Source organism: Streptosporangiales bacterium (genome assembly GCA_009379825.1).
Classification (GTDB): domain Bacteria; phylum Actinomycetota; class Actinomycetes; order Streptosporangiales; family WHST01; genus WHST01.
Window position 1 is genome coordinate 1 of record WHTA01000026.1, and the last position, 56,645, is coordinate 56,645.

The 56,645-nt window shown below is 70.3% G+C and carries 57 protein-coding genes and 1 pseudogene (1 of these 58 running past the window's edge); 19 read left to right on the forward strand and 39 right to left on the reverse strand.

Annotated features, from left to right (window positions below):
- Positions 1-146: 146 nt before the first annotated feature.
- The 3 genes from GEV07_14675 to map all read right to left on the reverse strand — a co-directional run bounded on the left by GEV07_14675 (position 147) and on the right by map (position 1,424).
- Complete coding sequence (locus GEV07_14675; protein MQA03905.1) at positions 147-344, reverse strand: DUF1918 domain-containing protein; 198 nt, start codon at positions 342-344, stop codon at positions 147-149.
- Positions 345-415: 71 nt separating this feature from the next.
- Positions 416-604 (reverse strand): hypothetical protein, encoded by a 189-nt coding sequence (locus tag GEV07_14680; protein MQA03906.1) that lies wholly within the window; start codon positions 602-604, stop codon positions 416-418.
- 49 nt (positions 605-653) lie between these two features.
- Positions 654-1,424 carry a type I methionyl aminopeptidase gene (map, locus tag GEV07_14685; protein MQA03907.1) on the reverse strand — a complete coding sequence of 257 codons (771 nt, stop codon included), beginning with the start codon at positions 1,422-1,424 and terminating at the stop codon, positions 654-656.
- A 53-nt stretch (positions 1,425-1,477) separates the two neighbouring features.
- On the opposite strand from map, the gene GEV07_14690 reads away from it, so the two are divergent.
- Positions 1,478-1,741, forward strand: a complete 264-nt coding sequence (locus tag GEV07_14690; GenBank protein ID MQA03908.1) for a helix-turn-helix domain-containing protein — start codon at positions 1,478-1,480, stop codon at positions 1,739-1,741.
- A 4-nt stretch (positions 1,742-1,745) separates the two neighbouring features.
- On the opposite strand, the gene GEV07_14695 is transcribed toward GEV07_14690, so the two are convergent.
- The 6 genes from GEV07_14695 to GEV07_14720 all read right to left on the reverse strand — a co-directional run bounded on the left by GEV07_14695 (position 1,746) and on the right by GEV07_14720 (position 8,690).
- Positions 1,746-2,864, reverse strand: a complete 1,119-nt coding sequence (locus tag GEV07_14695; GenBank protein MQA03909.1) for a dipeptide ABC transporter ATP-binding protein — start codon at positions 2,862-2,864, stop codon at positions 1,746-1,748.
- Complete coding sequence (locus GEV07_14700) at positions 2,795-3,826, reverse strand: ATP-binding cassette domain-containing protein (protein ID MQA03910.1); 1,032 nt, start codon at positions 3,824-3,826, stop codon at positions 2,795-2,797. Before GEV07_14700 ends, GEV07_14695 begins: the two co-directional genes overlap by 70 nt.
- Before the next feature lie 15 nt (positions 3,827-3,841).
- Positions 3,842-4,732 carry an ABC transporter permease subunit gene (locus tag GEV07_14705; protein ID MQA03911.1) on the reverse strand — a complete coding sequence of 297 codons (891 nt, stop codon included), beginning with the start codon at positions 4,730-4,732 and terminating at the stop codon, positions 3,842-3,844.
- Positions 4,725-5,636: an ABC transporter permease subunit gene (locus GEV07_14710; GenBank protein ID MQA03912.1), complete on the reverse strand. Its 912-nt coding sequence runs from the start codon at positions 5,634-5,636 to the stop codon at positions 4,725-4,727. The genes GEV07_14705 and GEV07_14710 overlap by 8 nt, the downstream gene beginning before the upstream one ends.
- Positions 5,637-5,694: 58 nt before the next feature.
- Positions 5,695-7,272, reverse strand: a complete 1,578-nt coding sequence (locus GEV07_14715; GenBank protein MQA03913.1) for an ABC transporter substrate-binding protein — start codon at positions 7,270-7,272, stop codon at positions 5,695-5,697.
- 191 nt (positions 7,273-7,463) lie between these two features.
- Positions 7,464-8,690, reverse strand: a complete 1,227-nt coding sequence (locus tag GEV07_14720) for an amidohydrolase family protein (protein MQA03914.1) — start codon at positions 8,688-8,690, stop codon at positions 7,464-7,466.
- Between the two features lie 88 nt (positions 8,691-8,778).
- Between GEV07_14720 and GEV07_14725 the strand changes: the two genes are divergently transcribed.
- The 7 genes from GEV07_14725 to GEV07_14755 all read left to right on the forward strand — a co-directional run bounded on the left by GEV07_14725 (position 8,779) and on the right by GEV07_14755 (position 17,691).
- Positions 8,779-9,945 carry an amidohydrolase gene (locus tag GEV07_14725; protein MQA03915.1) on the forward strand — a complete coding sequence of 389 codons (1,167 nt, stop codon included), beginning with the start codon at positions 8,779-8,781 and terminating at the stop codon, positions 9,943-9,945.
- Positions 9,946-10,033: 88 nt separating this feature from the next.
- A complete protein-coding gene (locus tag GEV07_14730; protein ID MQA03916.1) occupies positions 10,034-11,227 on the forward strand; it encodes a glycosyltransferase in 1,194 nt (397 codons plus the stop codon).
- Positions 11,217-12,446, forward strand: a complete 1,230-nt coding sequence (locus GEV07_14735) for a glycosyltransferase (protein ID MQA03917.1) — start codon at positions 11,217-11,219, stop codon at positions 12,444-12,446. The genes GEV07_14730 and GEV07_14735 overlap by 11 nt, the downstream gene beginning before the upstream one ends.
- Entirely contained in the window at positions 12,446-13,597 is a 1,152-nt protein-coding gene (locus tag GEV07_14740) for a glycosyltransferase (GenBank protein MQA03918.1), read from the forward strand. The genes GEV07_14735 and GEV07_14740 overlap by 1 nt, the downstream gene beginning before the upstream one ends.
- Positions 13,587-15,347, forward strand: a complete 1,761-nt coding sequence (locus GEV07_14745) for an ATP-binding cassette domain-containing protein (GenBank protein MQA03919.1) — start codon at positions 13,587-13,589, stop codon at positions 15,345-15,347. Before GEV07_14740 ends, GEV07_14745 begins: the two co-directional genes overlap by 11 nt.
- Positions 15,341-16,570: a hypothetical protein gene (locus GEV07_14750; protein ID MQA03920.1), complete on the forward strand. Its 1,230-nt coding sequence runs from the start codon at positions 15,341-15,343 to the stop codon at positions 16,568-16,570. Before GEV07_14745 ends, GEV07_14750 begins: the two co-directional genes overlap by 7 nt.
- A gap of 38 nt (positions 16,571-16,608) precedes the next feature.
- On the forward strand, positions 16,609-17,691 hold the full coding sequence (locus GEV07_14755; protein ID MQA03921.1) for a hypothetical protein: 1,083 nt from the start codon (positions 16,609-16,611) through the stop codon (positions 17,689-17,691).
- Here the strand turns inward: GEV07_14755 and GEV07_14760 are convergent.
- The 11 genes from GEV07_14760 to GEV07_14810 form a co-directional block, all read right to left on the reverse strand.
- The gene (locus GEV07_14760) at positions 17,610-19,436 is read right to left on the reverse strand and encodes a PQQ-binding-like beta-propeller repeat protein (GenBank protein ID MQA03922.1); all 1,827 of its coding nucleotides are present in this window, start codon (positions 19,434-19,436) and stop codon (positions 17,610-17,612) included. The two genes, GEV07_14755 and GEV07_14760, sit on opposite strands and share 82 nt — an antisense overlap.
- A 61-nt stretch (positions 19,437-19,497) precedes the next feature.
- Positions 19,498-20,436: a phosphatase PAP2 family protein gene (locus tag GEV07_14765; GenBank protein ID MQA03923.1), complete on the reverse strand. Its 939-nt coding sequence runs from the start codon at positions 20,434-20,436 to the stop codon at positions 19,498-19,500.
- A 47-nt stretch (positions 20,437-20,483) separates the two neighbouring features.
- Positions 20,484-21,770, reverse strand: a complete 1,287-nt coding sequence (locus tag GEV07_14770; protein ID MQA03924.1) for a TRAP transporter large permease subunit — start codon at positions 21,768-21,770, stop codon at positions 20,484-20,486.
- A 9-nt stretch (positions 21,771-21,779) separates the two neighbouring features.
- Positions 21,780-22,634, reverse strand: a complete 855-nt coding sequence (locus tag GEV07_14775; GenBank protein ID MQA03925.1) for a creatininase family protein — start codon at positions 22,632-22,634, stop codon at positions 21,780-21,782.
- Positions 22,538-23,020 (reverse strand): TRAP transporter small permease subunit, encoded by a 483-nt coding sequence (locus GEV07_14780; GenBank protein ID MQA03926.1) that lies wholly within the window; start codon positions 23,018-23,020, stop codon positions 22,538-22,540. The genes GEV07_14775 and GEV07_14780 overlap by 97 nt, the downstream gene beginning before the upstream one ends.
- A 15-nt stretch (positions 23,021-23,035) precedes the next feature.
- Positions 23,036-24,079, reverse strand: coding sequence for a hypothetical protein (locus tag GEV07_14785; protein MQA03927.1), 1,044 nt, complete (start codon positions 24,077-24,079; stop codon positions 23,036-23,038).
- A 25-nt stretch (positions 24,080-24,104) separates the two neighbouring features.
- Positions 24,105-24,566 carry a RidA family protein gene (locus tag GEV07_14790; protein MQA03928.1) on the reverse strand — a complete coding sequence of 154 codons (462 nt, stop codon included), beginning with the start codon at positions 24,564-24,566 and terminating at the stop codon, positions 24,105-24,107.
- Positions 24,567-24,568: 2 nt separating this feature from the next.
- On the reverse strand, positions 24,569-25,504 hold the full coding sequence (locus GEV07_14795) for an NAD-dependent epimerase/dehydratase family protein (protein MQA03929.1): 936 nt from the start codon (positions 25,502-25,504) through the stop codon (positions 24,569-24,571).
- Complete coding sequence (locus GEV07_14800; GenBank protein MQA03930.1) at positions 25,501-26,646, reverse strand: mandelate racemase/muconate lactonizing enzyme family protein; 1,146 nt, start codon at positions 26,644-26,646, stop codon at positions 25,501-25,503. Before GEV07_14800 ends, GEV07_14795 begins: the two co-directional genes overlap by 4 nt.
- Positions 26,643-28,277, reverse strand: a complete 1,635-nt coding sequence (locus tag GEV07_14805; protein ID MQA03931.1) for a thiamine pyrophosphate-binding protein — start codon at positions 28,275-28,277, stop codon at positions 26,643-26,645. Before GEV07_14805 ends, GEV07_14800 begins: the two co-directional genes overlap by 4 nt.
- Complete coding sequence (locus GEV07_14810; GenBank protein ID MQA03932.1) at positions 28,274-28,954, reverse strand: FCD domain-containing protein; 681 nt, start codon at positions 28,952-28,954, stop codon at positions 28,274-28,276. Before GEV07_14810 ends, GEV07_14805 begins: the two co-directional genes overlap by 4 nt.
- 136 nt (positions 28,955-29,090) lie before the next feature.
- On the opposite strand from GEV07_14810, the gene GEV07_14815 reads away from it, so the two are divergent.
- From GEV07_14815 to GEV07_14835, 5 genes are all read left to right on the forward strand, one after another.
- Positions 29,091-30,008, forward strand: a complete 918-nt coding sequence (locus GEV07_14815) for an LLM class flavin-dependent oxidoreductase (GenBank protein ID MQA03933.1) — start codon at positions 29,091-29,093, stop codon at positions 30,006-30,008.
- Positions 30,009-30,011: 3 nt separating this feature from the next.
- The gene (locus GEV07_14820) at positions 30,012-31,205 is read left to right on the forward strand and encodes a winged helix DNA-binding domain-containing protein (GenBank protein MQA03934.1); all 1,194 of its coding nucleotides are present in this window, start codon (positions 30,012-30,014) and stop codon (positions 31,203-31,205) included.
- A 57-nt stretch (positions 31,206-31,262) separates the two neighbouring features.
- On the forward strand, positions 31,263-31,586 hold the full coding sequence (locus tag GEV07_14825) for a hypothetical protein (protein MQA03935.1): 324 nt from the start codon (positions 31,263-31,265) through the stop codon (positions 31,584-31,586).
- Positions 31,587-31,692: 106 nt separating this feature from the next.
- Positions 31,693-32,292: a TetR family transcriptional regulator gene (locus GEV07_14830; protein ID MQA03936.1), complete on the forward strand. Its 600-nt coding sequence runs from the start codon at positions 31,693-31,695 to the stop codon at positions 32,290-32,292.
- Positions 32,289-32,672 (forward strand): ACT domain-containing protein, encoded by a 384-nt coding sequence (locus GEV07_14835; protein MQA03937.1) that lies wholly within the window; start codon positions 32,289-32,291, stop codon positions 32,670-32,672. The genes GEV07_14830 and GEV07_14835 overlap by 4 nt, the downstream gene beginning before the upstream one ends.
- Here the strand turns inward: GEV07_14835 and GEV07_14840 are convergent.
- From GEV07_14840 to GEV07_14885, 10 genes are read right to left on the reverse strand one after another with little or no spacing between them, the layout of a single operon-like run.
- Positions 32,669-33,643: a prolyl oligopeptidase family serine peptidase gene (locus GEV07_14840; GenBank protein MQA03938.1), complete on the reverse strand. Its 975-nt coding sequence runs from the start codon at positions 33,641-33,643 to the stop codon at positions 32,669-32,671. The two genes, GEV07_14835 and GEV07_14840, sit on opposite strands and share 4 nt — an antisense overlap.
- Positions 33,644-33,659: 16 nt before the next feature.
- Positions 33,660-35,360 (reverse strand): Na(+)/H(+) antiporter subunit D, encoded by a 1,701-nt coding sequence (locus tag GEV07_14845; protein ID MQA03939.1) that lies wholly within the window; start codon positions 35,358-35,360, stop codon positions 33,660-33,662.
- Positions 35,350-35,637, reverse strand: coding sequence for a hypothetical protein (locus GEV07_14850; GenBank protein MQA03940.1), 288 nt, complete (start codon positions 35,635-35,637; stop codon positions 35,350-35,352). The genes GEV07_14845 and GEV07_14850 overlap by 11 nt, the downstream gene beginning before the upstream one ends.
- Positions 35,634-37,112, reverse strand: coding sequence for a monovalent cation/H+ antiporter subunit D family protein (locus tag GEV07_14855; GenBank protein ID MQA03941.1), 1,479 nt, complete (start codon positions 37,110-37,112; stop codon positions 35,634-35,636). Before GEV07_14855 ends, GEV07_14850 begins: the two co-directional genes overlap by 4 nt.
- Positions 37,109-38,584: a monovalent cation/H+ antiporter subunit D family protein gene (locus tag GEV07_14860; GenBank protein ID MQA03942.1), complete on the reverse strand. Its 1,476-nt coding sequence runs from the start codon at positions 38,582-38,584 to the stop codon at positions 37,109-37,111. The genes GEV07_14855 and GEV07_14860 overlap by 4 nt, the downstream gene beginning before the upstream one ends.
- Entirely contained in the window at positions 38,581-38,904 is a 324-nt protein-coding gene (locus GEV07_14865) for a Na+/H+ antiporter subunit C (GenBank protein MQA03943.1), read from the reverse strand. Before GEV07_14865 ends, GEV07_14860 begins: the two co-directional genes overlap by 4 nt.
- Before the next feature lie 38 nt (positions 38,905-38,942).
- Positions 38,943-39,935: a DUF4040 domain-containing protein gene (locus tag GEV07_14870; protein ID MQA03944.1), complete on the reverse strand. Its 993-nt coding sequence runs from the start codon at positions 39,933-39,935 to the stop codon at positions 38,943-38,945.
- The gene (locus GEV07_14875) at positions 39,935-40,243 is read right to left on the reverse strand and encodes a sodium:proton antiporter (protein ID MQA03945.1); all 309 of its coding nucleotides are present in this window, start codon (positions 40,241-40,243) and stop codon (positions 39,935-39,937) included. Before GEV07_14875 ends, GEV07_14870 begins: the two co-directional genes overlap by 1 nt.
- A gap of 11 nt (positions 40,244-40,254) precedes the next feature.
- Positions 40,255-40,533: a pH regulation protein F gene (locus GEV07_14880; protein MQA03946.1), complete on the reverse strand. Its 279-nt coding sequence runs from the start codon at positions 40,531-40,533 to the stop codon at positions 40,255-40,257.
- Entirely contained in the window at positions 40,533-41,003 is a 471-nt protein-coding gene (locus GEV07_14885; GenBank protein MQA03947.1) for a cation transporter, read from the reverse strand. Before GEV07_14885 ends, GEV07_14880 begins: the two co-directional genes overlap by 1 nt.
- 385 nt (positions 41,004-41,388) lie before the next feature.
- On the opposite strand from GEV07_14885, the gene GEV07_14890 reads away from it, so the two are divergent.
- Entirely contained in the window at positions 41,389-42,405 is a 1,017-nt protein-coding gene (locus tag GEV07_14890) for a hypothetical protein (protein ID MQA03948.1), read from the forward strand.
- A gap of 416 nt (positions 42,406-42,821) precedes the next feature.
- On the opposite strand, the gene GEV07_14895 is transcribed toward GEV07_14890, so the two are convergent.
- From GEV07_14895 to GEV07_14910, 4 genes are all read right to left on the reverse strand, one after another.
- A complete protein-coding gene (locus GEV07_14895) occupies positions 42,822-43,514 on the reverse strand; it encodes a winged helix-turn-helix transcriptional regulator (protein MQA03949.1) in 693 nt (230 codons plus the stop codon).
- Between the two features lie 134 nt (positions 43,515-43,648).
- Positions 43,649-44,530, reverse strand: coding sequence for a hypothetical protein (locus tag GEV07_14900; protein MQA03950.1), 882 nt, complete (start codon positions 44,528-44,530; stop codon positions 43,649-43,651).
- Between the two features lie 44 nt (positions 44,531-44,574).
- Complete coding sequence (locus GEV07_14905) at positions 44,575-45,459, reverse strand: L,D-transpeptidase family protein (protein MQA03951.1); 885 nt, start codon at positions 45,457-45,459, stop codon at positions 44,575-44,577.
- A gap of 145 nt (positions 45,460-45,604) precedes the next feature.
- A complete protein-coding gene (locus GEV07_14910; protein ID MQA03952.1) occupies positions 45,605-46,630 on the reverse strand; it encodes an alcohol dehydrogenase catalytic domain-containing protein in 1,026 nt (341 codons plus the stop codon).
- A gap of 248 nt (positions 46,631-46,878) precedes the next feature.
- Between GEV07_14910 and GEV07_14915 the strand changes: the two genes are divergently transcribed.
- Positions 46,879-47,493, forward strand: coding sequence for a hypothetical protein (locus GEV07_14915; protein MQA03953.1), 615 nt, complete (start codon positions 46,879-46,881; stop codon positions 47,491-47,493).
- On the opposite strand, the gene pdxH is transcribed toward GEV07_14915, so the two are convergent.
- Positions 47,483-48,115: a pyridoxamine 5'-phosphate oxidase gene (gene pdxH, locus GEV07_14920; GenBank protein MQA03954.1), complete on the reverse strand. Its 633-nt coding sequence runs from the start codon at positions 48,113-48,115 to the stop codon at positions 47,483-47,485. The two genes, GEV07_14915 and pdxH, sit on opposite strands and share 11 nt — an antisense overlap.
- A 220-nt stretch (positions 48,116-48,335) precedes the next feature.
- On the opposite strand from pdxH, the gene GEV07_14925 reads away from it, so the two are divergent.
- A complete protein-coding gene (locus GEV07_14925; GenBank protein ID MQA03955.1) occupies positions 48,336-49,439 on the forward strand; it encodes a citrate synthase in 1,104 nt (367 codons plus the stop codon).
- A 116-nt stretch (positions 49,440-49,555) separates the two neighbouring features.
- Positions 49,556-50,689: a phosphoserine transaminase gene (locus GEV07_14930; protein MQA03956.1), complete on the forward strand. Its 1,134-nt coding sequence runs from the start codon at positions 49,556-49,558 to the stop codon at positions 50,687-50,689.
- Positions 50,690-50,871: 182 nt separating this feature from the next.
- On the opposite strand, the gene GEV07_14935 is transcribed toward GEV07_14930, so the two are convergent.
- Positions 50,872-51,486 carry a MerR family transcriptional regulator gene (locus GEV07_14935; GenBank protein MQA03957.1) on the reverse strand — a complete coding sequence of 205 codons (615 nt, stop codon included), beginning with the start codon at positions 51,484-51,486 and terminating at the stop codon, positions 50,872-50,874.
- 133 nt (positions 51,487-51,619) lie between these two features.
- On the opposite strand from GEV07_14935, the pseudogene GEV07_14940 reads away from it, so the two are divergent.
- Together GEV07_14940 and galE are read left to right on the forward strand one after the other, a co-directional pair.
- A pseudogene (locus GEV07_14940) lies at positions 51,620-52,559 on the forward strand (hypothetical protein).
- A 17-nt stretch (positions 52,560-52,576) separates the two neighbouring features.
- On the forward strand, positions 52,577-53,605 hold the full coding sequence (gene galE / locus GEV07_14945) for a UDP-glucose 4-epimerase GalE (protein ID MQA03958.1): 1,029 nt from the start codon (positions 52,577-52,579) through the stop codon (positions 53,603-53,605).
- A 9-nt stretch (positions 53,606-53,614) separates the two neighbouring features.
- Here galE and GEV07_14950 read toward each other — a convergent pair whose 3' ends face one another.
- The 3 genes from GEV07_14950 to thpR all read right to left on the reverse strand — a co-directional run.
- Entirely contained in the window at positions 53,615-55,441 is a 1,827-nt protein-coding gene (locus GEV07_14950) for a hypothetical protein (GenBank protein ID MQA03959.1), read from the reverse strand.
- A complete protein-coding gene (locus GEV07_14955; protein MQA03960.1) occupies positions 55,438-56,178 on the reverse strand; it encodes an FkbM family methyltransferase in 741 nt (246 codons plus the stop codon). Before GEV07_14955 ends, GEV07_14950 begins: the two co-directional genes overlap by 4 nt.
- A 175-nt stretch (positions 56,179-56,353) precedes the next feature.
- Positions 56,354-56,645 carry the 3' portion of an RNA 2',3'-cyclic phosphodiesterase gene (thpR, locus tag GEV07_14960; protein ID MQA03961.1) on the reverse strand. 263 nt of this gene lie beyond the right edge of the window, so the window shows 292 of its 555 coding nt (coding positions 264-555); its start codon lies beyond the right edge, outside the window — the gene reads right to left on this strand; the stop codon is at positions 56,354-56,356.

Sequence of the window (56,645 nt, forward strand, 5' to 3'; positions counted from 1 at the left end):
CTAGTGCACCCGGTGCTGCTGGGCCGCGGCCGGAGCCTGTACGCCGGCCTGCAGGACCGCATCGACCTGACGCCCGGACCGGTGACCGTGTTCCGTTCCGGGCAATCTGCTCCTGAAGTACCGGCCACCAGGCCGCTCGTGAACCTCTAGGCGGCACCGCCCTTGGCCTCGATGTGGGCGTCCGGGCCGGGGAAGACGAGCGTCTCCTCGTCACTGCCCGACCAGCGCACCAGATAGGGAGGCGAGCCGTCGGGATGGCTGACCTCAACGATCTCGCCTTCGCGGCGTGGGTCATCCAGGTGAGTGCCCTCGACGACCAGATGATCTCCGACGTGCGCCTTCATCGCATGCTCCCTTCCTGTTCGTAGTTCCAGGATGGAAGCGCGCGGCCACCGTGACAAGCCGTGCGCGGGTGTCAGCCAGACTTGCGGCGGAACCGCCGCTTCACCTTCGCGTCCGAGGGGCCCGCGCTCTTGCCCTGCTCACGCGGGGAGTCCCCGGTGTTGTGCTCGCTGTTCTTCTTCCGCTCCAGCGCCTCGCGGAACTTGCGATGGAGATCGTCACTCTCGCCGGTGTCCGGAGCTTCCTGTTTCTCCTCGGCCATACCGGCAGCGTACTGTACATTCGCACCACCCACACGCCGTTTTCCGCCGTCACCGGTGGACCGTGAGGACGCGGGGGCCGTCCTCGGTGACGGCCATCGTGTGCTCTGCGTGGGCGGCGCGGCCGCCGTCGGCGCTGCGCAGTGTCCAGCCGTCGTCGTCGATGCGGTAGTCGTCGCTGCCGCCGGAGAGCAACCACGGCTCGATCGCCATGACCAGGCCGGGCCGCAGCCGCAGGCCACGACCGGCGACGCCCTCGTTGGGCACCGAAGGCGACTCGTGCATCACCCGCCCGACGCCGTGCCCACCGAAGTCGGTGTTGATGCCGTACCCGGCCGCGCGCCCGACGGCGCCGATCGCCGCGGAGATGTCGCCGATCCGCCCGTCCACGACCGCCGCCTCGATGCCGGCGCGCAGCGCGTTCTCCGCGGTCGCGATCAGCAGGCCGTCGGCCGCGGACGTCTCCCCGACGGTGAACGAGACGGCGGCGTCGCCCACCCACCCGTCCAGGTCGGCGCCGCAGTCGACGCTCAGCAGGTCACCGGCGGCCAGCCGATAGGCACCGGGGATGCCGTGCAGCACCGCGTCATTGACCGACGTGCAGATGACGCCGGGGAACGGTGCGGTCGCGAACGTCGGCTGGTAGCCGAGGAAGACCCCGGTGGCGCCGGCGTCGGCCAGCACGTCCCTGGCGACGGCGTCCAGCTCGGCCAGGCGCATCCCCGCGCTGGCCTGCGCCCGCACCGCCGCGAGCACGTCGGCGACGACGGCGCCGGCCGCGGCCATCGCGTCGATCTCACCGGGCGTCTTCAGCTCGAGCATCGGAGGTCGCCTCCCCCTTGCTGGGATAACTATCCCGGTATTAGTATCACACCATGGTGAGGCCACCGTTGAGTCGGATGGAACGTGAGCGCGGCCGCCGGCTGGGTACGGTCCTGCGCGAGGCGCGCGGCGACCGCACCATGGCCGACGTGGCCGCGGTGTCCGGGGTCTCCGTGGAGACCCTGCGCAAGATCGAGACCGGCCGGATCGCGACGCCGGCGTTCTTCACCGTGCTCGCGCTCGCGTCCGCACTGGAACTCCAGGTCGACGACCTCGCCGCCCGCTGCGAGCCGACCGACACCGCCCTCCCGGCCTGAGCGGCTACGTAGAGGGCGCCACCGGGAACGCGACCGCGGTGTCCGCCTCCGCGAAGTGACAGGCGCTGGGGTGCGTCTCGCTGCGCGGTTCGAGCGCCGGCTCCTGCTCCGCGCAGATGTCCTCCGCCTTCCAACACCGGGTACGGAACCGGCATCCGGACGGCGGGTCGGCCGGGTTCGGCACGTCGCCGGCGAGCACGATCCGTTCCCTGGAACCGCGCAGCGACGGCTCCGCCATCGGCACGGCGGACAACAGCGCCTGGGTGTACGGATGGCTGGGCCGCTGGTACACCTGCTCGCGCGTACCGGTCTCCACGAACTTGCCGAGGTACATCACGGCCACCCGGTCGGAGATGTGCTTCACCACGGTGAGGTCGTGCGCGACGAACAGGTAGGCGAGGCCGAGCTCCTCCTGGATCTTCTGCAGCAGGTTCACCACCTGCGCCTGGATCGACACGTCGAGCGCCGACACCGGCTCGTCGAGCACCAGCAACTCCGGGTCGAGCGCGAGCGCCCTGGCCACACCGATCCGCTGCCGTTGCCCGCCGGAGAACTCGTGCGGGAACCGACCGTCGTGCTCGGGCTTCAGCCCGACCAGCTCCATCAAATCGGCGATCTTGCGCCTGCCGCCCTTGGCGTACAGGCCATGGGTTCGTAGCGGCTCCGCGATCAGCTCGTGCACGGTCATCCGCGGGTCGAGCGACGCGTACGGGTCCTGGAAGACGATCTGCACCTGTCGCCGCAGCGCGCGCAGCTCTGCGTGCCCGGCCTTGGTGATGTCGCGGCCCTTGAACTCGATGGTTCCGCTGGTCGGCTTCAACAGCCGGATCACAGTTCGCCCAAGCGTGGTCTTGCCGCAGCCAGACTCGCCTACGATGCCCAACGTCTCCCCCGGCGCCACCTCGAGGCTGACACCGTCGATCGCATGCACGACACCGACCTGCCGACGCAGCAAACCGCTGTTGATCGGGAAATGCTTGACCAGGTCGCGCACCCGCAGGATCGGCTCCGCGGCCGGCTGCCGCGTGGGCGTGTTCTCTTCGCTGATCTGGGTCACGTGATGTGCTCCGCCTCGTCGAGCAACTCCGCAGCCTTCGTCGACACCTCGTGCGAGAAGTGACATGCGGCCTGGTGGTCGGCACCGTCCACCTGCGTGAGCACCGGTAGTTCGGTGCGGCACCTCTCCCTGCCCTGGGACAGCAGGCAGCGCGGATGGAACGGGCACCCGGAGGGCACGTTCGCCATGTTCGGTGGGCTGCCGGGGATCGGCTTGAGCCACCGTTCGTTCCCTGCCGCCTGCGGCAGGCTATTCATCAACCCGAGGGTGTACGGGTGCCGTGGCCGCTCGAAGATGGTCTGTACGTCGCCGGTCTCCACCACGTGCCCGGCGTACATCACCACCACCCGGTCCGCCATCTCGGCTATGAGCCCCAGGTCGTGGGTGATGAGGATGACGCCCGCATTCGTCTCTCGCTGCGCCTCCTTGAGCACCTCGAGGATCTGCGCCTGGATGGTGACGTCGAGCGCCGTGGTCGGTTCGTCGGCAATCAGCAGTGACGGATCATTCGCCATGCCCATCGCGATCATCGCGCGCTGCCGCATCCCGCCTGAGTACTCGTGCGGGTACTGCGTATATCGCCGTTCCGGCTGCGGGATATCCACGAGCTCGAGCAGCTCGACGGCCCGGTCGCGCAGCGCCTTCCCGCGGATGCCCGGGTTGTGCGACCAGATCGACTCGCCGATCTGGTCGCCCACCTTGAACAACGGGTCGAGGCAGGTCATCGGATCCTGTGGCACGAGTGCGATCTCGTTGCCTCTGACGGCGCGCAGCTCACGCTTCGACAACTTGAGCAGGTCGCGGCCGCGGAAGTACGCGGCACCCGTCCTGGTCATTCGCTTCGACTCGGGGACGAGCCGCAGCAGGGACATCACCGTCACGCTCTTGCCGGAGCCAGACTCCCCGACCACGCCGAGCGTCTCACCCGGGTAGACGTCGTAGCTGACCTCGTCGACAGCACGCAGGTACCCCGAGCTGGTGCGAAAGGTTACCGAGAGATCCTGGATGGACAGCACGGGTTCGGTCACGGTCGCCTCCCTCCTTCAGCCGCGCAGGTTCGGGTCGAGGGCATCCCGCAGTCCGTCCCCGGCCATGTTGAAGCCCAGGACCACGAGGAAGATCGCGAGTCCGGGGAAGGTCGATACGTACGCGGCGTGGAAGATGTACTCCCGGCCTTCGCCGAGCATCGTGCCCCACTCGGGGCTCGGTGGCTGTACACCGAGACCGAGGAAACCAAGGCCCGCAGCGATGAGGATGGTCAACCCGACGTTCAGCGTCGCGTAGACGATGATCGGCGTGAGCGCGTTGCGCAGCAGGTGTCGCCGCAGGATGGCGAACCGGCTGGCGCCGAATGCCTCTGCTGCTTCGATGTAGACCTCCTCGCGCAACGTCAGTGCCAACCCCCTGGCCAGTCTGATGAACTGCGGCACGACACCGATCCCCGCGGCGATGATCACGCTCTGCATGCCGACACCGAGCACTGCCACCAGCGCCAGTGCGAGGAGGAACGAGTTGAACGCGAGCATGATGTCGGCCATCCGCTGGATCACGAGGTCGGCCCAGCCTCCGAGATAGCCGGAGATGAGACCGAGTGGAACGCCGATCCCGCTGGCTATCCCGACGGCGAGCACACCGATGATCAACGTGTACCTGCCGCCGTACATGATCCTGGCAAGGATGTCCCTACCCAAGCCGTCGGTGCCCAACGGGTGTGTCCACGACGGAGCGGCGAACGACGCCGCGAGATCCTGCTTGGCCGGATCGTACGGAGTCAGAAGCGGCGCGAACACCGCAAGGAACGTGAACACCAGCAAGATGCCGATGCCGATGACGGCCGCCTTGTTACGTAGCAGTGCCTTCAGCGCCGCCACCGCGGGGCGGCTGCCTCGCCGATCCTCCACCGCATCGCGCTCTTCGATGACCGTGTCAGTCATAGAGGTTCACCCGTGGGTCGACGACCGTGTACAACAGGTCGGTGATGATGTTGACCACGATGAACATCGCGGCGAACGTGAACACGATTCCCTGCACCATGGGGAAGTCGCGCGCATTGATCGAGTCGATGAGCAACCGTCCGAGGCCGGGCCAGGCGAACACCGACTCGGTGAGCACCGCCCCTCCGAGCAACGTACCGAACTGCAGACCGATGACCGTCAGGATCGGCACGAACGAGTTCCGCAACGCGTGCTTGTACACGACGACTCGTTCCACGAGACCCTTCGCCCGCACCGTCCTGATGTAGTCGCGCCCGAGCACCTCGAGCATGTTGGACCGGGTCATCCGCGACACGATCGCCGTGGAGAACACGCCGAGCGTCAACGAGGGCAGGATCAGGCTCGACAAGCTCGCCGCGCCGGAAGCGGGAACGACCTTGAGGTTCACCGCGAACACCACGATGAGCAGGATGCCGAGCCAGTAGACCGGCATGGAGATACCCATCACGCCGACAGCGGAAACCAGACTGTCGATCCAGCTGTCCTTGTGGGTGGCCGCGATGACGCCGAGCAGGATCCCGACAACGACACCGAACAAGGTACCGAGCACAGCGAGCTCCACGGTGAACGGCAACCGCGCCATGATCTCCTCGGTCACCGGACTGCCGGTGCGCGCCGAGACACCCATGTTGCCGTTCATCAGATGCTCGAGGAACCGCCAGTACTGGACGATGATCGGCTCGTCCAGCCCCAACTGGCGCCGGATCCGCTCGACCTCGGCCTGAGTGGCCTCCATCCCCGCGATCATCCGCGCCGGGTCGCCGGGCAGGAGTTGGATGAGTCCAACCAACACCAGCCCGACGCCCAGCAACGTGATGACCGAGGCAACGAGCCGCCTCGTCATGTACACCCAGAAACCGCGCACGTGTCTCCGCTCAGCTCAACACACGATCTGCGGAACGCTACTTCTTGGCCGGCCGTGCGTAGACGGCGTCGAACTTCTCGTTCGGTATGTAAGAGACGCCTTCGACGTCACTGGAGTGTGCAAGGAGCAGGGTCTGGCTCCACAGGAACATCCATGGCGCATCATCCCAGATCTGCTTCTGCGCATCGCAGTACATCTTGTCGCGAGCTGCGTCGTCCAACTCCGTGTTGCCCTTGGCGATGAGCGACTCGACCTTGGGGTTGGTGTAGAACGCGCTCGCCAGCCCGTTCGTCGGCCACTGCGACTTCTGGAACATCTGGAACTGGCTTGGCGCGTCCAGCGCTCCCGGAGCCCAGCCGAGGAGGTGCATGTCGTACACCTGCTCGTCCTTCGCCGCACCCGTGTTGGCGATGTAGCTCGGCCAGTCCGTTGTCCTGACCTTCACCTTGACACCAACCTCACGGAGGTTCGCCGCGATCGCCTGGGCAGCCTGCTTGTCCTGCAGATACCGGCCGGACGGGGTGCCCATGGTGACCGACAGGTTCTTCGCACCCGCATCGGCCAACAGCTGTTTCGCCTTCTTGGGGTCGTACTCGTAGCTGCCCACGCTGCAGTAGCCGTCGAGGCTCGACGCGAACGGTGAGTCCACGACATCGACCGCACCGAACACCACCTTTTCGGCGATGCTCTTCTTGTCCACGGCGTAGTTGAGTGCCTGCCGTACCCGCTTGTCGTCGAACGGTGGCTTGGAGTTGTTGAATGCGGTGAAGACCGTACGGTCGCTCGGTGCCTGCACCACCTCGAGCGCGGAGTCTTCCTCCAGCGCCTTCAGGTCGGACACCGGCGGGTTCATGATCATTTCCGCCTGACCGGACCGCAGCATCGCTTCGCGCGAGTTGCTCTCCGGCACGATGTGGAAGACGACCCTGTCGTAGTGCGGCTTCTTACCCCAATAGTCGCCGTACTTCTCGTAGACCGCCTGGTCGCCCTTCTTGAACCTGACGAAGGAGTACGGGCCGGTACCTACCGGCTTCACGATGTTCTTGTAGCTGTTGCCGTCCTTCTCGGCCGACTCCGGGGACATCATTCCGGAGATGGTCGAGCTCAAGAAGAGCGGAAGGTTCGGCGAGGGATTCTTGAGGTCGATTTCGAGCGTTGTCGGATCGGCGGCAGTGACCTTGCTGATCACTTCGTAGTTACCGCGGATCGGTACCTCTACCTTCGGGTCGAGCAACCGGTCAAGATTGAATTTCGCCGCCTCGGCATCGAACTTGGTGCCGTCCTGGAACTTGACGCCCTCGCGCAGCTTGAACGTCATGGTCTTCCCGCCGTTCGAAGTCTCCCAGGACTCCGCCAGGCTCGGCTGCACCTTGCCCTTCTTGTCGAGCTTGGTGAGGGCTTCGACGCCGTAGTCGACAACGTTCTGCACCGTCGTCGTGGTCTGCTGCACCGGGTCGACCGTGTCGAGGTCGACGCCGATGCCGATGTTGAAAGTCTTGTCAGCGCCCTCGCCGCCGCCACCACCGCCGCCGGTGGTGCACGCGCTAAGTACTAAGGCACCCGCTACGGCCGCGATCAGCGCCACGCGAGTACCGCTTTTCCCAGCTCGCCGCATTGCCTCTCCGCCTCCTTGGTGGTAGGGCCCCCGAGGTTCGGAAAACTATTTTCGGCATCCTCCACGCTGAGGTAGGTAATGGGTGACGTTGAGAATTGCATACCCAATATGAAGCGTCAACAGTGCGTCCGGCGGCGGTGGGCGTGGCGTCACCGGGACGCGTTCGACCCTGCACTATCGCGCATGCGCGGCTACGGAACAGGCAGCTCGCCGGCCACCACGGTGCCGCGACAGACCACGGCGCGGATGCGGTCGGTGGACAGTTCGTCTATCCGCTCCCATGGCCGTCCCTCGAGTACGACGAAGTCTGCGTAGCTGCCTGCGGTGACCCGTCCGGCCAGGTCGGTCAACCCCAATGACGCACCAGCGGTAGCCGTGGCAGCACGCAGTGCATTCTCCGCGTCCAGCTCCAGCACCTCCGCCATCCGCACGGTCTCGGCCATCTGGTCGCCGAAGGCCAGGAAGTATCCACTCGCGTCGGTCGCCAGCACGAACCGCACGCCGGCCTTCGCGGCCCACCGGAACCCGGCATCCCGCGACGGCACCAGCCGCATCGCCTTGGCCCTGGACTCCTCGCCCACAGGCGCCCGGCCACCAGCGATGATGTCGTTGATCAGCAGCGTTGGCCCGATCGCGATGCCGGCGGCTGCGATCGCCTCGGCCTGCTCCTCGGTCATCTCCGTGGCGTGCTCGATCGAGTCGACCCCCGCGTCCAGCGCCTTCTGGATGCCCGCGGGCGTGTGTGCGTGCGCGGCCACCCGCATACCGAGTGCATGCGCCTCGTCGACAGTCGCCTCGACCTCGGCCTCGGTGTGGTTGCGCCAGTGCACGTTGTCGCGCGCGGAGAGCACTCCGCCGCTGGTGAAGATCTTGATCCCCGTCAGGCCCTTCTGCGCCCACGTACGGACCAGCTTGCGGCACTCGTCCGGGCTGTCGGCGGTCGGCCCGCGCAGCGGGTGTGCCGGTGGCACGAACAGGTCGTGGTGCCCGGCCGTCATCCCCACCGGCCCGCTCGCCCGCACCCGCGGCCCAGTCAGTACCGACGAGTCGAAGACGCGCGACAGCGCGACCTGCACCTCGTCCGCGGCCAGGTCGCGCATCGTGGTCACGCCGTGGCGCATTGCGCGCTGTGCGTTGGCGGCGGCGTGCAGCACGTGCTCCTCGCGCGTGGTGAGCATCGGCCACACCGACGTGTCGTCACCACGCGGGTTGCCGACCGCGTTCGCCCGCCCGACCAGGTGCACGTGGGTGTCGACCAGGCCGGGAATGAGGCTCAGCTCGGGCGACCGCTCGTCACCGCCGGGCACCACATCCTCGATGCGGTCACCGCGCCACCGCACCGTGCAGTTGCCGCGATCCGATACACCGTCCCACACCCGGATGTCGATAGCGCCGTATTGAGAATCGTCAGCTGCCATGCGAACACGGTAGCCGCTGGGTCGCAATACGTCGCCACCCTTTCGAGCACCGTGATAACGTCACCCAAACCGCAGGGGTGCCGACGTAATGCGGGAGCGCCGAGTGGACGCGAAGCAAGCGGTCAAGAAGGCCATCGACGATGCCGGCGAACGGCTCGTCGACCTCAGCCATCGGATCCATGCCAACCCTGAGCTCGGTTTCGCCGAGCACAAGGCGAGCCGATGGGTCGCGGAGGAGCTGGAACGCGGCGGGCTCGACGTACAGCTCGGCGTCGCCGATCTTCCCACCGCACTCGTGGCGACGGCCGGTTCCGGACCGCTGGTGCTCGGCATCTGCTGCGAGTACGACGCACTCCCCGACGTCGGTCACGCGTGCGGACACAACGTGATCGCGGCCGCGGGCGTCGGCGCGGCGATCGGCCTCGCCGGCCTCGCCGACGAGCTCGGCATCACGGTGAAGGTCTTCGGCACGCCCGCGGAAGAAGGCGGCGGCGGCAAGGTACTGATGCTCGAACGTGGCGTCTTCGCCGACACGCACGCCTGCATGATGGTGCATCCGTCACGGTACGAGCGGGTGGACACGAAGATGTTGGCGATCTCGAGCTATCGGGTCGACTACACGGGCAAGGAGGCGCACGCCTCCGCGCACCCTGCCGAAGGCATCAACGCGGCCGACGCGCTCACCGTCGCCCAGGTGTCCGTCGGCCTGTTGCGGCAACACATCCAGGCTACGGACCGGATCCACGGCATCGTCACGCACGGCGGTGAGGCACCGAACATCGTGCCGGCACACACCAGCGCGTCGTACTACGTCCGCGCCGCCGACTTCGAGGCGCTCGAGACGCTGACGGCGAAGGTGCGCGCCTGTTTCGACGCCGGCGCCATGGCGACCGGGGCGGCCATCCAGGTGAGCGAGCCCACCCCGCCGTACGCGGAGATGCTGAACGACGAAGTGATGATGGCCTACTACAAGGCCAACGCGGAGGCGGCCGGCCGCCAGTTCCCCGAGCTGTCGCCACGGGAGCTGGCCGCGGTCGGCTCGAGCGACATGGGCAACGTCTCGCGTGCCATGCCCTCGATCCACCCGATGCTCGGCCTCGACTGCGGTGACTCGGGCAACCACCAACCCGAGTTCGCCAGGCACTGCGCCGGCCCGTCCGCCGACGCCGCAGTCGTGCAGGGCGCCACGGCGATGGCCTGGACGTACGCCGACCTTGCCGGCGACGAGCTGCAGCGCACCCGCCTGATGACCTGACCGTACGACCGACCCGATGAGCGTTCGATGAGAAAACGCTCATCGACGGCTCACCTGGCTATCACCTGGGCTCACCAGGCTCTCGGTCATGAGCTCCCCACGGGTCACCACGTTGCGCAGGCCGCGGATCGCGTTGTACTCGCACGACGCAGTCGGCCTCGGCCATATCCGCAGGAACATCGCCATCGCGGGTGCGTTGCGCCGGCTGAACCCGGCACCCGACGTGCTGCTTATCACAGGCACACCGGAGGCCGCCGCACTCGCCCGACCGGACGGCTGTGACGTACTCGGCCTGCCGGCGCTGACGAAGACGTCGACCGGCGGCTACGGGGCGCGCCACCTGTCGCTGTCGCTCGGTGAGCTGATCGGGATGCGCGCGGAGATGGTGCACAGCGCGCTCTCCGCGTTCCGACCCGACCTGCTCGTCGTCGACAAGCACCCGCGCGGGTTCCGCGGCGAGCTCACCCCGACGCTCGACACGCTCACCGCCCGCGGCGCGACGAAGGTGGTGCTCGGCCTGCGCGACGTGCTCGACGAACCGGCCAGGGCGCGGCGCGAGTGGGCGGACAACCGGTCGACCGAGGCCGTGTCCCGGTGGTACGACCAGGTCTGGCTCTACGGCGACCCGCGGGTGCACGACCTGACGGCCACCCTGCGGCTGCCGGGCTCGGTGGCCGCGCTGGCCACGTACACCGGTTACCTGGCCGACCGGCCGATGCCCGAGGAGCGGGCGGGCGGGCGTTACGTGCTCGGGCTGGTCGGCGCGGGCGGCGACGGCGGTCCGCTCGCAGAGGCGTTCGCCGGCGCGGCCATGCCGCCGGGGTACGGCGGGGTGCTGATCACCGGGCCGCATCTCCCGCCGCCGCGCCGGTCCACGATCAGGGACCGTGCCGCCGCGCGGGCGGACCTCCAGGTGCACGACTTCGTGCCCGACATGGTGCCGTGGCTCGACCAGGCAGCCGCCGTCGTCGCCATGGGCGGTTACAACACCGTCTGCGAGGCGTTGGTCCGGCGGCTGCCGACCCTCGTCGTGCCGCGGGTACGGCCACGCGCGGAGCAGCTGGTGCGGGCCAGCGGGCTCGCCGCCACCGGGGCGGTCGACGCGCTCCACCCGGACGACCTCAGCACCGCGCGGGTCGGCGACTGGCTGGCCACCGCGGTACGCTGGCCGGCGCGCGACGTCGGCCAGGTCGACCTCGACGGCCTGCGCCGGCTGCCGGCGCTCGCCGAGCAGCTGCTGCACGGTGGCGCGACCTGTGCGGAGGACGAAGATGTGGCGTGACGGCGACCGGATCGGTTACGTGGTGAAGCGCTACCCGAGGTTCTCCGAGACGTTCGTGGTCGCCGAGATCATCGCGAGGGAGAGCCGTGGCGCGGACGTCGACATCTTCGCGCTCCGGCCGTGCGTGGACGGCAGGTTCCACGACGCGCTGGCGAAGGTGCGCGCGTCGGTCACGTACCTCACCCGCGCCGGCAAGGCGGAGGAGCTCTGGTCGGTGCTGCGCGACGCAGCGCCTGCCCTGCCTGGCCTGCCTGGCCTGCCGCTCGCGCTCGGTGAGCTGCTCGACCACGACGCCGAGACCGCAGGGCAGGCGGTCGAGCTCGCCCAGCAGGTGAAGGAACGCGGCCTCACCCACCTGCACGCGCACTTCGCGACGTCGGCGACCACCGTGGCCAGGCTGGCCGGCATGCTCGCGGACGTCCCGTACTCGTTCACGGCGCACGCCAAGGACATCTTCCACGAGTCCGTCGAGCCCGAGGACCTGCGCACGAAGCTCGCCGACGCACACCACGTCGTGACGGTCAGCGACTTCAACGTGGCGTACCTCGCCGAACGGTTCGGCGCCGCGGCCGCCCGGGTGCACCGGGTGTACAACGGGCTGGACCTCGACGACTTCGGGTACCAGGAGCCGGCGGCCGCTCAGCCACCCGTGGTGCTCGGCGTGGGCCGGCTGGTGGAGAAGAAGGGCTTCGACGTCCTCCTGGACGCCTGTGCACTGCTCACCGCGGCGGGACGTGAGCTGCGGTGCCGGATCGTCGGCACCGGACTGCTCGAGGACGACCTGCGGGCGCAGGTGCACAGGCTCGGCCTCGGCAACGTCGTGCAGCTGACCGGTGCGCTCCCGCAACCCGAGGTGCGGCGGGAGATGCGTGCGGCGACCGTGCTCGCCGCGCCGTGCGTCGTAGGCGCCGACGGCAACCAGGACGGCCTGCCGACCGTGCTGCTCGAGGCGATGGCGCTCGGCACCCCGTACGTGTCCACGGGCGTGGCGGGCATCGACGAGGCGGTGGTGCACGAGCGCACCGGCCTCGTGGTGCCGCAGCGGGACGCGGCCGCACTCGCGCGCAGCATCGCGCGCCTGCTCGACGACCAGCTGCTCCGTACGAGGCTGGCGGCAGCGGCGCGGGCACACGTCGAGCGGTCCTTCACCAGCGAGCGACAGGCCGACGAGCTCGACGCGCTCCTGCAGGCCGACGGCTCGCTCGCAGGAGCGCACTGATGCGGGTGGCGTACGTGTGCGCAGACGCCGGCATCCCCGTGTATGGCAGCAAGGGTGCGTCGATCCACGTGCAGGAGGTGCTGAAGGTGCTCTCGGCAACGGCCACGTCGGTCGACCTGTTCTGTAGGCGCACCGGCGGCACGCCGCGCGGTGTGCTCGGCGCGGTCACCACCCACGAGCTCCCCGTACCGGCCGCCGACCTCGCGACCAGGGAACGGCTCTGCCGGCAGGACGACGAGCGGCTGGCGCGGCGGCTGACCGCGGCCGGGCCGTTCGACCTGGTCTACGAGCGGTACTCGCTGTGGAGCCAGGCCGGCATGACGTACGCGCGGGACCTGGGCGTGCCGGGTGTGCTCGAAGTGAACGCACCGCTCATCGACGAACAGCGCACGCACCGCGGCCTCGTACACCGGGCCGAGGCGGAGGCGGTGCTGCGCACCGCGGCGCGTGCGGCCACCGTGGCCGTCGCCGTCTCTGGGCAGGTGGCCGCGTGGGTACGCGCGCACGTCCCGGACGCCGACGTCGTCGTGCAACCCAACGGCGTCGACGTCGACCGCATCCGGCCGGCCGCGGCACCTTCCGCGGAGCCGTTCACCGTCGGGTTCGTCGGCTCGCTCAAGCCGTGGCACGGCGTGCACACCCTGGTCGACGCGTTCGCCGCGCACGCCAGCCGTCACCCGCGCTCCCGGTTGCTCGTGGTCGGCGACGGACCGGAACGGAACGACCTCACCGAACGGGTGGCCAGGCACGGCCTCACCGCCACCACCGAGTTCACCGGCGCGGTGGCGGCCGACGAGATCCCCGCACTCCTACAGCGGATGACCGTCGCGACCGCGCCATATCCGCGCGACGACGGGCACTACTTCTCGCCGCTGAAGGTCTACGAGTACCTGGCCGCCGGGCTGCCGGTGGTGGCCAGTGCGATCGGCCAGCTCACCGACGTGCTCACGCACGACCGCGACGGCGTGCTCGTACCGGCGGGCAACCCGGCCGCGCTCGCCGCCGAGCTGTCCGCACTCCACGACGACCCCGCCCGCCGCCACCGGCTCGGCCGGCAGGCACGCGAGACGGCCACGCGGCACACCTGGACCCAGGTCGTCGAGCGCACGCTCGACGCCGCGAACACGGCGAGGATGACCAATGTCGGCTGACCCCAAGCTGGAGCCCGCACTCAGGGGTTTCCGCCGCACGCTGCGGTACGTACGGCCGCACCTGCGGCCACAGCGCAAGTTCGTCGCCGGCGGCCTGCTCGCGCTCGCCGGCGAGGTGGCGTTCCGGCTGCTCGAACCGTGGCCGCTGAAGATCGTCATCGACTCGGTCATCGTGCCGGCGACCACCGGGCGCGGCGGCGCGAACCCGTTCCTCCCGCTGCTTGCCGCAGCGGTCGCGGTGGTGGCGTTCGCCGGCTTCCGCGCCGCCTCCGCGTACCTGATGACGGTCTGCTTCGCCATCGCCGGCAGCCGGGCGATGACCACCGTGCGCGCCGACCTCTTCGCCCACGTGCAGCGGCTGTCGCTGCGCTTCCACGGGCACACGAAGACCGGCGACCTGCTCACCCGGTTGGTCAGCGACGTGAACCGCGTACAGGAGGTCGCCGTCACCGCCGCGCTGCCCTTGGTCGGCAACGTCGTCGCGCTGCTGAGCATGACCGCCGTCATGTTCGTGCTCAACTGGCAGCTTGCGCTCGTCGTGGTCACGGTGTTCCCGACCTTCCTGCTGATGAGCACCTGGCAGAGCAGCCGGATCAACGGCGCGGCGCGGCAGCAGCGGCTGAGAGAGGGGGAGCTGGCCGGCACGGCCGGCGAGGCCCTGTCGGCCATCAGGGTCGTGCAGGCGTACTCGCTCGAACCAGTACTGCAGCAGGCGTTCAGCGCGAACAACACGCGGGCACTGCGCGACGGCGTGGTCTCGTCCCGGCTGGCCGCCGGCCTGGAACGACGCACCGACCTGCTCGTGGGCTTCGGCACCGCCCTGGTGCTGCTGACCGGCGGTGCGGTCGCGTTGTCCGGCGCGCTGACCGTCGGCGAGCTGGTCGTCTTCCTGACCTATCTGAAGAGCGCGTTCAAGCCGATGCGCGACCTGGCCAAGTACACCGGCAGGCTGGCGAAGGCCGCGGCGTCCGGCGAGCGCATCGTCGACCTGTTCGAGACGCACGCGGAGGTGGCGGACCGCCGGTACGCCTGGCACGCACCGCGCTTCACCGGCGACGTGCGGTTCGAGGACGTCGACGTGCACTACGGCCCTGGCGCGCCCGCGGTGTCCGGCGTCGACCTGCACGTCCCGGCCGGCACCCGGGTGGCACTGCTCGGCCGGTCCGGCTCGGGGAAGTCGACGCTCGCCTCGCTCGTCCCCCGGTTGCAGGACCCGACCGGCGGCCGGGTCCGTATCGACGGCTACGACGTGCGCGACCTGACGGTGGCCTCGTTGCGCAGCCAGGTGGCGATCGTCCTGCAGGAGACCGTACTGTTCGCCACGACCGTCCGCGAGAACATCAGGTACGGACGGCCGTCCGCCTCCGATGCTCAAGTGGAGCACGCGGCCAGGCTGGCCAACGCCGACGAGTTCGTCACGCTGATGCCGCAGGGCTACGACACGATCGTCGGCGAACGCGGCGAGAGCATGTCAGGCGGCCAGCGGCAACGCATCGCCATCGCGCGCGCCATCCTCAAGGACGCGCCCATCGTCATCCTCGACGAGGCCACCACCGGGCTCGACGACGAGAACTCCCGCGGTGTGCTCGACGCGCTGCGCGAGCTCACCGAGGGCAGGACCACATTCGTCATCTCCCACGACGAGACACAGGTGGCCGACTGCACGATGGTCGTACGGCTGGCGGACGGCCAGGTCACGTCCGTGGACCACACACCGCGGCACAGCGCGTTCGCGGGGCGCCCATGCTGACCGCAGCCGACCGCGAGCTGGTGACGCGCGAGCCCGCCATCCCCGGCCTCCGCGTCGCGCTCGACCCCGACGCACTCCTCGAGCTGTTCCTGCCGCAGTGGCCGGCCGGCCAGCCGCAGCCGCAGAGCGCCCACGTCAGGTACGTGCGCTACAAGCCTGGCACCAGCCTGCTCGCCGGGGTGGAGCTACGGACGGCGACGGAGTCGGCGCGGGCGTTCGTGAAGGCGTACGGTCGCGGCGGCGAGGCGAAGGTCGCGAAGCTGCGGGCGAACGGGGACGCCGACCCGGTCGGGTGGGGCGCCCTCGTCGACGACGAGCTCAACCTCGTCTTCGCCGACGCCACCGCCGACCGCGCCCTGCCCGGGCTGCGGCGGCTCACGACGACCGCCGACGGGCGACTGCAGCCGTTGCGCTACAAGCCGGAGCGCCGCTGGGTGGGCAGGCACCACCAAGCGGCTGGCGTCGTACGGCTGGTGAAGGTACACCGGCCGCGCACGACGGCCGGCTACCTGGCGGCGCAACACGCGCTGACGGCCGCCGGGCTACCCGTCCCCGCGCTGCACTCGGCCGACTCGGAAACCGGTGTGCTGACCTACGACTGGTTCGACGGCACCCCGCTCGACCAGCTGGCACCCACCGCGGACCAGCTGCACGAAGCCGGCGCGCTGCTCGCCCGGTTGCACCGGGCGGCCGGGCCGGTGCAGGGCCGGCCGCCGAACCCCACGGCCGACGTGGGAGCAGCGGTCGAGGCGATCGCGGCGATCGCGCCGCGCTGCGCCACCGTCGCGCAGTCGGCCGTGCTCTCCGCGCTGCACGCACGGCGCGCGCTCGAGCCGGTCACCACCACCGTGCACGGCGACTTCTCCGCCGACCAGCTGATCGCCCGTCCCACCGGTCTGGGCCTCGTCGACCTCGACCGGGTGCGCACGGACGACCCGGTCACCGACCTGGCGACCTGGGTCGCCGCCGAGCTGGCCGGCGGGCGCGCGCCGGCCGACGCCGAGCCGGCCGACGTCCTCGGCCCGCTGCTCACCGGCTACCTCGCAGGCACCGACCTGGCCGTACACCGCCGGCTGGCCGTGGCGACCACGCTGGCGTTGCTGCACCGCGCCGTCGAGCCGTTCCGGCACCGGGCGCCGGACTGGCTGCCGCAGACCGAGGCGCTCGTGCACGCCGCGGACCGGATGGCGCACGCGAGCCAGCACCGGAGGGTACGTGCCTGACCTCGCTGCCCTCGTGCGACTGCGGCCGGCCACCGGCGGTGAGCTGCGGCTGCGCCGGTCCTGGCCGCGCGGCGAGCCACCTGCTGCTCGAGTACACCGATGCCGACGGCGTGCCGATGCCCGGCCAGTGGTTCGCCGACCCGCACCGCCTCCGACGTACGGCCGCACGTACGCCGGCGCCGGCGGAGGTGGTGCGCGAAGCCGGCGTGCTGCTGCAGCCGGCCGGCGCGGACCGGCGGCTGCCCGGCCTGCGCACGCTGCTGCAGGAGCCGGCGAACACCCTCGTCGTGCACCGGCCGGAGCGCCGCGGCGTGGTGCGAATGGCGACGGGCACCAGCTACGCCAAGGTCGTGCGGCCAGGACGCAGCGCGCACCTGGTCGACAACCTGGCCAGGGCGGACGCCGCGGCCGCCTTCGCCGTACCGCGGGTGGTCGACCACGACAGCGCCGCCGGCACCGTGGTCTGCACAACGCTCGACGGGCGCACGCTCTACGACATCGGCGCCGACCCGTCGTGGTCGACCGCCGCCGCGTGGCGGACCTGGCGTGCCGTCGGCGACGCTCTGCGCACGCTCCACGACGCGCCGCTCGACGACGCGCTGCCGGAGCACGGTGCGTCCCGCGAGCACGACACCACCGCAGACTGGCAGCACGCGGCCGTACGGCACGGCCTGCTGCCACCGGTCGATGTCGACGCCGCACTCCGGGAGCTGCGCGCCGGCGCCCCTGGCCCGCTCGGACTGCTGCACCGCGACCTGCACGACAAGCAACTGGTGCGCCGCCCGGACGGCGGCATCGGCCTGGTCGACCTGGACACCCTCGCCGTCGGCGAGTGCGCCCTGGACCTCGCCAACCTGCTGACCCACCTGGAGCTACGGGTCGCCGCCGGCCGTCTCGCCGGGGCCACCGCGGCCGCCGCCCGCGCCGGCTTCCTGACCGGCTACCGCCCGGACACCGCCACCCTGACCCGCATCCCCGCCTACACACCTACGACTACGAGCGGTCTACGCCTTCCGCCCCCGCCTCACCTGACGCCGGCTCACTTGAGCCCGACGGTCACCGCTGCGGTCTCTGCGCCGGCTACCTCGGCCGTCACCGATACCGAGCCCGAGACGGCGTAGACGCTGCCGTGCAGTCGGTACGGCACGTCCTTCGGGGACAGCCGCAGCGCGTCGCTGCCGCGGCCGGTCGCCGCGTCGACCACCCGGACGAGCAGCGGGTAGCCGCCGGGCGTGGGTTCCCCGCTGCCGAGCACCACGATCGACCGGCCGGCCGGCTCGACCGACTCGGCGAGGCCGCGGCGGTCGAGCGTGGGTAGGTCCTGGTGGTCGTTGAGCGCCCTCGGGAAGCGCTCCTCGCGCCGCCACTGCTCGGTGCCGTCGGACGCGGCGAAGCTCGTCAGCCGCACCTCCTCGCCACCGCCCTTGACGGGGGCCGTACCGGCCACCACGAAGCCACCGGCCCTGCTGTACTCCGCCGTGTACGAGTAGGTACCGCCAGGCGGGTGCTCGCCGACCATGTACCTGTAGTGCTGCCAACGCACCCGCCCGGTCTTCGCATCGAGCGCAGCCACCAGCTGACGCGAGTGCTCCGCCGTGTGCGGCGCGCTGACGAACAGCGTGCCGTCGTGGTAGACGAGGCCGTTGTCGGCTGGCACGTGCCGTTTGTCGGTCCAGCGCCAGCGCGGCTCGCCGGTCTCCAGGTCCAGCCGGACCAGCGCGCCGACCCATCCCCAGCCGGGCGACGCCACCTGTCCGGACACGCGGCCGCAGCTCACCACCACGCCGTCGCCGGCCGCGACCAGGCCGGTCAACGCGCAGCCCTGGTGACCGCGATACCGCCAGGCCCGTGCGCCGTCGAACCGGTACCCGGTCACCTCGGCGAGGAACCGCCCGGTGGGCTGACCAGTGACGACCATGTCGTCGCGTACGGCGAGCGGCGTGTCACCGGCCGCGGCGAACCGGGTGAGCAGCTCGCCGCGACGGCTGTCGAAGACGAAGATCTGCGAGTTCGACGCCCCGCCGGCCGCGAACCTACGTACGGAGCTCTCGTTGGTCGCCGCGACCGCCACCAACCGGCCGTCCGGCGACGCGACCGGGCGCCCGAAGAACGACATCCCCCAGCGCGAGTAGCGCCACCGCGGCTTGCCCGTGCTCGGGTCGACGGCGACGATCCCCGGGCCGAGCTGACCGACGAGCCCACCGGCGGACGCCGTCCACTGGCCGATGTCCTGCTGCCAGCGCGCGCCACCGCGGAACGTGGTCGGCCGCTGCGGCCCGAGCGGCTCCGCCGCGACCGACTGCGCCGTGTTCGCCTGGTCGGTCCACTCGTCGGCCACCTGCACACCCACCAGGGTGGTCGCGACCAGGACGAGCACCACCGCCACCGCAGTGACCGCGGTCGGCAGCGCGACCAGCGGTCCGTCGACGTCCCTTACGAGCATCAGTCCGACCAGGTAGAGCAGCCCGGCCAGCACGCCGACGACACAGCCGGCGATGGTCAGTGGGAGCTTCGGGCCCACGCCGAGGCCGATGACCGGTGTCGGGATGGTGCGCTGGGCGAACAACATGCTGAGGCCGGAGACGGCGACGAGGGCGCTGCCGACGCCCACCCGCGCACCCCACGGCACGATCCGGTGCTGTGCACCGGCGAGCAGACAGCCGAACACCGCGACGATCACCCACAGCGGCGTCACCCAGCCGCCCGGCACCGGCGCCTCGTCCCGGGTTCCCAGCACTGCCGGGCTGAGGCTCGCGTACGCCAGCACCACCGCACCCGTGAACGCCGCGACCACGCCGGCGCCCAACAGCACCATGGCGACACTGCGACGCACCGGAAGCGGCATGGCAACGGGTGTGTCTGTCACGCGCTGAGGCTAACCACCCGATACCGGACGCCAGGCGCGGGGATCACCCTCGCGACCCCGGTCAACGACGCCAGCCGGCGGTGGCCAGCTCGCCGCCGTACGCGTCGCGGTCACCGGCCGGCTCCCACCGGCGCGGCGCACGACCTTCAGGGACCACCCAGGGTGCGATGGCGAGCACGCCCGCCATGACCGCGGCGCACGTGCCGGTGATCGCGGCCGCGCCGCCCGCGTAGCCGGCGAACAGACCGAGCCGGTGCATCTGGTCCGGTGGCGTCTGCGCGGTGGCCAGCAGGGTGAGGACGCCGATGGCGAGCAGCACCACGGCGGCGAACCCCAGCAGCGGCAAGGCACGCGACCGCCGCGGGCTCGCCATCCGGGTCGACCTGAACGTCGCGAACGCGCCGACGGCAGCAGCGCAGGCGCCCACCACCAGGCAGGCGGCGATGACGTCGCTCGGCCGGTGCCACCGTGCGGAGAGCGTGCCTACGCCGGTCAGCGCCGCGTACGCCACCGCGAGCAGGGCGAACCCGCCGCGCATCCGCGCCGGCACCACCAGCACGACCGCGACGGCCACCGAGAGCGCGACCGTCGCGTGCCCGCTCGGCAGCGTGTTGAACAACCCCCCGGTCACCCCGCCTGGCAGCGCCGACGGCAGGTCCGGGCGGTCGAAGACCAGCTGCTTCAGGACCTGGGTGGTCAGGTTCGCACCGACGAGCAACGCGCCGACCCCGAGCGCGAGCGCCGCCCGGCGCCGCAGCAGCGCGACCACCACCACGACGACGAACGCGATCACCACCGAGGCGACCGACACCAGCTCGAGCACCCCGTACACCAGCTCCGCGATGTGCCCGAACCCGATCGTCGACCCGGTGATCGCCACGGTGTCCACGTACCGACCAGTAGCGGTCGTGACGAACACGTGGTGCATGACCACCACCGCCACCGCCTGCACGACCGCGCAGACGGTGAGCAGCGTCGTACGCCGAACTCGCTCCGCCATACTTCGAGCGTAAACGAGACAGCGGCCACCTGGGCGCCCCGGGCCGGTCAGCCGAAGACAGCCTGCGGCAGCCAGGTGACGATGGGTGGCGCCAGCGTCATCACCAGCAACGCGAGCGCCAGCACCGCGACGTACGGCAGTACCGCCCTGCTGAGCTGTCCGAACGAGACGGTACTCAGCTTGGTCAACACATACAGCAACGCGCCGACCGGCGGGGTCAACAGGCCGATCATCAGGTTCACCACCACGATGACGCCGAAGTGGATCGGGTCGACGCCGAGTTCCATGGCGATCGGCAGCAGCACGGGAACGAAGATCACGATGGCCGGCACGGCGTCCATCGGCATCCCCACGATGAGGAAGAACACCATCGTGACGAGCAGGAACGCCGTCGGCCCGAGATCCAGCTCGGTCACGACGGCGGACAGCGTCTCGCCGAGCTGGCCGAGCGTCAGGACGAACGTGAACGCGCCGACGACGGCGAACAGGATCATGATGGTCGAGCTGAACACCGCGCTGTCGGTGAAGATCCCCAGCACGTCGCGGGGTTTCACGGTGCGGTAGACGACCATCCCCACGACGAGCACGTAGGCCGCCGCCAACATGGCGATCTCCGTGATCGTCGCGAAACCGCCGAAGATGCCCGCCACGATGAGGGCGGGGGCGGCGAGTGCGGGCAGTGCGTCCCGCACCAGGATGCCGAGCTGACCGAGCGAGCGGCACCCACCTTCCCCGGCCGGCAACAGGCCACGGCGCGCCTGCCACGAGATGAGCACCAGCAGTGCCGTCGCCAGCAACAGAGCCGGCCCCACGCCGCCGATGAACAACTGCCCGATGGACAGGTTGGTGACCAGCGCGACGAAGATCATCGGGATGCTCGGCGGCATGATCGGGCCGAGCACCGCCGCGCTCGCGTTGACTGCGGCCGCCCGCTCCGGCCGGTAACCCTCCTTGCGCATGGCCGGCAGCATCACCGCGGAGACGGCCGCGGCGTCCGCGGGTGCACTGCCTGACACCCCGGAGGCGAACACGTTGACGCCTACCGATGCGTACGCGAGGCCGCCACGCAGCCGGCCGAGGAAGAACATCAGCAGCCGCACGATGCGCGTCGTCATCCCCGTACGGTTCATCAGCTCGCCGGTGAGGATGAAGAACGGGATGGCCAGCAGCTCGTAGCTGGAGACGCCCTTGGCCATCGTCGTCGGCAACGTCGTCGCGTCGGTGAGGCCGAGCACGCCTACGGTGATCAACGCCGAGCCGCCCATGGCAACCCAGATGGGCAGGCCGACCGCCATCAGCGCGAACAGCAGGGAGAAGAGAAGGACGACTTCCACGCGGCTCCCTCACTCCCCCGTGCCAGGTCGCTGCGCAAGCGCCCGCACGAACTCGGCGGTGCGTTCGACGGCTGCGGCGACGATCTCCGTGCCGGCCTCGGCCGTCGCGTACCGTGCGTCGCCGAAGGCGCCGTTGCGAGTGCGCGAGCCGAACGACCGCGGCACCTGCAGCGCGTGCGGCTGATAGTTGTCCTCGAACGGCAGGTAGTCGTCGGTGAGGTCACCGGGCTCGAGCGCATCACTGCGCACGAGCTCGGGCACCAACGCCATGGCGACGCTCGTCTCGATCTCGCACGCGTGCCCCCAGCGCGTCGTCTTGCGGAGGCCGGCGATCACGTCCGCCGCCTGTGTCATCCAGAACGCCGACGCCGCCTCGATACCGTGCTCGTGGGTGAGCTCGGTGATGAGTACCCCGAGGATGTTCTCGTTGCCCCGGTGGCCGTTGACGAACACGACCTTGCCGATCCCGTGCCGTTGCAAGCTCCGTGCGACGTCGGTCAGTACGGAGGTGAAGCTGTGCGCCGAGATGCTGATCGTGCCGGCGAACCCCATATGGTGGGCCGACAGCCCGTACGGCAACGCCGGCGCGACCACGGCAAGCGGTGTCACCCGCTGTGCCACCTGCCCGGCGATCTGCTCGGCGATCCGCCAGTCGACGCCCATCGCGAGGTTCGGGCCGTGCTGCTCGGTGGCGCCGACGGGGATGAGCGCCACCGTCGGGCGCGCGTCCGCGAACTCCCCGGTGGTCTGCTGCGCGATCGGATGGTTCACACGCCCTCCTCCGTGGTCGGCGCCCGCAGCGGGCGGGTGAGTGCCAGCACCACAAGCAGTGCGGCCGCGACGGGGATCGCCAGGTACGCCCACGCGGTGGAGATGTGCAGCTGGACGTACTCGATGCCGCCGCGTACCTGCGTCACCCGTGCGCCTGCGATCGCCAGGATGCCGAAGAAGACCAGCTCGGCAGCTCGGATCACCAGGGCATGGGCCCCGGCCACCAATCCCCGCAACCGGTCGACGAGGAACCCGGTGACGATGTGGTCGGCCCGCGCGTAGGCGGCGACCGCCCCGAGCATGGTCAACCAGAGGAAGAGCAGCACGCTCAGGTCGGTGACCCACACCCAGCCACCGCCGGCGGCGCGGGCGACGATCTGCACCATGTTGACGGTGAAGACGACGAGGAACGTGATCCCGGCCAGCCACGCGCACGACGTGCCGATGGCGCCATTGACCCGTTGAAGAGCTCGGCTCACGGACGATCTCCAGGCTCAGTCGGTCTGCTTCTTCAGCCGCTCGACCTCGGCCAGCAGGCCCTTCGGCCACGACTTCCCGTCGAACTTGTCGAACTCGCCGTCCACGGCGGCGCGGAAGGCGGCGATGTCGGGCTGTACGACCGTCACCTCCTGCTTCAGCGTCTTCATGGCCTCGTCCATCTGCTTGTCCACCTGTGCGGTGTTGTACGCGCCGGCCTTGTTGCCCGCCTTCACCAGGGCCTTGCGCTGGCTGTCACATAGCGACTGCCACAGCTCCTCGCCCGCGTACCAGGACCGGGCGTCGCGGATGTAGTCAGTCGGCATGTAGTAGTCCTGCACCTCGTGCAGGCTCTGGTTGACCATCGTGATGGCGCCGTTCTCCTGCGCGTCGACCACGCCTTGGCGTAGCGACACGTAGAGGTCGGACAGCTCGATCGCCTGTGGCTTGGCCCCGACCACCTCGGCGAACGCCTTCGGCATCGGTGCTTCCGCGATCCGCAGCTTGAGCCCCTTCATGTCATCGGTGTTACGGATCGCTTTGTTGGCCGACAGCGCACGCGGTTCGGCATCGCCGTTGATCGCGATGACCCGTACGCCGGTCTTCTTCGCCGCCTGCTCGCGCAGCTTGGTGAACTTCGGTGAGCCGAGCACCCGGATCATCTGGTCGTAGTCGTCCCAGATGAACGGCACGCTCGACACCAGGAAGGCCTCCGCGCCCTTGAGGGTCGGGTAGATGCTGATGCCCTCGTAGAACATGTCCGCACCCTCGCCGGACTTCATCGCGGCGAAGATGTCCTCGAAGCTGCCGAGCTGGCTGTTCGCGAACACCTTGACGGTGATCTTGCCATCGGTCTCGTTGTCGACGAGCTTGGCGAACCGCTTGGCTGCCAACGTCGCCGGGTCGGACTCCGCGCGGATGGTGGCCAGGCGCAACGTCTGCGTGCCACAGCTGCCGTCGGCGGAAGTCTCCTCGCTACCGGTGACGAACGAACACCCGGTCGCGGTCAGGGCAACGGCTGTCAGCGACGCGAGGAGCGTCGTCCGGAGTCTGTTCGGCATGGCTTCTCCTGTTGGGAAGGCGTCCTCACCGAGCGGCGAAGACGAACTCGATCTCGACGGGGGACTTGCGGGGCAGCGCGGCGACTCCGACGGCGGAACGTGCGTGCCGACCGGCCGAGCCGAAGACGGCGCCGAGCAGTTCGCTCGCGGCGTCGATGACCCGCGGCTGGTCGTGGAAATCCGTTGTGCTGGCGACGAATCCGGTGACCCGGAGCACCGAGGCGATCTGGTCGATGCCACCGACGAACTCGGCCGCGCAGGCCAAGCCCTGCAGGGTGCAGACCCGCGCGGCGTGCTGTGCTTGCTCGACCGACACGTCCGCGCCGACCGTTCCGGTCACGCGCACCTCGCCGTCCTCCTTCGGCAGCTGACCGCTGACGAAGACGAGGTCCCCGTATCTGGTGGCCGGCACGTAGTCGAACGACGGCACTGCCGCCGGCGGGAGCTGCAGGCCCAGCTCGGCGAGCTGCGTACTGGGAGTGGACATGCTCATCGCTGCCTTTCCGTGTGCAGGTAATGGGCTGCCCCCATGGCTGCGTCGGCATACCGCGGGCGGAAGGCCAGGTGCCTCTCCGCCCGTCTGGTGTCGAGCAGCGGTAGTCGCACGCCGGCGACCGTGCCGGCGGCCACGTCCGCGACAGCACCAGCGGCCGCGGCGAGCTCGGTGGCCAGTTCCGCGAGGCTGCCGCGGTGACCGGTGACGTTGTAGACCTGGTGCGGCTCCGCGACGGCCACGGCGGCCAGCACCGCCGACGCGGCGTCGTCGACGTGCATCCAGTCGGCGACGTCGGTCCACGCCTCGATCCGCGCCGGCTCGTCCGCCACCAGGTCAGCGACGAAGCGCACGAGCGACTGCTGGCTACCGCCGTACCACCGTCCCGGTCCGTACACCAGCGGCAGCCGCAGCGCCGTCGTCTCGACGCTGAGCTGCGCAGCCAGCACCCGGCCGAGCTCCTCGCAGGCGACCTTCGACGCGCCGTAGACACTGGCCGGGTGCACAGGTGCGGTCTCGTCGACGTCTCCGGCGTACTGCTCCGGTGGGCCGTACACGGTGGTGCTGCTCGACCAGACCACCCGGCAGCCGACCGCGGCCGCGGCCTGCACGGCGTGTACGAAGCCACAGACGTTGACGTGTGCCGCGCGGTCCGGACGCTGACTCGCGCCGCTTGCCAACCCGGCCCCGCCCTCGCCGTACGCGGCGAGGTGCACGATCGCCCGTGGCCGGATCCGTTGCGCCGTCTCGGTTACCGCAGTCGCGTCGGTGAGGTCGAGGGTGTGCCTCGGCACCTCGGTAAGCTCCGGACGCAGCCGTCGCGGTTCGTGGACGTCGACGAGTACCGGCGCGTACCCGTGGTCGAGTGCGGCCGCCGCGACGGCTTGGCCGACGAAGCCGGCACCTCCGGTGATCAACAACGTACCGTTCACCGGTCGCTCCGCAGCCGTTCGATCGCCTGCTCGTCCAGCTCCACGCCGAGCCCTGGCGCGTCCGGGATGGTGACGACGCCCGCGGACACCTGCAGCGGTTGCAGCGCCAGCTCGTCGCGCAACGCGTTCGGCCCCCGGTCGAACTCGAACCGCAGCGGCTCCGACACGTGTTCCGGAGCCGGGTAGTCGGGCACGGCGGCCAGCAGCTGCAGCGACGCCGCCTGCCCGACCACGCCGCACCACACGTGCGGGCTGAAGCGGACGTTCCAGGTCTGCGCGAGGTGTGCGATGACCCTCGCCTCGCTCAGCCCGCCACACTTGCAGACGTCGGGCTGCACGACGTCGACGAGCCGTTCGGCGATGAGGTCACGGAAACCGAACCTCGTGTAGAGCGCCTCGCCGCTGGCCGTCGGCACGCCGGCGGCACGTACCAGCCGCATGCCGCCGACGTCCTCGGGCGGCACGGGTTCTTCGGCCCAGGCGAGGTCGAGGTCGTCGAGGCCGCGCAGCACCCGCAACGCGACGTCCGCGGAGTAGTTGCCGTTGAAGTCGACCATCAGCGCACGGTCCGCACCGATCACCTCGCGCGTCGCTTCGACCCTGCGCCGGTCCTCGGCAGGCCCCAGGCCGAGCTTGATCTTCACCGCGTCGAAGCCCTGCTCGACCGCGGCGGTGATCTCGTCGACGAACGCCGCGAGGTCGCGGGTCGCGGTGACGTAGCCGGTCGACGCGTACGCGGTCACCCGGTCGCGCACCCTGCCGCCGAGCAGCCTGCCGACACTGACGCCGAGCGTCCGCCCGAGGGCATCCCACATCGCGACGTCGAGCGCGCTGGCCGCGGCGACGTGCGGACCGCCGTACGTGGAGTGGTAGCTGCGCTGCAGGTGGTGGGTGAACCAGCCGCTGGCCGAGTCGAGCTGCCGGTCGATGACCGTCGGGGCCAGCTCCCGCACGCATGCGCCGACCACGTCGACCGAACCGAACGCCTCGCCCCAGCCGATGACACCGTCACTCGTCGTCAACCGCACCAGCGTCGACTGCCGGGCCGGCAACCGGCCGCGCGCCGAGCCGTACGCCGCGCCGTCCGGGAGCTGGTACACCAGCGGCACCGACTCGATGCTCTTCACCGTGGGCAGACTCATCCGCGTTCCCCCAGCAGTTCGGACATCCGCGCCGCGGGCGTGAGGACGTCGGGATCGGTGCGTACGGCGAGCACTCGCGGCCGGTCGAAGTCCTTCGCGGCAGCGAGCTGTTCGTCCAACTCGTCGGCGGTGTTCACGGTCGCGGCCTCGGCGCCCAACGCACGCGCGTACCCGGCCACATCCACCGGGCCGATGTCCACCGCGCTCGGCCGACCGTTCGCACGTGCCTGGTGCAGCGCGATGGTGCCGTACAAGCCGTTCTGGAACACGATCGTCAGCACCGGAGCGCCCATCCGACTTGCGGTCTCCAGCTCCTGACCGGTCATCAGGAAACCACCGTCGCCGCAGAGCGCGACGGCGTTGCGGTGCGGCTCGGCGAGCGCGGCGCCGATCGCCGCGGGCAGGCCGTACCCCATGGCACCCGAGGTGGGCGCGAGCTGCGTTCGTGCGTGCTCGAACCGCCAGTAGCTGTGGCCGAACACCGAGAAGTTGCCGGCGTCGCTGGTGAGCACGACGTCGTCCGGCAGTTGCCTGTGCATCGCGGCAACCACCTGCGCGGGGTGGACGCCGTGCTCCGTGGTGTAGCCGTCAGGGTCGGAGAGGTCGAGGTACGTACGGTGCGCGCGCGTCCAGTCGCGGCGGTGCGGCTCGACCGGGCGGTCGAGCAGCGCGTCGGCGAACGCCTCGACGGTGGCGACGACACCCCGCTCGACCGGCACGACCGCGCCGATCGACTCGGCGGCGACGTCCACCTGGATCACCCGCGCGCCGGGTGCGGGCAGTGCATAGGCCTGGGTGGTGATCTCGCTGAGCCGGCAGCCGAGCGCCAGCACCAGGTCCGCGGCGCGCAGCGGCTCCAGCAGCGGCGGCGGCGTGCCGAGGCCGAGGTGGCCGAGGTAGTTCTGGTGGCTGTTCGGGAACGCGTCCTGCCGCCTGAAGCCGGCATAGACGCCCAGGCCGTACGCCTCGGCCAGCCGGACAAGCGGATCGTGCAGGTCGTGTGCGCCGCGGCCGAGGATGGCGACCGGACGCTCGGCGTCCGCCAGTGCGGCGGCGACAGCGGTGACCTCCGCCGGCGACGGACGCGGCGACGGCGGCGTGGGTACCGGGACGGCGGCTGGCGGGCACTCACCCGCGAGCACGTCGGCAGGGAACGCCACCATCGCAGGACCTGGCCGCCCGAGGGTGCTGCGCCGCAGCGCCTCCCCGACGGTCGCCGCGGCGCGGTCGGCGCGGGTGACCGTCGTCGCGTACGTGGTGATCTCGGCGAAGAACCGCGGCAGGTCGACCTCTTGGAACGCCTCCTTGCCGAGGTGCGGCGTCTCGACCTGGCCGAGCAGCACCAGCATCGGGGTGGAGTCCTGTCGCGCGGTGTGCACACCGATGGCCAGGTTCGATGCCCCGACGGCGCGGGTGCCGAGCGCTACCGCCGGCCGGCCGGTGAGCTTGCCCTCCGCCTCGGCCATGAACGCGGCACCGGACTCGTGCCTGGTGGAGACGAGCGTGATGTCCGGGTGCCGGTGCGCCGCGTCGATCAGTTCGAGGAAGCTCTCACCAGGCACGGTGTAGAAGCGCCGCACGCCGGCGGCGGCGAGCAGCTCGACGACCGCGTCGCCTGCGTTGCCCGTCATCCGTCCTCCCCGGTGTCCTCGCTGGCGAGCCGGCGGTAGACGCCGTTGATGTGGTCGCGCGCGGCGGCCAGCAGCCCGGCCACGTCACCACCGCGCAGCGCCTCCAGGAAGCGCCGGTGCTCGTCGTTGGCGCGGCGGGCCTGCACGACCGAGCGCCCCTGGTACAGCCGGGCGAGCTGCGCGTGCACCTTCAGGTCGTCGTAGGCGTCCAGCAGGAACGGGTTCCTGCAGGCCGCGACGGTGAGCCGGTGGAACCGCGCATCCAGCTCGTTGAACTCGCGCACGTCGAGCTCGTCGGCCGCGGCCAGCTCGTCCAGCTGTCCGGTGATCGCGTCGAGCTCCGTCAGCTCGGCCGCGGTGATCTGGTCGGCTGCGCGCTCCAGCGCCCCGCACTCGATGACCTCGCGACCGTCGAGCAGCTGCCGCAGCCCCGTCTCGTCGAGCAGCGGAGTGACGGTGAACCCGCGGTACGGCTCCGCGCTCACCAGCCGCTCAGACGCCAGCCGGTTCAACGCCTCCCGCAGGGGTGTGTGGCTGACGCCGACATCCTGCGCGAGGCGGTCGATGTTGAGCCGCTCGCCCGGTGGGAGCTGCAGATCGATGATCCGCGAGCGCAGCAGGCCGTACACCCGGTCGGCCAACGCGTCGCGCGACAGAGGCGTCGCCTGACGATTCATGGATCCTATATGATCTAGGAACTAAGATCTTGTCAAGTGCGGCGACCGTCCGGGAGCCGATGACCGACCGCGGCGGGCGGTTGCGCCCGTGGGGCAAGCTAGGGGTGATCATGCTTCCGACCAGAAGGCGCAGCCCATGCGATTCGGCATCTCCATCCCGCAGCTGACGACCACGAACGCCTTCGACCCGGTCGCGTTCCGCACCTACCTCACCCGGGCGGAGGAGCTCGGCTTCGACAGCGCGTGGACAATGGAGCAGGTGCTCGGCGCCACCCCGTTCCTCGCGGCGAACGAGGTGCTGAGCCATGCGGCCGCCGTCACCGAGCGGCTCCGGCTGGGCTGCGTGGTCTACGTCGCTGCGCTGCACAACCCGGTGCACCTGGCGAAGACGCTGAGCACGCTCGACCAGCTCAGCCGGGGTCGGCTGGAGGCCGGCCTCGGCGTCGGGGCGCCGCGGGTGCAGTACTCCGCATACGAGGTCGACCCTGGCACCAGGGTGGCCAGGCTGACCGAGGGCCTGCGGCTGATGAAGGCGCTGTGGACGCAGGAGCGGGTGACGTTCGACGGTCGGTTCTGGCAGCTCGACGACGCCGGCATGGAGCCGAAGCCGTTCCAGCAGCCGCACCCGCCGGTCTGGTTCGGCGCCAGCCATCCGGACGCCCTGCGGCGCACCGCCCGCCTCGCCGACGGGTTCTTCGGCGCCGGCTCGTCCACCACCGACCAGTTCGTCGAGCAGGTGCCGGTCGTCCGGCGCCACCTCGCGGAGTTCGACCGCGACCCGGCGGAGTTCCGCATCGCGAAGCGCGTCTACATCGCGGTCGACGACGACGCCGACCGGGCCAGGCAGCGGATGGACGACGCACTGGTCGCGGTCTACGGCGAGTTCGGCAAGAGGCTCTCACCGGTCGCCGTCGTCGGTCCGCCGGACATCTGCGTGCGGGAGCTTGAACGGGTGCGCGAAGCCGGCGCCGAGCTGATCCTCGTCAACCCGCTGTTCGACTACGCCGAGCAGCTGGAGCGGCTCGCCGCCGACGTCCTCCCCCGCCTGGCCTGACCGATGCCGCCGACGATCACCGACGAGCAGCGCCGGGCACGGTTGGCCGTAAGGCACCGGCTCACGCCGCAGACGGCAGGCCGGTCGCCGGTCGACGCGGCCGAGGCCGTGCTCGCCCTGCACGCCACCGACCCGGCGTCGGTGTTCCTGTCGGCCAGGGCCCGCGGCAACGGCACTGCCGTCGAGGACGTCGAGCAGGCGCTGTACGTCGAGCGTTCTGTGGTCCGGATGCTCGGCATGCGCCGCACGATGTTCGTCACGCCCACCGACCTCGTGCCGGTCGTCCACGCCGCATGCACGAAAGCTGTCGCGGCGAAGGAACGTACGAAGCTGCTTGAGTTCGTGGCACAGACCGGCTTCACCACGTCACCGCAGCGCTGGTTGCGCCGCGTCGAGCGCGACACCCTCGACGCACTGCGTGCCCGCGGCGAGGCCACCGCCTCGGAGCTGACCGAGGACGTACCCGAGCTGGGCCGCAAGATCCTGGTCGGGAGCGGGAGGTGGCAGGCCGAGCAGGGGGCGGCCACCCGAGTGCTGTTCCTGCTCGCCGCCGACGGCGAGGCCATCCGCGGCCGGCCAAGGGGCTCGTGGCTGAGCACGCAGTACCGCTGGGCGTCGACGGACACGTGGCTGCCCACCGGCCCGCTGCCCGACCTCGACACCGACGCGGCCCGCAGCACACTGGCACGCCGCTGGCTGTGGGCATACGGGCCGGCCACCGAGGCGGACCTGAAGTGGTGGACGGGCTGGACCCTCACCCAGACCAGGCGAGCACTCGCCGGGCTCGACGTCGTCGAGGTCGAGCTGTCGAACGGCACCGGCTACCTGCTCGCGGACGACGTCGACCAGGTCGCCACCCCGCCACCGTGGGTCGCGCTGCTGCCCGCACTCGACCCCACGGCGATGGGCTGGACCGGACGCGACTGGTTCCTCGGGCCGCACCGCGACGCGCTGTTCGACGACGTCGGGACGAGCGCTACCGACGCCGTGCACGAGGCCGCCGGCGCGCTGCAGACGTGGCTCGGCCCCGCCCGCATCACGCCGCGCTTCCGCACCCCCGCTCGAGCGCGAGCTCACCACTTGACCCGTCCAGGGAACCCCCGCCTCAGCAGGTGCAACACTAACTTGACCGGGCGGTCAATCAAGCCTAACTTGGGAGGCGTAGTGATCCGCCGGAGATCGACGGATCCCCTCTGAAACGAAGTGGGTGAGATCTCCATGCGTAAGTGGACACGCTGGCAGGACTGGGCCGCCCTGGTGATCGGGGCGTACGCGATCCTGTCACCGATCTGGACTCCGACCACGGCAATGGCGACGACGTCGCTCGTCATCTTCGGTGTCCTTCTCGCGGCCGCAGCCCTGTGGTCACTGGCCGCTCCCGGCTTGGTCGCGTTGGAATGGATCCACGCCGCGCTCGGCGTCCTCGTGTTCATCTCGCCTTGGGCGCTGCTGTACTTCGGCGACACGACCGCCATGTCGTGGACCGCTTGGATCGCCGGCGCACTCGCGGTCGTCGCCGGGCTGTGGGCCGTTCCGGCGAGCAGCAAGGCGCACGACAAGGCGGTCCCTCAGGGCTGACTCCGCTTGCGGATGACCGCGGGCAGCCGCGATCATCGGCCGGTAGCACGCGGGTCGGTGGGTCACTTGGCCCCCGACCCGCTCATCCCACGGCGGCGGAGGCGGCATGAAGGTCACGGCGAAGCGTGCGAAGAAGGACAAGGCCGCCGAGATCGCTGCCCGGGAACGCATCCTGGACGCCGCCGAGGAGATGTTCGCCGCCGGCGGCTTCGCCGCGACACCCACGGCACGTATCGCGCACGCGGCACACACGCCCAAGGGCCTGCTGTTCTACTACTTCCCCAAGAAGATCGACATCCTGCTCACCCTGCTTCGCGAACGGCTGCCGGCGGCACCGCTGTGTCAGCTGGACGGACTCGCCCAGCCCGGCGACATCACCGGGTCGCTGCGACGCCTCGCCACCAGGCTCGACCTCGGGCGCCACGAGTCGGTCGTGCTTCGCGCAGTGCTGATGCGTGAGGTGGACACCCATCCGGACGTGCAGGGCCACCTGCGCTGGCTGGCCAAGGGACTCATCGACCTCACCGAGGCAGTACTCGACGCCGCTTCGGGCAAGCCGCTCGACCCGTCCCGGCGCAGGGACGCCGCGGAGACGTACGTCTCGGTGATGCTGTTCGAGGCGAACTCACGGCGGTTCGACGGCCCGCAGCCGGACCTACACGCGGCAGCACGCATCGTCGCCGCCGGGCTCGGGTCCACCGGATGACGGTGACGCTCGACGTGCTCGCGGACGAGCTCGCGGTGTGCCGGCTGCCTGCGGACGCGGCAGTCGCGGTGCCACCGGCGCCTGCCGCGCTGTACTCCGTCACCCGCACCGCGGACGAGGTGTCCGTCGTGTGCCCGGCGACGCTGGCGCCGGCGGCAAGCACGGTGGAAGCAGGGTGGCGCGCACTGCGGGTACGCGGGCCGCTCGACTTCACGCTCACCGGCGTGCTCGCCGCGATCGCCGACCCGCTGGCCGCCGCCGGCATCCCGATCTTCGCGCTCTCGACGTACGACACCGACTACGTGCTCGTGGCCGCGGCCGACCTGCCGGCAACCGTCGACACCCTGCGCGCCGCCGGCCACACGGTCGACGCGTCCTAGCGGCCGAGCACCTCGCGCACGAAGGCGAGCTTCTTCACCTCGTGGAAGGCTTCGCCACCCTCGTGCTCGTTGTACGGGTACACCTCGATGTCGCGCGGCCCACCGTACGCGTTGTAGGCGGCGAACACTGTCGACGGCGGGCAGATCTCGTCCATCAGGCCGACGGAGAACAACGCCGGTGCGGTCGCGGCGGGCGCCAGGTTGACGCCGTCGAAGTACGCCAGTGTGCGGAAGACCCGGTCGACGTGGTCACGGTGCACCTTCAGGTAGCGGCGGATCTCGGCGTACGGGTCGCTGTCGACGAGCTCGACGGCACGGCGGAAGTCGCAGAGGAACGGTACGTCGGGCAGCGCCGCCCGCACGTCGTTGCGCAGGGCGGCCACGGCCAGCGTGATGCCGCCGCCCTGACTGCCACCGGTGACCACTACGTTCGCGACGTCCACCGCAGGGTGCTCGCCCACGGCATCGACCGCACGGACGGCGTCGACGAAGACCCTGCGGTAGTAGTACGTCTCCCGGTCGAGGATGCCGCGCGTCATGAAGCCGGGATGGTGGGCGTTCGCGCCCGACGGCTCGGGGTCGCCGGTGTCGCCCGGCGTGCCGGCACTGCCCTGTCCCCTGGTGTCCATCACGAAGTGCGCGTAGCCCGCCTGCGCCCACAACGTGTTCTGGTGGGCGAGGCCACGGCCGCTGCCGTAACCGATGTACTGCACCACGACGGGCAACGGCACAGCTGCACCTGCCGGCACGTGCAGCCACCCGTGCACCGGCTGGCCGTCCCAGCCGGCGAACCGCACGTCGAAGGTGTCAAGCAACCGCAGGCCGGTGTCGTGCGGCGTCCACGAGACGTCGATCGGGTGGCCGCGCACCGATTGCAACGAAGCGCTCCAGAACGCGTCGAAATCGCCCGGTCGCTCGACCTTCGACCGGTACGCACGGAGCTCGTCCAGACCGAGATCGAAATGTGGCACCGGAACCTCCAGGAAGCTAGCCCACTACCGAACGCAGGAACGAAGCCAACAGCACCAAGCCGAGCAACAGCACGACCAACCACACCATCGCGCTCGTCGACCATGCACTGTTGAGCACTCCGCCGGAGTGCAGCGGCCGGGCCAACGCGACGACGGTGCGTTTCGCTACCGGCACCAGGCTGACGGCGAGCCGGTCACGGGCCCACGCCACGCCGCGCACGGAGCCCCGCCAGGCCGCCGGCCACAGCTTCCGGTAGACCGCGTCCGCGTCCAGGTTCACCGAGCGCAGCTCCGGTGGGTACAGGCCGGTGCGCATGAGGACGGTGAACGCGAGTGACGCGAGCACGAGCAGCTGGAGCTGGTTGACGACGTGCGCCGTCGTGTAGGGCACGTAGTCGACCGGGTACGGCAGGATGCCGTACAGCAGGTCGGGTGCCACACCGATGCCGATGCAGATGAGTGCCGCGATGCCCATGGCGACGCGCATGTTGATCGGCGCTTCGTCGACGCGGTAGCCGCGGTCGTGCGCGAAGAACGCGAAGAACGGGATCTTGATACCGGCGTGGTGGAAGACACCGGCCGAGGCGAACAGCAGCAGCCCCCAGATGACCGTGCGGTGGTCCTCGGCCACCGCCTGCATGATCATCGACTTGGTCGCGAACCCGGAGAAGAGCGGGAACGCGGAGATCGACGCCGCACCGATCATGCACAGCACGGTCGTCTGGGGCATGGACTTGTAGAGACCGCCTAGCTCCGAACCCTTCACCGTTCCGGTGCGTAGCAGCACCGCACCCATGCTCATGAAGAGCAGACCCTTGAAGATGACGTCAGCAAAGGCGTGTGCCGCGGCGCCGTTGATGCCCAGCGCGCCACCCATGCCGACGCCGACGACCATGAAGCCGAGCTGGTTGATCATGCTGTACGCGAGCACGCGTCGCAGGTCGTTCTCGATCACCGCGAAGAAGATCGGGAAGCAGGTCATGATCGCGCCGACCACGATGAGCAGCTCGGTGCCCGGGAAACCACGGGCCAGCGCGTAGATCGCGAACTTGGTGGTGAACGCGGAAAGCACCACGGTGCCGATGACCGTGGCCTCCGGGTACGTGTCCTGCAGCCACGAGTGCAGCACGGGGAACGCGCACTTGATCCCGATCGCAAGCAGGATCAGCACGCCGCCGGTGTTGTCGACACCGATGGCGTCGAACTGCAGGTCGTAGCCGGCGTTGAGCCGCACGATGATGCCGGCGAGCATCAACAGCCCGGACAACACCTGCGCGGCGAGGTACCTGACGCCCGCGCGGAAGCTGCGTTCGTTGCGCCGCGCCCAGATGAGGAAGACCGACGAGAGCCCGGCGAGCTCCCAGAACACGAACATGGTGACCATGTCGCCGGCGAGTGCACCACCGACCGCGGAGCCCGCGTACACCAACGTGGACACCTGCTGCACCGTGTCACGGACGTGCAGCGAGTAGATCACGCACAACAGTGCGGCGATGAGGAAGACCGTCGCGAAGACGCGGCCGAGCGCGTCCACCCGCAGGGGTTCCAACGTCATCCCGAGCAGCTCGAGCTCGCCCGCGCTCCCCTCCGGCAGCGTCCAGAGCAACGCCATGCCGGCGACAGGGAGCACGAGCATCCACGCACCGCGGAGCCAGCGCCGCAGCAGCGGCACGGGGATGGCTCCGAGGATGAGCAGGAGCGCGGGATTACTCGTCATCGCGCGCCTGTTCTTTCTGGTCGTGCTCTACCTTCGGGTCGTAGTAGTCCTCGTCCCTGCGCAGCACCCGGCGCAGCTCCTTGGCCGTCAGCACCAGCAGGAAGCTGCCTACGAAGCCGAACACCCCGTAGAACCCGAACCAGCCCTCCGCAGAGAAATGGGGATGCTTGTCGTAGAACAGGTCGGCGGCGAGCAGCAGTCCACACACGATGAACAGCGCGTAGACGATACGCGTCACGTTGCGCGGCTCGTCGAGCCAGCGGTGGTCATCCTTCATGGCGCCCCCAAGACCTCGGAGATGGGCGCGATCAACGCGTCCGGGAAGAAGAACAGCGCGACGCCGGCGAGCGCGGTGAGGACCAGCGGCACCACACACGCGACCGGCGCCTCGCCGTGGTGCAACGGCTGCGGCGGCGGCCGGAAGAACGCCCGGATCGGGATCGGCATCAGGTACGCCAGAGCCAGCAGCGAGCCGAGCAGCAGCAGGATCACCATCACCGGCTGGATGTCCTTCGCAGCACCGAGCAACAGCAACCACTTGCTCCAGGTGCCGCCGAGCGGCGGCAGCCCGACGATGGACACCGAGGCGATGAAGAACGCGCCGAACGTCCACGGCATCGCCCGGCCGAGCCCGTCCAGCTCGCTGACCTTCGTCTTGTGCGCAGCCGTATGGATAGCGCCGGCACAGAAGAAGAGCGTGATCTTGCCGACCGCGTGCGTGACGATGTGCAACGCCCCGCCTGCGGCGGCGACGTCGTTCGCGAGCATCGCCGCCAGCACTATGTACGCGAGCTGGCTCACCGTCGAGTACGCCAACCGCGCCTTCAGGTTGTCCCTCGTGATGGCCACGAGCCCTGCGACGAGCAACGTGAACGCCGTCACCCACATCATCGGCGTCGCCGCGTCGGCGCTGCGCAGCGCGTCGATGCCGAAGATGTAGATGACGATCTTCAGCACCGCGAACACGCCGGCCTTGACCACGGCGACCGCGTGCAGCAACGCGGAGACCGGCGTAGGCGCCACCATGGCCGAGGGCAGCCACCAGTGGAACGGCATCAACGCGGCCTTGCCGATGCCGAACGCGTACAGGAAGACGAGGACCGTCATGATCCCCGGGCCGGCGCGGGCCCGCAGGATGCCGCCTTCGACGAAGTCGGTGGTGCCGGCGATCAACCAGGTCCAGATGATCGCCGGCAGCAGCAGGCAGATCGACGTGGTCAGCAGGATGACCAGGTAGACCCGGCCACCGCGCTTGGCCTTCTCGTCATCGTGATGGGTGACCAGTGGCCAGGTCGCCAAGGTCAGCATCTCGTAGCCGATGAACAGCGTCACCAGGTTCGCGGAGAACGCGATCCACAGTGCCGCGGCGATCGCCAGCGCGAAGAAGCAGTAGAAGCGGGCCTGCCGCTGCTCCCTGTTGCCGCGCATGTAGCCGATCGAGTACAGCGTGGTCACCGGCCACAGCACGCCGGCGACCGTCGCGAACAGCAAGCCGAGTGGTTCCAACCGGAAAGCCAGCGACAGCCCGGGCAGCCACGTCCACATCTCGAACTGCAGGTCGTCACCGACCACCGGCCACAGGCTCACCACGAGCGCAGCGACGGCGACGCCCGCGACGAGCGACACCAGTTCGCGGACATTCGGCTTGTTGCGCAGAAGGAGCACGACGAACGCCGCAACGACCGGCAGCGCAACAGTGGTGGGGAGCACAGCGGCGTGCTCGGGCGTCAGCCAGCCGAGCTGGGCGGTCATGACGCACCCCCGAGCAGCGCCCTGGCAGCGCCCTCCGCAAGGCTGTCCAGCCGCGCCGGGTCGATGCCCAGGTACAGGGATGCGAGCACCAACAGCCAGGTGGCCGCCACCATCGACGCCGGCGGCGACTCGACCGGTCCGGTCGCCGGCGCCTCCCTGAACCAGCAGACCTCGACGATGCGGCCGACGTAGACCAGCGCGAGCAACGAGCTCACAAGCACGACCGCGACGAGCACCCATTTGCCGTCGGTCACGAGCGCGACCACAAGCGCCCACTTGCTCACGAAGCCCGCGGTCGGCGGCACACCGACCAGTCCGAGGCCGGCGAGCACGATGGCGGCGAACGTCCACGGCATCCGGCGGCCGAGCCCGGCGAGCGCACTGAGCCGCACCGAACCCAGGCGCAGCAGCAACATGCCGGCCACGGCGAACAGCGCCGCCTTCGTCACGCCGTGGTTGACCAGGTGCAGGTAGGCGGCGGTGAGACCGCCGACGCTGTGCAAGCTGAACCCGACCACGATGTAACCGATCTGGCCCACACTCGACCAGGCCAGCAGGTACTTCAGGTCCTTCTGGAAGCAGGCGACCGCCGCGCCGATGACCATGCCGGCGCTGCCGATGACCATGCCGATGGTGTCCACCGGCAGCATCCGGAAGACCAGCGTGACGCCGAAGACCGTGTAGGCGAACCGCATGAACGCGTAGATCGCCACCTTCGTGCTGGTCGCCGCGAAGAACGTGCTCAGCGCCGAGGGCGCCTCCGCGTAGGCGTCGGGCAGCCACGCGTGCAGCGGGAAGACGGCCATCTTCACGCAGAGGCCGACGAACGTGAACGCGACCGCAGCGGTCAGCGCACGGTTGCCGTAGACGTCGGGCAGCCGGGCCGCGAGGTCGGCCATGTTCAGCGTGCCGGTGACCGCGTACGCCAGTCCGATGCCGATCAGCAGGAAGGTCGCGCCGATGGTGCCGATGATCAGGTACCTGAACGCCGCCAGCAGCGCCCGGCGCCGCCGTCCCATCGCGATCAGCGCGTACGAGGAGAGCGACGCGATCTCGAAGAAGACGAACGCGTTGAAGGCGTCACCTGTCGCCGTGACACCGAGCAGACCGGTGAAGGTCAGGCACGCGCAGGCGTACACCAGCGGGATGCGGTGACGGTCGATCTCCGCCTCGATGCTGCGCTTGGCGTAGATCCCCACCACGAAGCCGATGCCGGAGACCAGGATCAGCACCGGGACGTTCGCCGCGTCGATGACGTACTCGATCCCGACGGGTGGTTCCCAGCCGCCCATCGCGTAGTGCAGCTCCCTGCCGCCGGACACCCGGACCGCAAGCAGCACGGCACACGCGAGCGCGCTCACGGTGGCCAGCAGGAAGAACAGCCAGGCGACCAGGCGGTGCCGGACCAGCACGCACATTGGCGCACACAGCAGGGGCAGCAGCACCTGAAGTGCCGGGAGGTGAGCGGTCATGACGCCGCCGCGCCGTCGGACTCCTCGGCGGCGATCGCCTCGTCCTCTTCCAGCGTCCCGTAGGCGTTGAAGATCCGTACGGCCAGCGCGAGACCGAGCGCCGTGGTCGCCACGCCGACCACGATCGCGGTGAGGATCAGCACGTGCGGCAACGGGTTCGAGTAGACCTCGAAGCCCTTCTCGATGATCGGTGCGGTGCCGCCGACGACCTTGCCGAAGCTGATGTAGAGCAAGAAGACCGATGCCTGGAACAGGTTGAGCCCGATCAGCTTCTTCACCAGGTTGCCGTGGCTGAGCACCGTGTAGAGGCCGATGATCATCAACCCGAAGACGAGCCAGTAGGTGTAGTGCGTGAGGATCACCGCGGCACTCTCCTACCCGCGAAGGCGAAGAACACCACCGTGAGGACGGCAGCCACGGTCACGCCGACACCGAGCTCGATCAGCAGGATGCCGATGTGCTGGCCCTCCTCCGGGTGGTGTAGGTTCAGCGTGCCGTACTCGAGGAACGACCCACCGAGCAGCATGTTCACCACGCCGACGCCCGCGTACAGCAGCAACCCGAGCGGGACGAGGGCGAGCAACACCCGCCTGGGCATGACGCGCCGCCCGCTGTCCAGCCCGAAGACCAGCCCGTACAACACGAACCCTGCGGCGACGATGACACCGGCCTGGAAACCGCCGCCAGGCCCGTAGTCGCCGTGGAACTGCACGTAGAACGCGAACACCAGGATGAACGGCATGAGGATCGTGCTGACCACCCGCAGGACCGGGTAGTCGGTGAGCAACAGCGCGGCGCGCTCGGCTTCCTCCGACTGCCTGGGCAGGTAGGTGAGGATCAACAGCACCGCGACGCCCGCGGTGAAGATCACCGCGAGCTCGCCCAGCGTGTCGAAGCCTCGGTAGCTTGCCAGCACCGAGGTCACCGTGTTCGGCACTCCGATCTCGTGCTGCGACTCCTCCAGGTACGTGTGCGTGATCGGGTGCTCCTGCACCGGGGAGTCCGCCGTGCCGAAGCCCGGCAGGTCCTGGCTCGCGTACAGCAGCATGCCGCCGGTGAAGAGCGCACCGAGGCTGGCCGGCAGCACCCGCCGGCGCGGCGTCTGCGCCTCCCGCGACCGGGTGATGGCGAGGGTGGTGAGGAACAGCACGGTGCTGATGCCCGCGCCCACGGCGGCCTCGGTGAACGCCACGTCGACCGCGTCGAGCAGCACGAACATGCTCGCCGACACCAGGCTGAACAACGCGGCGAGCATGACCGCCCCGTAGAGCGCGCGCATCCGGGTGATGACGATCGCCGTCGCTACGAGGATGCCGAGCAGGGCGATGTTGATCAGTTCGAATGTCGCCATCAGCGCCGCTTCTCCCCCGCGTGCCAGATGTGCACGTTGTCCTTCCGCCCCGCCTGCGCGAGCACGTGGGTCGCTGTCGGGCCGGTCAACAGCATGAACAACACGATCAGCACCAGCCGCACACCGACGCCCCAGTCGGGCGCCTGCAGCAGCAGCCCGAGCAGGATGAAGGTGGCGCCGGCGGAGTCGGTGAGGCCGGCGGCGTGGATCCTGGTGTAGAAGTCCGGCATCCGCAGCACGCCGAGCCCGCCGGAGACCACGAAGACACAGCCGATGGCCAGCAGCACACCGGTGGCGACGTCGAGGATCTGCGGTGCGGTCACTGCGGTCCCTCGCCCGGCATGACGTCGAGCTCGTCGTAGTGCGTGAGACGCAACACGGCGATCGTGCCTACGAAGTTCACCAGCGCGTAGAACAGCGCGATGTCGAGGAACTGCGGGCGGCCGGCGAGGAACCCGACGACCGCGATGAACAGCACGGTCTTCGTACCGAACATGTTGATGGCCAGGATGCGGTCGTAGAGAATCGGCCCGAGGAACGACCTCGCCAACGCCAGCCCCATGGTGACGAGCAGGGCGACCATCGCCGCGACGTACATCAACGCCCCTCCAGCGGCTTCACCCGGCGCAGCATGCTGCCAGCCTGCAAGTCGTCGAGGTCCGTCGAGCGGAGGGCGTGCACCTCGATCCCGCGGTCGTCGACTTCCAGCGACAGCGTCCCGGGTGTCAACGTGATCGAGTTCGCGTAGATGGCCTGGGACAGCTCCGGGATGCCGTCGACCGGCGTCACGTCCACCCGCGGTTTCGGCGCCAGGCGCGGCGACCACACCTGGCCGAGGACCTTCAGGGCGGACAGCAGGATCTGGCCGCCGAGCCACAGGCAGTACAGCGGCAGCCGCAGCGCCATCCGTACGGGGATGTGCACCTCGGCACGCTCCATCCGGGAGACGACCCAGACGGTCAGCACGATGGAGACGACGCCGAGGGTGAGGAGCAGCACGGTGTAGTGCCCGGAGAGCAACAGCCAGAACGCCACGAGTGGCGCCGCCAAGCCGATGACCCAGCGCATCACACCACTCCTTCACCCGCTTACCCGACCGCGGCCCGCTCCTGCCATCTCACATAGCGGACCGTAGTCGGCCAGTCATTCAGCTTGGCACCGGCGTTTCACCGGTTCCGACACCCTCTCTGCCCCATCTACCGTCGCGGCGGGCGAGCTCCACGGCGGGCGCATCCGCATCGACTTTCTCGGCACCGGTGGCGGCGGATCGGCATGGGCGTTCCAGCCGCCAGTTTTGCCGATACGTTAACATCGCACACCTCTTCAGACGCCGCAGGCCTAGGCCAGTTGATCTTCCCGCAGGTAGGCGATCCGTCCCGATCTGACGGACATGCACTCGGCTACTGTGACCGGGATATGGGACACCTGGGCGGCGAACCGGACGGAGGCCGGCGTGGGCGCAGCTGACGCGAGACCGCCGGACGCGCGCGACCTCGTCCGGAGCCTGGTGGACAGGTACGCGTTCGGCGAGATCGCCGCTGCCGCACGACTGTTCGGGCACCTGGACCCCGAACGGCGGGACCGGGTCGTGCACTTGTGCGAGTTCGGCGGCCGGCTGCTCGACCTCGACGCCGAGGACTTCGACCACTTCCCCGGCGTGCCCGCGGCACTGGCCGACCGGGCGTGCCGTTCCTGGATGCCGCAGCGCCCGGACGCGTACGAGCGCGGCGCGCTGGCGTCGCTGCTGCCCGCGTTCACGCTGATGCTCGAGGTCATCGCGGTGCGGTGGGAACGCGGCGACATGTCGCACACGCTCTCCGTCACCCACATCGTGAACGAGTACCTGCCGCTGCTGATCTGGGAGCCCATGCTCGGCCACGCCGCCGACCCGGCGCGGCTGCGTGCGCACGTACTCGGCGAGTCCAGCCTGTGGGCGACCGACACCAGGCAGTGCCAGCACGGCGGCCCGGAGCGAAAGGCCGCCCGCATCGCCGTCGACGTCGCCGACCGGCCGATGGCGGAGTGGCAGAGCTACCTGGACCGACACCACTCGCACGTCGCGGACGCCCTCGCCGCGTGCGCCGGCTACTGCCAGGCCGACTGCACCGTACGTACCCGACTGCCGGAGCAGCTGCGTGCCACGCTGCGCACCCGGGTGCGGGTGGCCCGCAGGCTCGGCGGCAGCCCGCTGGTCGGCCTGCGGCATGCCGCACCGGTCGGGCACGGCTTCGGCGTACCGAACCGCACCGAGGTGCTGGAGGCCTGGGAGGAGACCAGGGCCCGCATCGACGACGAGGCGCTGCCCCCGGAGGAGCGAGCGCTGGCCCGCCACGTACGCGCCGACGACGGCTACCCGCTCCCCGGGCTGCCCACCTTCCTGTCCGCCGTCACCAACCAGCCGGTGCACCCGGACACCCTGCTCGCGGACACCCGCCAACTCATCGCAGCAGCCGTCGACCCCACCGACTGACCGGCGTCGGGTTCCCGGCATCCCGGCTCGCCGCCGCACGCCAACCAGCCGGCGAATGGCGGCCCGGGGCGGGTGTCAGGTGTGCGAGAAGGCAACCGACGGGCGGCGGCTACGCACCGCAAGGCTGGTACCTACGCCCGCGCCGGGCCAACGCCCGAGCAGCGGCCAACGCAGCCAGCCGGTGGTGTCAGGAAGCGGCGAAGACACAGCGACCCTCCGGCCGGCGCCAGCTTCGCGCGCCACAGACTCAGGCCCATGCCCATGCCCAGGACCGCGCAACCGGGTGGTGGCGGGCCCGGGCCTATGCGACGCAGCGGCCGGCGGCGACGCGCGTGCCGGCCGGATCAGGTCAGGAGGCGAGAAGGACACAGCATCCGGGCTGGGGCTGTGCGCAGCCAGCCGGGACCGGGCGAGCGTCAGGAGGCGACGAAGAGGGCGTCTGGCTTGGCGCCGTCCAGCACCAGGGTGCTGACGCCGATCGCCAGCTCTACCGTGTCGTCGCTGCGGGCGGTGAGGGTTACTTCGGCGCTCGGGGCGACGCCGGCGTCGTGTAGCTCGCGCATGAACTGGACGTCGTCCTGGACGCGTTCGCTGATTCGCCTGATCACGGCCTTCGTGCTCACGCCGGGACGCGCGACCTCGCGGGCCGTGCGCAGCTCGGCTGCGGGCGCCTGCTCGAGCGGCACGTCGAGCTCGTCCAGCCCGGGGATCGGGTTGCCGTGCGGGCACAGCCGCGGCTTGTCGCAGAGCGCGACGATGCGCCGCTCCACGTCGTCGGACATCACGTGCTCCCACCGGCAAGCCTCGACGTGTACGTGCTCCCAGTCGAGGCCGAGCACGTCGAGCAGCAGCACCTCGGCCAGCCGGTGCTTGCGCATGACCTGCATCGCGTACTGGTGGCCGCGCGGCGAGAACTCCAGGTGCCGGTCGCCTTCCACCTTCACCAGGCCGTCGCGCTCCATCCGCGCGACCGTCTGGCTGACCGTGGGTCCGCTCTGGTTGAGCCGCTCGGCGATCCGCGCGCGCAACGGAACGATGCCCTCTTCGGTCAACTCGAAGATTGCCTTGAGGTACATCTCCGTCGTGTCGATAAGACCATGCGCAGTCACACAGGCATGGTACCTGCGCCGCCCGACACCAGGACGCGCCCTGGACGGCCGGCCCCCAGAAAGGCGATGGCCCGCGGCCGCCATCGGCGGCCGCGGGCCATCGCAGGGGTGATTACTGCCAGTGTCCGGTGCTGCTAGCCGGTCACTGCGTGGTTGGTCGGCACGGGAGTGGGCGTCGGGGCCGAGCCGCCGTTGTCGCCGTCGTCACCACCGTCGTCGCCGTCGTCGTCGTCATCGTCGTCGCCGTCGTCGGCCGGGGTGTCACCGCAGGTGGCACTGGCCACGACCACGTCGACGAGCGAGCCCTCGGTCTGCTCACTGGCGAGCACGTTGCTCAGGTCCAGCTCGCCCAGGCCGGTCAGACCGGCGCCCGCGCTGAGGCCACCCGCCGCGTCGAGCGACGCGACCAGCTCGTTGACCTGGCTCGCCGTCAGGCCGGGAGCCACCTCGACGTGCACGGCGTTCACCGTGAGGCTGCCGTCGTCGTTGCTGATCTGCTCGTTCAGGGTGATCTCCAGGAGCCCGGGCACACCGATCTTGGTGTTCGGCGCGGGGGCGTCCACGGTGCCGGCCACGGTGTCGCCGGCGATGTTCAGGTCCGCGATCGTCGTCGAACCGGCCGCCTTCTCACACTTGGCCGAGATCACATCTGCGGTGATGAGGCCGCCCTCACCACCGAGGTTCAGGCTGGCAACCCGGGACTCCGCGTGGTTCGCCTCGGCGATCGCCTCGAGGACGTTCACGTCCATCGGGGCGTCGTCGGACACGGGGAGCGACAGCGTCGGGTTGTTGTCGCGCGCCGGGATGGAAACCAGCCGCTCCTTCACCAAGTCACCGCTCGGCGACTCGACGTAGGGCATTGCGGCGAGTACGTCCTTCCCCAACGCCTGCACCTGCAGCGCGAACGCGTTCTCCGGGTAGTGACCAGCAGCGTTCGCCGGGTTGACCGCTGCGATGAGCATGCCGACGCCGACAGTTGCGGCGACGCCTGCTCCAGCGATCTTCTTCCATGCCATCAGGGTGTGGCCTCCTCGTACCGTTTCTTTCTCGGGGGGTCTGCTCACCGGATGAGTACCAGCGAGCCGAGCGGTACCGAACGGAGTTCTGTCAGTGCGTCAGCTGGAACGCGGACGCACCCGTTCGATACGGCCTGTCCAAAGACCGATGAGTCAGTGGACCAACCATGAATCGCGACCGTGCCAGGGCCGCCACCGAACGTGTCCAGCGTGTCGGAATGTGCTCCGAGCGGGAGCACGATCGGTGTGTACTTGCGCTGCTTCTGATCGATGATCGAGGCCATCAGGTAGGTGCGCACCCGCGGTGTGGGTGTCTTCTTCGTACCGACAGCGACGTCCCAGCTGCCGACCTCGGAACCGTTCTTCAGCAAGGTCAGCGTGCGGGCAGCCACATCGATCTTGATCACATGCATGGAGCGTGCGACCTGCAGCTGGTTGGTGGACTTGATCCAGCCGGTCGAGCCGTTCGGCTTCGAGGGCAGCAGGATCCTGAGCCAACCAGAACGCTCGTCCACCACCGGAACCCAGGTGAGATTGCCGAGTTCCTTGACGGGCAAGCGAGCCACGACAGAGCCACGTGGGTTGTCGTAGATCTTCGTCTTCTTCTTGGGGTGTACGACCTTGCCGTCGGTCTCCTTCATCGAGTTGTCGCGCGGCAGGCCGGCGATCGTGGTGAACGTCGACGAGGTCTTGATCTTCTTCGGCTTAGCCTTCGCCGACGCCTTCGCGGTCGTGGACGCGTTCTTCGGCTCGGCCGATTTGCCGTCGTCGGACCCGCAGCCGGCGAGAGCGGTCGCCGTCAGGATGGCTGCGGCCGCGACCGCGGCGATGCGCGAGACACGACTCCGTGCGCACGCGTGACCTACGACACCGGTCGCGAGGGACGACCGGTTCAGGCGGGTCTTCAATCGATCTCCTGAACGGGGCATTACGGGGCGGCACGCGCTGCCACCGGCCGGGGAAGGCACGGTCACCGGGTGCAGCGCACGAACCGCAATGTATCTGCTCGCTTACGGGGAGTCCACACCGGCCCCGGCAAGGTGATGCTCTTGTTATCCGCCGACGAACCCCTTTTTAGGCGCTGACCTCGTCGAACACCACCGCGACCTTGCCGGCGGCGCCGGCGTCGGCGATCTCGTACGCCTCCGCCGCCGCAGCCAGCGGGAAGCGGTGCGTCACGATCCGTTCCGGGCGCAGCCCCCGCCGGTGCAGCAGCCCGACCAGGTCGTGCATCCGCCCGACGCTGGTCACCCAGGAGCCCATCACCGTCAGCTGCGGGTGGATCAGCAGCGGGCTCGCCGGCACGTCGAACGCGCCACCCTCGCCGACCAGCACGCACCTGCCCCACCGCGCGGTGCTGCGCACGGCGTCCAGCCGGCCCGCCGACGAGCCCGAGCAGTCGACCGTCACCGAGAAGCCGCCGGCCAGCTCGTCGGCGGTCGGCACCGCCTGCTCGACCAGCCCGAGGTCGAGCGCGAGCTGCCGGCGCTGCGGCGACGGGTCCACGCCCACCACGCCGGACACGCCGAAGGCCGCCCCAAGGATGGCCACCGCGAGGCCGACCGGACCGAGGCCGGTGACCAACAGGTCGTCCCTGCCGGACGGCTTCGCACGCAACAGCGCCTGGTACGCGGTGCCGAAGCCGCAGGCCACGCAGGCGCCGTCCAGGTAGCTCAGCGAGTCGGGCAGCACGATGCAGGTGTCCTCCTCGGCGACCATCAGGTCGGCGTGGCCGCCGTCGCGCTGCCAGCCGTACGCGGCCCGCCGCGGCGAGGTGCAGCTGATGAAGTACCCGTCCTGGCAGTCGCGGCACTGGCCACAGCCGGCGATGTGGTAGACGGCGACCCGGTCGCCTGGCGCCAGCCGCACGCACCCCGGGCCGACCACCACGACCTCGCCGCTCGGCTCGTGCCCGGCGACCACGTCCTGGTACGCCTCCGGACCCGTACCGAGGTGCTCCCGGTAGATCGCCCGCAGGTCGCTGCCACAGATGGTCGAGGCGCGCATCCGCAGCAGCACCTGGCCGTGGCCGGGCTCCGGGTCGGGCAGGTCCTCGCGGACGACCACCCGGCGCTGACCGGGCAGATACACACCTCGCACGACAGCCTCCTTCACACCGGCCCGGCGTTGGGTACGGTCGTGGCCATGCTCGACGACCCAGCGCCCCCGGCCTCCTCGACTTCCAGCGGTCACCGTACGCGCGAGACGCTCGTCGTGCCGGCCAGGTTCTGCGGTCCGCCGGGGTCCGGCAACGGCGGCTACGTGGCGAGCCGGGTCGCGACGTACGTGGGGGTGACTGAGCTGCCGACACCGCACCGCACGGCGTCGAGCCGCGCGCCGTCACCACGGTGCTGCGCGCACCGATCCCGCTCGACGCGGCGCTCACCGTGGACGTGGCCGGGCCGCGGGCCACCCTCCGGCAGGACGAGACGGTGCTCGCGGAGGCGGCACCAGGCTCGCTGGACGTCGACCCGCCTGAGCCGGTGCCGTACGAGGAGGCGCTCGCGGCCGGCGAGCGCTACCCGGGGTTCACCACGCACCCGATGCCCACCTGCTTCGGCTGCGGCGGCGAGCGCGCCCCTGGCGACGGCCTGCGGCTGGCGATCGGTCGGCTCGGCGACGGCCGGGTGGCCGCCGCCTGGCAGCCGGACGACTCGCTGCTGCCGGCGGGCGCGGAGGTGCCGGTCATCGGCGCGGAGTTCGCCTGGACGGTGCTCGACTGCACGTCCGGCTGGGCGTGGGACATGCCGGGCGAGCCGGCGCTGCTCGGCACCATGACCGGCATCGTGGACGAGGCGCCGTACGCCGGCGACCGGTGCGTGGCGGTCGCGGCCGTGGTGAGCCGCGAGGGCCGCAAGATCCGTACCGTATCCGCCCTCTACGACGCCGACGGCCGGGTGCTCGGCCGTGCCCAGTCGGTCTGGGTCACCGTCGACCCGGCCCGCTTCGCGGTCACGGGTTGAGGCGCTCGACCCGCCAGCCGCCGTCCGTCCTCGTGTAGCGCAGCCGGTCGTGCATCCGGTCGCCGCGGCCCTGCCAGAACTCCACCGTCAGCGGCCGGATCCGGAAGCCGCCCCAGAAGTCCGGCAGCGGCACCTCGACGTCCTCCGGCCAACGGTGCTGCAGCCGTTCGTACCGGTCCTCGAGTACGTCCCTGGACGCGACGGGCGCGGACTGCTCCTCGCTCGCCCAGGCGCCGAGCTGCGAGCCGCGCGGGCGTACGGCGAAGTAGGCCGCGCTCTCCTCGCGGGTGACCTGCTCCACGTCACCGCACACGATCACCTGCCGCTCCAGGTGGATCCACGGGAACGTCGCGCTCGCCCGCGGGTTGGCGGCGAGCTCGCGGCCCTTGCGGGAGCGGTAGTTCGTGTAGAACACGAACCCGTGCTCGTCGTACCCCTTCATCAGCACCGTACGGGAGCTCGGCCGGCCGTCCTCGTCGGCGGTGGCGACCACCATGGCGTTCGGCTCCGCCAGCACCTCGCGGGCCGCCGTGGCGTCCGCGAACCACCGGTCGAACTGGGTCATCGGGTCGGGCGCCAGCTCGGTCTCGGCCAGCCCCGCGGCGGCGTACGCACGGCGCAGCGACGCGGGATCGGACTGCGGCCGCGCGGGTTCTGGAGTGTTCACACGGCGATGGTGCCACGAGCGGAGCCGCCCGTAGTGTGATGTGTCGGACACCGCCCCGACTGGCACCTGACCAGCGACCAGGGGTTGAATGTCAGCTCTCGAATGGTGAACCACCTCAGGCGGGTGGTCCGATCGTGGTGGCCGCTATCCGCGGCCAGGCAGACGGGAGCAGTGCATGTCCGACTTCAAACCGGGCCTCGAGGGCGTAGTCGCGTTCGAAACGCAGATCGCGGAGCCCGACAAGGAAGGTGGCGCCCTCAGGTACCGCGGCGTCGACATCGAGGACCTCGCCGGCAAGGTCACCTTCGGCCACGTCTGGGGGCTGTTGGTGGACGGCGAGTTCGCGCCCGGCCTGCCGCCTGCGGAGCCGTTCCCGCTGCCGGTGCACTCCGGCGACGTCCGCGTCGACGTGCAGTCCGCACTCGCCATGCTCGCGCCGGTCTGGGGACTGCAGCAGCTCTACGACATCACGCCGGAACAGGCCCGCGACGACCTCGCCAGGGTCGCGGTCACCGCGCTGTCGTTCATCGCCCAGTCGATGCGCGGCCAGGACCTGCCGATGGTGCCGCAGAGCGAGGTGGACAAGGCCAGGACCATCACCGAGCGGTTCATGATCCGCTGGCTCGGCGAGCCGACGCCTGAGCAGGTGCAGGCGGTCGACGCTTACCTCGTCTCGGCGGCCGAGCACGGCATGAACGCGTCCACGTTCACCTCCAGGGTGATCGCGTCCACCGGCGCGGACGTCGCGGCCGCGCTGTCCGGTGCGGTCGGCGCGATGTCCGGCCCGCTGCACGGCGGCGCACCGGCACGCGTGCTGCACATGATCGAGGAGGTCGAGCGGCTCGGCGACGCGACCGCGTACGTGAAGCAGGAGCTCGACTCCGGCGGCCGGCTGATGGGCTTCGGGCACCGCGTCTACCGCGCCGAGGACCCGCGGGCGCGGGTGCTGCGGCGTACGGCACAGGAGCTCGGTGCGGAGCGCTACGAGGTGGCCGCGGCGCTCGAGCAGGCCGCGCTTGCCGAGCTGCGGGCACGCCGGCCGGACCGGGTGCTCGAGACCAACGTGGAGTTCTGGGCCGCCATCGTGCTCGACTTCGCCGGCGTGCCGCCGGACAAGTTCACCGCGATGTTCACCTCCGCCCGCACCGCCGGCTGGAGCGCGCACATCCTGGAGGAGAAGAAGACCGGCCGGCTGATCCGCCCGGCCGCGCGGTACATGGGCCCGCAGGAACGGCCGGCCACCGCCGTCACCGGCTACGACAAGATCATCGCCGGGTAACCGGACTCGACTGCCAAGGGTACGCCGCGGCGCGGCCGTGGCGTACCCGCGACACTCACGAAAAGTTACTCTCGGGGCTCTATTGATCACGCTGTGCTACCCGATAGCCTCGAGACGTGGCTGAAGAAGCGAATTCCCCCATCACCGTTCCCTCCGGCCTGCTACCTGCGGACGGCCGCTTCGGCTGTGGACCGTCCAAGGTGCGACCGGCCGCCGTGGCAGCTCTCGCCGACACCGGAACCCGGCTGCTCGGCACCTCGCACCGGCAGGCGCCGATCAAGTGGCTGGTCAAGCAGGTCAAGGAAGGCGTCCAGGAGCTCTTCGGCCTGCCCGACGACTACCAGGTGGTCCTCGGCAACGGCGGTTCCACCGCGTTCTGGGACATCGCGGCGTTCAGCCTGGTCAGGAACCGCTCGCAGCACTGCGTCTTCGGCGAGTTCTCCAGCAAGTTCGCGGCGGCGACCAAGGCCGCGCCGTGGCTGGAGGAGCCCGAGCTGGTGCAGTCCGACCCCGGCACCCACCCGACCCCGCACGCGACCGGCGACGTGGACGTCTACGCGCTGACCCACAACGAGACGTCGACCGGCGTCGCGATGCCGGTAATGCGCATCCCTGGCGCGAACGACGACTCGCTGATCGTGGTCGACGCCACCAGCGGCGCCGGCGGCCTCGTGGTCGACCCGAGCGAGTTCGACGTCTACTACTTCGCCCCGCAGAAGTGCTTCGCCTCCGACGGCGGGCTGTGGATCGCGGCGATGTCGCCGGCCGCGCTCGAGCGGGTGCAGGAGGTGAAGGCGTCCGGCAGGTACATCCCGACGTTCCTCGACCTCGCCACCGCCGTGGACAACTCGGCGAAGGACCAGACGTACAACACCCCGGCGGTCGCCACCCTGTTCCTGCTCGCCGACCAGCTCGGCTGGCTCAACGAGCACGGCGGGCTCACCTGGGCAACGGAGCGCAGCGCGCGCTCGGCGGCCCACCTGTACAGCTGGGCGGAGAAGACCCCGGTCGCCGAGCCGTTCGTGAGCAACCCGGCGCAGCGGTCCAACGTCGTCGGCACGATCGACTTCATCGAGGGCGTGAACACCAAGATGCTGGCCGCCACCCTGCGGGCCAACGGCATCGTGGACACCGAGCCGTACCGCAAGCTGGGCCGCAACCAGCTGCGCATCGGCATGTTCCCCGCCATCGACCCGGCCGACGTAGAGGCCCTCACCACCTCCATCGACTACATCCTCGACCGCCTCTGACACCCGGCCGCCCGCCCCCGCGTGGCAGGTGACCGGCCGGCGACCCAAGGCCGGATGGCCGTCTTCGGGCGCCCCGCCGTGGGGCGGGTTGGCCGGACTCGTCGACCCGTGCCGCCCGACGCAGGATGGCTAGCCACAGGCTGGCCGGGCCGAAGGCAGCTGTAGGGCGTGGTCGGCCGTAGTCAGGTGGGGCCGAAGACCCGGCCCGACTCGTTGACCTGGGCTGCCCGGCGCAGGGCGGCTAGCAGCAGGTCGCCGGCGACCGTGCCGACGATGGCTGTCTCCACGGCCGCGTCGACGTCGGTCTGTTGGGCGACCAGGGCCAGGTCTTCCTTCGCCACCACCTCGGCCGCCTCGGCGTAGCGGTCGACGTTGGCGAGCAGGCCCTCCCCGACGGCGCCGCTGAGGCCGGCCACCACCTCCACCAGGTTGGCGTACGCGGGATGGTCGACGTTGATCCGCCAGCCGCGCCGCTCGACCAGCCCGTCGACGACCTCGGTGGCGGCGCTGCGTGCCTCTTCGTCTGCCGTCGCCTTGACCGGTGTGATGCTCCCGACCGCCCGGCCGAGCCGCTGGTTGAGCGTCGGCCCCGGCTGCTCCAGGTAGGCGAGCACGTCCCGCGTCGTCGCGATGGACAACCCACCGACCTCGACCAACGCACGCACCAGCCGCAGCCGGCTCTCGTGGCGCTCGTCGTACTGCGCCTGGTTGGGACTGGTGCGCTCGCCGCGCGGGAGCAGCCCCTCGCGCAGGTAGTACTTGATCGTCGGGATGGGAACTCCGGTCCGCCCGCTCAGCTCGGCTATCCGCACCGACCGCGCCTCCTTCGTCTCCGAATTACCTCTTGCACAATCGCGAGCAACTGTGGATAGTATAACTATCCGTTATAGATAGCTTCACTGTCCATAAGAGTCGGGCGTGTCCGCTTCAATCTCCATGGTTCGCCGCGTGGTGCGCTGGCACCGTCCCCTGATGGCCGTGTCCGGCGCGTCGCTGTTGGTCTCGTGGTGTGCGTCGTCGGACTCGCCGTCGACGACCGGGTGCTCGTCGGTGCGCCCATCTGGCTGAAGCCGGCGAAGTTCGCCGTCTCGATCGCCTGCTACGGCCTCACGTTGGCGTGGCTGCTCTCGCGGCTACACCGCTGGCGCCGGCTCGGCTGGTGGCTCGGCTCGGCGGGCTGCTCGCCGACGAGCTCGCCGCCATCGTGCTGCAGGTGGTGCGGGGACGACAGAGCCACTTCAACTACGTGACGCCGTTCGACACAGCCGTCTTCCAGACCATGGCGGCGATGATCGTCACGCTGTGGGTGGCGAACCTCGTCGCGGGCGTGCTGTTCCTCCGACAGCCGCTCAGCGCGCGGTCGACCAGCTGGGCGATCCGCACCGGCACGCTGATCTCGCTCGCGGGCATGGCGGTCGCGTTCTTCATGCCTCGGCCGACGCCCGACCAGATGGCCAGGCTCGAAGCGGGCCGGCAGGCGGGGGTCATCGGTGCGCACACCGTGGGCGCGCGGGACGACGGGCCAGGTCTGCCGATCACCGGCTGGAGCACGGTCGCCGGCGGCCTGCAGGTGCTCGTACTGCTCGCGATGCTGCTCACCGCACTCGCCGGCCGCTACGCGCTGCTGCGCTGTGAGGCGGTGCGGAGCCGGCTCGTGCTGCTCGCCGCGGGCGGCTATGCCGGGGCGCTCGCCCTGGTGACCTGGCAGGCGCTGCGCGGCCAGTCGGTCGTGCAGCCGGACACCCTGACCGTGGCCCTCGCCGCCGTGCTCGCCATCGTCACCGCGGCCGGCCTCGCGCTGGTGCTCGCCGCTGCCCGCCGGCGCGTTGCGGTGACGCAGTCCGCGACCGTCACCGGCGTGGTCGGGTGAGCGGATACGGTGGGCGGATGCGCGTACTGGTCACCGGCGGTGCCGGGTACATCGGCAGCCACACGACCCTCGCCCTGCTCGAGGCCGGCCACGACGTGATGATCGTGGACAACCTCACCAACTCGTACGAGGAGGCGGTGCGGCGCGTCAGCGAGCTGGCGGGGCGGGAGCCTGAGCTGCACCTCGTCGACCTGCTCGACGAGGGTGCGCTCGACGACCTGTTCGCGCGGATGGAGCTCGACGCCGTCGTACACATCGCCGGCCTGAAGGCCGTGGGCGAGTCGGTCGCCGACCCGCTGCGCTACTACTCCACCAACATCGGTGGCACGCTGGCGCTGCTGCGGGTGATGCAGCGGCACGACGTGTTCCGGCTGGTGTTCAGCTCGTCCGCCACCGTCTACGGGCTGCACGGCGAGGCCGAGGACATGCCGCTGCACGAGGACCTGCAGCTCGGCGCCGTCAACCCGTACGGCCAGACGAAGGTGCACATCGAGCAGATCCTCACCGACGTGGCGGCCGCCGACGCCCGGTGGCGGCTGGCGTTGCTGCGGTACTTCAACCCGGTGGGCGCGCACCCGTCCGGCCGCATCGGCGAGGACCCGCAGGGCGTGCCGGCGAACCTGCTGCCGTTCACCGCCCAGGTGGCCATCGGCCGTCGCGACAAGCTGGTCGTCTTCGGCGACGACTACCCGACCCCGGACGGCACCGGGGTGCGCGATTACATCCACGTGCTGGACCTCGCCGAGGGCCACCTCGCCGCGCTCGAGCACCTGGACGAGTTCCCTGGGGCGAACGCCTGGAACCTCGGCACCGGCACCGGCTCGTCCGTCCTCGAGGTGCTGCACGCCTTCGAACGCGCCGTGGGACACCAGCTGCCCTCGGTCGTCGCGGACCGCCGTCCCGGCGACGCCGCCGTGTCGTACTGCGACCCGAGCAAGGCGCAGCGCGACCTGGGCTGGCGGGCCAGCCGAGCACTCGACGAGATGTGCGCCGACCACTGGCGCTGGCAACAGCAGAACCCGTACGGCTACCGCGACCCGGCCTGACCGACCGCGTCACTCCTGCAGCCAGAACGGCTCCCCGCCGCCCGACTTACGGCGCCGACGGCCACCAGGCGGCTTGGCCGCCCGCCGCCCGCCGCCCTCGGCGGCCCGCCTGGTACCCGGCGGAGGCGGCAGCGCCGACCCGCCGTTGCCCTGTCCCGGCGCGGCCGGCGGCGCACCGTCGGGCGGCGGCGCATCGTTGCCGAACCCACCACCAGGCGGAGGCGGGCCGTTGGCTCCCGGGCCGCCCAGCGGCGGAGGCGCGCCGTTACCGAACCCACCACCAGGCGGGGGTGGCGGTGCACCGTTGTCGAACGCGCCACCCGGTGGAGGCGGCGGCGCACCGTTGGCGCCCGGGCCGGATGGTGGCGCGGTCTCGCCCGGTGGGCCGTGGCCGGGTGCGTGCCGGGGACCGGACGGCGTTCGGGACTCGGACAGGCCGTTGCCGTACCTGTCCCCCGGCGGGGACGGTGCGCCGTTGCCGAAGGCAGCTCCCGGCGGTGGCGGTAGCGGGGCACCGTCCGCGTGCCTGGGGATCGAGTGGCGGGCACCGGGCCGGTCGTCCGGCGCTTCCGGCATGCCGGGGCCGTTCGCGTGGCGCGCGCCCGGTGGCGGCGGCGGAACCTGGCCCGCCCCCGGCGGCGGTGCCTGCTGCGACAGCGGCGGGATGGTGGGCGGTGCACCCGGCCCGACGGGGACGGCCGCGTCGCGACCTCGGCGGCCAGGCACCGGCCAGCCGTCGGCGTCGACCGGTTCGGCGGTCGTGCCGTAGTCAGGCGCCGGATACGGCTCGTCGCGCTCGTACTTGCGCTCGCGCCGGCCGCCGGGCTCGCCGCCCGCAGGCCGCTGCCGGCGCCGGAGGAAGAACGCGGCCGCGGCCGCAAGCAACGCGATGACGATCGGCGTGGCGATGAACAACACGTCGGAGAGCGCGATGCCGCTCTCGTCGTCCTCGCTGGCTTCCGGCTTGCTCGACTGCTTCGCCTTCGGCTTCTTCCCTGCGGCGAGCGCCTCGTCCACGTTCAGGCTGAGCACCTCGCTGCGCTTGCCCTCCGAGCTCAGCAGCAGGTCATTGCCGTCGGCGGTGTACGTGATGCCCTCGCCCTGCTGCTGCTTCGGCAGCGGGAACGAGCCCAGCTGCTTCCCGGTCGTCGAGTAGACGTAGCCGGTGTCGTAGCTGCGCAGCACGAACTGCTTGCCGTCCGGCCGGAACGCGCCGTCGGTGATCATCGGCGGCAGCTTGCCGTCCAGCTTGGTCAGCTCGTTCGCCCCGGGGACCAGGTCGTCGGCGCGGTAGAGCCGCCCGTTGGGGCCCTTGGTGACCACGTACGGGATGTTGGTCTTCGGGTTGACCAGCAGCGCCTCGGCGTCGTGCGCGCCGTCGGGATAGGTGACCTCGTACGCCGCGGAGACCGGGAAGTAGCCGGTCTGGACCGGCTGCGGGAGCTTGTACCGGTAGAGCATGAGGCTGTCCCTCACGCTCTCGTTGTCCCCGATGTCACCGACCCAGAGGTTGCGCCCGCGCCCGGCGGCGAGGGCCTCCCAGTTGACGTTCTGCGCGCCCTCGAGCCGCATGGTCGCGTCCGAGCGGCCGGTCTCCGGGTTGATGCCGAAGACCCGCGTCGGCGCGTGGTCGTTGACGGTGAAGACGTACTCGGGCTCCTTCGGCGAGACCGCGAGCCCGCTGGACGCGTCGATCCGGGTGTCGGTGAAGCGGAACGCGACGTCCTTCTTCGGCGCGGCGGCGGCCTGCTGGTCGGTGACCAGGCCGGGCGCCACCGCCGTGGCGGCCAGCGCGACCGCCGCCACAGCCCGCGTCAGGTAGCCGGTTGCGCTCAACACCGGCTCCGCGGTAGCTGCCAGTGCGGCTGGAACAGGTAGTTGCGACAGCCGTCTCGCACGTTGGACACGCGACGCCACTCCCCTCTGGACCACGCCGAGACGTGGTAACCACGTTCGGTGAACCAGCCGACAACGTCCTTCGCACAGTGACCGTACCTCTGCGCGTGCCGGTTCTCGACCTCGAGGAGGACACTCGGCTGGAATGTCCGAATAATCCTTTCGGCGCCGCGGGCCAGTGCCAGCTCGGCACCCTCCACGTCCGCCTTCACGAAGTCGACGCGCCCGAGCCGCGCGCGTGCGGCCAGGTCGTCCAGCGTACTCACCGGGATCTCGTGCTCGACGTGCGCCGCGAACTCGGCGTTCGAGCCGAGGCCGCGGGCGCCGGTCGCGACGAACGACCTGCCGGTGACCGGCCGGCCCCTACGCAGCGGCACCCGCACCCGCGCGGTGTGCGCGTGGTCCGCGACGGCGACCGCGCAGCGATGCACGTTCGCACCCGCCCGCAGCCGCAGCCAGCCGTCGTAGCGCGCGTAGTAACCAGGCAGCGGCTCCACGCTGAGGACGACCCCGGCGGGCCCGACCAGCTGGGACAGCACGGAGGTGTAGACGCCCAGCCCGGCTCCGACGTCGATGACCGTGTCACCGCGGCCGACCAGCCGGCGGAGCCCACGCACCTCCGGCTCGACCCACGGGGTACCCGCGGCCAGCGTGTGCAGGAGGCGGGCAGTCAACATCCCGCGCGGACCGGACCTCACGTCATCCCATCCTGCCTTACCGGCCAGGCGGCGCGGTACGCCCGGGTACGTTGCACCGTCAGCGGAGTAGCGCGTTGAGCACGACGAGTACCACGAGCACCGCGAGCACCAGCGGCAGCAGCCAGCGCGTGGTCCTGGGGTTCACCTTCGCAGGCTACCCACCGGCCAGCGGCCAGGCGGCGACGGTCTCGTACCGCGGCTGCGGCCCGAGGTGGCTGCGTACGAGCGCGACCTCGGTCGCCCGCCAGTCGGGTCCCCGGTAGTCCTCGAGCTGCGCCACCTGTGCCCGTACGTCACACGGCTGCTTCTTCGCCCGGCCGACGGTGAGGTGCGGGCGGTAGGTGCGCTCGTCCATGGCCAGCCCGACGCGGCGGCCGGCCGCCCCGAGCGAACCGGCCAACCTGACAAGCGGCTGCCGGTCGCCGGTCACCGCCAGCCAGAACACG

What these genes read in the sequence shown, in the direction of transcription:
- GEV07_14675 (MQA03905.1), bottom strand. Translation starts at nt 344, where the DNA reads ATGAAGGCGCACGTCGGAGATCATCTGGTCGTCGAGGGCACTCACCTG.
- GEV07_14680 (MQA03906.1), bottom strand. Translation starts at nt 604, where the DNA reads ATGGCCGAGGAGAAACAGGAAGCTCCGGACACCGGCGAGAGTGACGAT.
- map (MQA03907.1), bottom strand. Translation starts at nt 1,424, where the DNA reads ATGCTCGAGCTGAAGACGCCCGGTGAGATCGACGCGATGGCCGCGGCC.
- GEV07_14690 (MQA03908.1), top strand. Translation starts at nt 1,478, where the DNA reads ATGGTGAGGCCACCGTTGAGTCGGATGGAACGTGAGCGCGGCCGCCGG.
- GEV07_14695 (MQA03909.1), bottom strand. Translation starts at nt 2,864, where the DNA reads ATGTCACTTCTCGCACGAGGTGTCGACGAAGGCTGCGGAGTTGCTCGA.
- GEV07_14705 (MQA03911.1), bottom strand. Translation starts at nt 4,732, where the DNA reads ATGACTGACACGGTCATCGAAGAGCGCGATGCGGTGGAGGATCGGCGA.
- GEV07_14710 (MQA03912.1), bottom strand. Translation starts at nt 5,636, where the DNA reads ATGACGAGGCGGCTCGTTGCCTCGGTCATCACGTTGCTGGGCGTCGGG.
- GEV07_14715 (MQA03913.1), bottom strand. Translation starts at nt 7,272, where the DNA reads ATGCGGCGAGCTGGGAAAAGCGGTACTCGCGTGGCGCTGATCGCGGCC.
- GEV07_14720 (MQA03914.1), bottom strand. Translation starts at nt 8,690, where the DNA reads ATGGCAGCTGACGATTCTCAATACGGCGCTATCGACATCCGGGTGTGG.
- GEV07_14725 (MQA03915.1), top strand. Translation starts at nt 8,779, where the DNA reads ATGCGGGAGCGCCGAGTGGACGCGAAGCAAGCGGTCAAGAAGGCCATC.
- GEV07_14730 (MQA03916.1), top strand. Translation starts at nt 10,034, where the DNA reads ATGAGCTCCCCACGGGTCACCACGTTGCGCAGGCCGCGGATCGCGTTG.
- GEV07_14735 (MQA03917.1), top strand. Translation starts at nt 11,217, where the DNA reads ATGTGGCGTGACGGCGACCGGATCGGTTACGTGGTGAAGCGCTACCCG.
- GEV07_14740 (MQA03918.1), top strand. Translation starts at nt 12,446, where the DNA reads ATGCGGGTGGCGTACGTGTGCGCAGACGCCGGCATCCCCGTGTATGGC.
- GEV07_14745 (MQA03919.1), top strand. Translation starts at nt 13,587, where the DNA reads ATGTCGGCTGACCCCAAGCTGGAGCCCGCACTCAGGGGTTTCCGCCGC.
- GEV07_14750 (MQA03920.1), top strand. Translation starts at nt 15,341, where the DNA reads ATGCTGACCGCAGCCGACCGCGAGCTGGTGACGCGCGAGCCCGCCATC.
- GEV07_14765 (MQA03923.1), bottom strand. Translation starts at nt 20,436, where the DNA reads ATGGCGGAGCGAGTTCGGCGTACGACGCTGCTCACCGTCTGCGCGGTC.
- GEV07_14785 (MQA03927.1), bottom strand. Translation starts at nt 24,079, where the DNA reads ATGCCGAACAGACTCCGGACGACGCTCCTCGCGTCGCTGACAGCCGTT.
- GEV07_14790 (MQA03928.1), bottom strand. Translation starts at nt 24,566, where the DNA reads ATGTCCACTCCCAGTACGCAGCTCGCCGAGCTGGGCCTGCAGCTCCCG.
- GEV07_14800 (MQA03930.1), bottom strand. Translation starts at nt 26,646, where the DNA reads ATGAGTCTGCCCACGGTGAAGAGCATCGAGTCGGTGCCGCTGGTGTAC.
- GEV07_14805 (MQA03931.1), bottom strand. Translation starts at nt 28,277, where the DNA reads ATGACGGGCAACGCAGGCGACGCGGTCGTCGAGCTGCTCGCCGCCGCC.
- GEV07_14810 (MQA03932.1), bottom strand. Translation starts at nt 28,954, where the DNA reads ATGAATCGTCAGGCGACGCCTCTGTCGCGCGACGCGTTGGCCGACCGG.
- GEV07_14815 (MQA03933.1), top strand. Translation starts at nt 29,091, where the DNA reads ATGCGATTCGGCATCTCCATCCCGCAGCTGACGACCACGAACGCCTTC.
- GEV07_14820 (MQA03934.1), top strand. Translation starts at nt 30,012, where the DNA reads ATGCCGCCGACGATCACCGACGAGCAGCGCCGGGCACGGTTGGCCGTA.
- GEV07_14830 (MQA03936.1), top strand. Translation starts at nt 31,693, where the DNA reads ATGAAGGTCACGGCGAAGCGTGCGAAGAAGGACAAGGCCGCCGAGATC.
- GEV07_14835 (MQA03937.1), top strand. Translation starts at nt 32,289, where the DNA reads ATGACGGTGACGCTCGACGTGCTCGCGGACGAGCTCGCGGTGTGCCGG.
- GEV07_14845 (MQA03939.1), bottom strand. Translation starts at nt 35,360, where the DNA reads ATGACGAGTAATCCCGCGCTCCTGCTCATCCTCGGAGCCATCCCCGTG.
- GEV07_14850 (MQA03940.1), bottom strand. Translation starts at nt 35,637, where the DNA reads ATGAAGGATGACCACCGCTGGCTCGACGAGCCGCGCAACGTGACGCGT.
- GEV07_14855 (MQA03941.1), bottom strand. Translation starts at nt 37,112, where the DNA reads ATGACCGCCCAGCTCGGCTGGCTGACGCCCGAGCACGCCGCTGTGCTC.
- GEV07_14860 (MQA03942.1), bottom strand. Translation starts at nt 38,584, where the DNA reads ATGACCGCTCACCTCCCGGCACTTCAGGTGCTGCTGCCCCTGCTGTGT.
- GEV07_14865 (MQA03943.1), bottom strand. Translation starts at nt 38,904, where the DNA reads ATGATCATCGGCCTCTACACGGTGCTCAGCCACGGCAACCTGGTGAAG.
- GEV07_14870 (MQA03944.1), bottom strand. Translation starts at nt 39,935, where the DNA reads ATGGCGACATTCGAACTGATCAACATCGCCCTGCTCGGCATCCTCGTA.
- GEV07_14880 (MQA03946.1), bottom strand. Translation starts at nt 40,533, where the DNA reads ATGTACGTCGCGGCGATGGTCGCCCTGCTCGTCACCATGGGGCTGGCG.
- GEV07_14885 (MQA03947.1), bottom strand. Translation starts at nt 41,003, where the DNA reads ATGCGCTGGGTCATCGGCTTGGCGGCGCCACTCGTGGCGTTCTGGCTG.
- GEV07_14900 (MQA03950.1), bottom strand. Translation starts at nt 44,530, where the DNA reads ATGGCATGGAAGAAGATCGCTGGAGCAGGCGTCGCCGCAACTGTCGGC.
- GEV07_14905 (MQA03951.1), bottom strand. Translation starts at nt 45,459, where the DNA reads ATGCCCCGTTCAGGAGATCGATTGAAGACCCGCCTGAACCGGTCGTCC.
- GEV07_14925 (MQA03955.1), top strand. Translation starts at nt 48,336, where the DNA reads ATGTCCGACTTCAAACCGGGCCTCGAGGGCGTAGTCGCGTTCGAAACG.
- galE (MQA03958.1), top strand. Translation starts at nt 52,577, where the DNA reads ATGCGCGTACTGGTCACCGGCGGTGCCGGGTACATCGGCAGCCACACG.
- GEV07_14955 (MQA03960.1), bottom strand. Translation starts at nt 56,178, where the DNA reads ATGTTGACTGCCCGCCTCCTGCACACGCTGGCCGCGGGTACCCCGTGG.